We start from the raw sequence: 57,671 nt of genomic DNA, 5'->3' as shown, positions 1-57,671 counted from the left end.
ACGGGCCTCAATGTGCTGCTCGGCGCCCGGCTCAGAGCCGAGGCGGCCGGGGGAGGGGTCCATCTGGCCGGGATGCTGCCCGTCGTGGCCAGGGTCTTCGAGATCACCGGCGCGGAGGCCGTCTTCACCGTCCACGACTCGCTCGCAGCGGCGCTGGCCGAGTGACTCCCGCCGCATGACCGGCCAAGTGGGTGTTGTCACGATCCGGCCGGGCAGAAGACCACCGCAGGACCCCGCGGGACTCCTCCAGGAACCCCTCGCGGGCTGTGCGGAACCCCGCACGCTCTGTATCGAACCAATCGCGAACTGGTGAATCGGTGAGGTGAAGCGCTGATGAGCACCACCCGGCAGCATCCGCCGGGCGACCGCGGCCCCGAGTCCGACGGCGCCCGCGCCGGAGTCGGCGGTGGACCCGACACCGCCGTGCCCGAGGGCCGGGTGCGCACCCTGGCGCTGGGGAGCGCCAGCGGGATCGTTCCGCTTGCCCGTGACTTCACCCGGCAGGCCCTCTACGACTGGGGCTGGCTGCCCGCCGCCTCCGCCGACCGCCGCGCGGCCGCGGAGGACGTCCTCCTCGTCGTCTCGGAGCTCGTCACCAACGCCTGTCTGCACGCCGAGGGCCCGGACCGGCTGCGGGTCTCCACCGATGCGAAGGGCATCCGGCTGGAGGTCTCCGACCTCGGTGCCGGCCAGCCGGCGCCCCGCACCCCGCACCGGGCCGGTCGGCCCGGCGGCCACGGCATGTTTATCGTGCAGCGGCTCTGCCTCGACTGGGGCGTCGTGCGGACACCCGGAATGCCGGGCAAGACGGTGTGGGCGGAGCTCGCGGCTCCCTCCTAGCGCGGTCCGGCGGCCCCGGTGATTTGAAGCTGTTGTGGAGCACGGCGATCCGCCGTGCTCTTTGTCTTCCCTCCATCAGGGCCCAGGCGTACCTTGAGCGCCCGATCTGATGTGTCGTCAGTTACATTCGGCGACTTCCGGCATGAGGGGAACTCGAGGTGGCGAACCAGAAGCGGACAGCTCTCACGCTGGCAGCGGCGGTGGCGGGCTCGGTGGTGCTGATGGCCGCACCCACCGCCCATGCCGATGTCGTGGACGTGGACTACCAGTGCCAGACGCCGATCGGGCCCAAGGGCGCCGTGTCCCCGATCGACATCAAGGCCGCCAAGAGCGGCAGCGGCTACAAACTCACGATGTCCTTCGAGAAGGGCGTCTCCTCCAGCCCGGTGGAACTCGGCAAAGGAGCCATGAACCCGAGCGCGGTCATCGAGCTCGGCGGCGCCGAGAAGGGCAAGGTCCCGGTGACCGGACCGCCGAACGCCGAGGCCATCCCCGCCAACACCCCCATCAAGATCAATGACTTGACGGGCACGTACACACCGGGGAAGAGCGGCAAGGTCACCTTCACCGCCGGGGTGCTCACCATCAAGGCGCTCGGCACGACCACGACCTGCACACCGAAGAACAACCCCGAGCCGTCCCTCGAACTGGACGTCGAGGGCTCCGGCGGCGGCACCCAGCCGGCCACCGGGGCCGGCGAACTGCCGAAGACCGGCCCTCTCGACTCCGCGCTCGCGCTCGGGACGCTCGGTGGCACGGTGCTGCTCACCGGGGCGGCCGGAGTCCTGTGGCTGACCCGCCGCGGGCCGCGGTCCGCGAGCTGACCGTGCTGCGGCGCGCGCCACTGGTCGCCGCGGTCGCCGCCCTGCTGTACGCGCTCTGGCCGTCCGCCCAGGCATCCACGGCCGCGGCCGCGGAGCAGGAGTGGACGGCGGAGCCCGCGGTGGGCGGCCGGCCGTACGTCTACCTGGAGGGACTGCCGGGCACGGTGCTGGAGGACAGGGTGTCCGTGACCAACCGGGGTGCCCGGCCGCTGACGGTGCGGCTGAGCACCACCGGTACGAAGTGGCTCGCGTTCGCCGAGAACCCGGTGACCGTCCCCGCCCGCACCCGGGCCGACGTGCCGTTCGCCATGACCGTTCCGGCGTCCGCGGCGCCCGGCGACCGCTCGGCGCGCATCGTCGCCTCGGCGGACGGCCGCGAGGTGGTCGTACCCGTCCATGTGCGCGTCGGCGGTCCCGAACTCGCCGCGCTCACCGTCGAGGACGTCCGCGTCGACGGCGATCTCATCCGCTACACACTGGTCAACCGAGGCAACACCGTCCTCACGCCCCGCCTGTCCGTGCGGGCCGACGGTCTCACCGGCGAACTCCTGCGGCGCCCCGCCCGCGCACTGCCCGTCGAACTGGGCCCCGGCCGCCGGCTCGACCTGAGCGAACCCTGGCCGGACCGTCCCGCCCTCGACTCCGTCGACATCACCCTGCGCGCCACCGCCCCCGGAGCCGAACCCGCGCAGGCGACGGTCTCCGCGCTGTACGTCCGGTGGGGCCCGGTGATCGCCGGCGTACTCGGGCTCGGCGCGGCGGCCGGCTGCCTGGCACTCTGGCGCGCCCGCGCACGGCCCGCACCGCACGAACCGACCAGCCCCGAACGGCACTTGGCACAGGCGGGAGTACAACGGTGAACCCCGGCAGCCCCCTCCAGCACCCCGACCCCGGCACCGAAGGAGCCCCGCCCGCGTCCGAGGCGCGCGGCCCGGCGCTTCAGCCCACGCGGCGCCTGCGATCCGGGCCGGGAGAAGCCCGGCGCAGGCGACGCGCACGCCCGAGCGCGGGTCCACGCCCGAGCGCGGGTCCACGTCCGGGCCCGGGTCCACGTCCGGGCCCACGCCTCGCCGCGCTGCTCGCCGTGCTGGTCGGCGTCCTGCTCGCCGGACCGCTCGCCGTGGTGGGCCCCGCCGCACGGCCCGCCGCCGCAGCGGACGCCGAACCAGGCGTCAGACTCTCCGCCGAGCAGGCGGGCAAGGGCGGCGACATCACCGTCAGCGGCTCCGGCTGGCGGCCCGGCGCCCTGCTGATGATGCTGATCTGCGGGCAATCCACACCCGCCCGGGGCGTGATCGGCGGCACCAACTCGTGCGCCAACGCCGAGGGCCGCGCCGTCACCACCGACGCCAAGGGCGCCTTCAGCAAGAAGATGCCGGTCGCGGAGCCGCCCACACCGTGCCCGTGCGTGGTGCACGTGGCCACCGTCACCGGTGAACAGGCCCTCGTGGACGCCCCGTTCACCGTCGCCGGACACCCCACCGCCCCGCTGCCGCAGCAGACGGGCGACGGAAGGCTCGCCGTGCTCGCGGCCGCCGATCTGCGCGGATCGAGCGGACTGCTCGTCTGGTTCGGCGCCCCGCCGAGCCGGGAGCTCGTCTTCACCGTCGGCAATCTCGGCTCCGCCCCGGTCAAGGACCCCGTCTTCCAGGTCGGCACCGCCCATGGCGTCTTCTCCCCGCAGTGGGAGGAGCGACAGTGGCGCGGCACCATCAAGCCCGGCAAGAAAGCGCAGATCAAGCTGCCCGTGCAGCTGTCGGCGGGGGCGCACGGCGGCTACCAGGTCTCCGTGAAGTACGGCACGAAGGTGCTCGTCGAGCAGCCGTGGGGCGTGGGCAGGCCCTGGGGTGTGACGCTCTTCTGGGTGCTGCTCGCCGTGGTCGTCCCCGCCGCGCTGTTCCGGATCGGGATGGCGGTCGTGGACCGCGTACGGCCGCACCGCGGCGCCCCCAGGCGGCCCGGCCGCCACCGGGACGCACCCCGCCCGGACCGTGCGGCGGCCCCGTCCACCGCCGCCGGAACCACCACGACCGCGGCACTGCCGTGGTTCACCCCGGACTCCGCACCGTCAGAGAACCGACCCACGACGAAGGGACACACGTGAGCACGCAACGGAGGATGAGCGCGGCAGGGGTCGCGCTGATGCTCTGCGGCGCGGGGATCCTGCTGACCGCGGGACCGGCCCACGCCGCGGAGGTGTCGTACGCGACGGAGTGCATCCCCCCGGCGATCTCCGGCCTGCCGCCCGTCCAGGGCACCACCAAGGTGCAGATCACCGCGCCCGCAGAGGCGAAGGTCGGGGACGAGATCGAGGTGGTGTGGAAGACGGTCGAGGCCGCGTCCAAGAACCCCGACGTCCTGGACCTGCAGAAGGACACGGTGAAACCGACCGGCACCGTCAAGGTCACCGGGGCGCAGACCGGCGACCTGGCCATGGACGGGCCACGACAGAACCCGCCGATCCCCAAGAACAGCCCGATGGTGCTGCCCGACATGAAGGGCAAGCTGAAGCTGACGGCGCCCGGTGAGATCAAGCTGGCGCCGGCCGGGTACGACATCAACGTCTCCAAGCCGATCTCGACGGACACCAAGTGCTCGCCGAAGGAGACGGTGCAGCCGGCCGCGACGATCAACGTGAAGGAGGCGGGCGGCACTTCGGGCGGCACGACGGGCGGACTGCCGACGACGGGCGGGACGACCGGAGGCATCCCGACGACCGGTGGGACGACGGGCGGTCTGCCCACCACGGGCGGCCTGATCACCGGCGGCGGCGACTCCGGCGGCGGCGACTCCGGGGGTACGACCAGCTCCGGCGGCACGACCGGTTCCGGCGGGACCACCTCGGGCGGAGCCGACGGCGGCACCTCCGGCGGTGGCGGCGGCCCGACCGACTTCGAGGGCAAGGAAATCCAGGTCGCCTACTCCTGCAAGACGCCGATCGGCGACAAGGAGGCCGTCTCCCCGGTGAAGATCAACGCCAAGAAGAACGGCGGCGACTTCGACCTCACCGTGAAGTTCTCCAAGTCCGTCATGGACAGCCCGGCGACCATCCCGCCCGACTCGGTCAAGCCCTCCATGGAGGTCAAGCTGGGGGGCGTGGACAAGGGCTTCGTCCATGTCGAGGGCCCCACGAACAAGGAGGAGATCAAGTCCGGCGACCCGATCGAGATCCCCGATCTGACCGGGACGTACAAGCCGGGCGCCAGCGGTAAGTCCACGCTCAGCCCGGGCGTCCTCACGGTCAAGGCGCTGGGCACGACGACGACGTGCACCCCGCCGGCGAACGTCGCGGCCTCCCTGGAACTCGACACCTCCGCCCAGCCGGGCGGCGCCGCCGGTGGCTCGGCATCCGGCTCCGCGGGCGGCGGCGACGCCTCGGGCGGCGGCCTCGCCGACACCGGCGGCACCGAGGACGGCGCCCTGCGCGCCCTCGCCCTGGTGGCGGGCACGGTGATCCTGCTGGGCGGCGCGGTGTTCACGTTCACACCGTGGCGGCGGCTGCGAGGTCTCACGCGCTGAGAACGACGGAGGGCCGCCGCACCGTCACCGGTGCGGCGGCCCTCCGTGCGCAGAGCGTGCGCGGGCTGCGTCAGTGGACGTTGCCCATGAGCTCCTGGACCTTCTTGCGGTACATCCAGATCGCCCCACCCGCGACCACGGCGAGCGCGGCCTGCAGGGCGATGATGCCCGTACCGTTCAGGTCGACGCCGGCCAGGGAGAGCAGGCCCGTGGTGCAGTCGCCGGCGGTGACGGCGAGGAACCACACGCCCAGCATCTGGCTGGAGTACTTCTGCGGGGCCATCTTCGTGGTCACCGACAGACCCACCGGGGACAGGCACAGCTCGGCGATCGTCTGGATCATGTAGATCGAGACCAGCCACATCGGGCTGACCTTGGTGCCGTCGCCCGCCATGCCCATCGGCACGATGAAGACGAAGAACGAGGCGCCGACCAGGACCAGCGCCATCGCGAACTTCACGATGGTGTTGGGCTCCGTGTTGCGGCGCGCCAGCGCCAGCCACATCCAGGCGAAGAGCGGGGCCAGCGCCATGATGAACAGCGGGTTCAGCGACTGGAACCACGTGGCCGGGAAGGCGAAGCCCAGCAGGGTGTCCGCGGTCTTGCCGTCGGCGAAGAGCGCCAGGGTCGAACCACCCTGGTCGTAGATCATCCAGAAGACGGCCGCGGCGACGAAGAACCAGATGTAGCCGGAGACCTTCGACTGCTCGACCCGATCCAGGTCCTTGTCGCGCTTGATGCGGACCAGCACGGCGACCGGAATGATCAGACCGGCGAGCGTGATCGGGACCAGCGCCCAGTTGAGCGTGTACATCCCGGCGGCGACGACGACACCGTAGAAGGCGGCGACGAGGACGGTGCCTATGCCGACCTTGGTGAGGATGGCCCGGCGCTCGGGTGCGGTGAGCGGGTTCGGGACGACACTGCTCTTCGGGCTCAGGCTGCGCGTACCGATCAGGAACTGGGCCAGACCCAGCGCCATGCCGACCGCGGCGAGCAGGAAGCCGTAGTGCCAGTTGTGCTTCTCACCGACGGTGCCGATGATCAGCGGCGCGGCGAAGGCACCGAGGTTGATGCCGATGTAGAAGATCGTGAAGCCGCCGTCACGGCGCGGGTCGTCCGGACCGTCGTAGAGGTGGCCCACCATCGTGGAGATGTTGGCCTTCAGCAGACCCGAGCCGACCGCGACGAGCGCGAGACCGACGAAGAACATCGCCTGTCCGGGAACGGCGAGGGAGACGTGGCCTGCCATGATCACGAAGCCCGCGATGGCGACGGTCTTGCGGGCGCCCCAGACGCGGTCGCCGAACCAGCCGCCCGGCATGGCCATGAGGTAGACCATCGAGACGTAGACGGAGTAGATGGCCGTGGCCGTGACCGCGGTCATCGCAAGGCCGCCGCCCTGGCTGCCCGTCGCGGCGTCGGCGCCGCCGGAGACCAGGTACAGAACCAGAAGCGCACGCATGCCGTAGTAGGAGAAGCGCTCCCACATCTCGGTCATGAAGAGGGTGGCCAGGCCGCGAGGGTGGCCGAAGAAGGTCTTCGCTGAGCCAGCGGTGCTGGGAGCCGAGTCCTTCGTCAGGCTGGACGCCATGTCGATCCTTGCTGCTCGGGACGCGCCGCATGGGTGAGCGGTTTCCGCGCCCGGTGGGGGGCGGCCGGCACCGGCAAGGAGCGGTCCCGCCCCACGCCCGAGGGGCCCGCCCCGTGGGTGACGGGGACGAGGGACAGTCCTCACCGGGATCCACACCCCGTGCGCGGCGTCGCACACGGAGCCCGGCCCAGGTCATTCACTGACGCGGAGCCGGCTGTCACCGATTCCGCGCAGAAAAGAGACCCTTGGCGCAAAGCCGCCAAAGGTCCCCGAGTAGTGCTGAAGGCGTCTTGCCACCATACGTCACGACACCGCCCTTAATGCAGGGTGTGAGACAGGGATCACAGGCATTCGTGGAACCGTCTGCCCACATTCGAAGGCGCCAACCAGGATCGCATCCCATGTACCCAGGGCCTGCGGTGCACCCCCCGATGCGTCCGTGCCGCGGACTACCATCACCCCATGACCCGAGTACTGCTCGCCGAGGACGACGCATCCATCTCCGAGCCGCTGGCGCGCGCGTTGCGCCGGGAGGGGTACGAGGTCGAGGTCCGCGAGGACGGTCCGACCGCACTCGACGCCGGGCTCCAGGGCGGGATCGATCTGGTCGTGCTGGACCTCGGGCTGCCCGGGATGGACGGGCTCGAAGTGGCCCGGCGGCTGCGTGCCGACGGGCACAGCGTGCCGATCCTGGTGCTGACCGCCCGCGCCGACGAGGTGGACACGGTGGTCGGCCTGGACGCGGGCGCCGACGACTACGTGACCAAGCCGTTCCGGCTCGCGGAGCTGCTGGCCCGGGTCCGGGCGCTGCTCCGGCGCGGCGCCACGGAGCCGGCCGTGGCCCCCGCGACCCACGGGGTGCGGATCGACGTCGAATCGCACCGCGCCTGGATGGGTGACGAGGAGCTCCAGCTCACGGCGAAGGAGTTCGACCTGCTCCGGGTCCTGGTGCGGGACGCCGGCCGGGTCGTCACCCGCGACCAGCTGATGCGCGAGGTCTGGGACACCACGTGGTGGTCGTCGACCAAGACCCTCGACATGCACATCTCCTGGCTCCGCAAGAAGCTCGGCGACGACGCGGCGAACCCGCGGTACATCGCGACGGTCCGGGGCGTCGGCTTCCGCTTCGAGAAGAGCTGAGGCACCCCGGGGCACCGGCCGGACTCCCACCAGGGCGGGCCCTGCCCCCGGACCCCGCCACGGTCCGAAGCTCTCACGGTCCGAAGTCCTCACGGGCCCGGCCCGGCCCGCCCCGGGCCCGGTACGCCGGAGACCGCGTCGGGGCGACGCGCGGTGTTGCCGCGCCCGCTTACGCTCGTGAGCGTCACCTCATCGCGTAGACCCGCCCGGAGGGCACCGTGCGCCGCCGACTCATCAACTCCACCCTGGCCGTGGTGCTCGTCGTCATCGCCGTCTTCGGTGTCTCCCTCGTCATCGTCGAGACCCGGACCATCAGCAACAGCGCGCAGGAGAGCGTCGACTCCGAGGCGCTGCGGCTGGTCAGTGTCATCGAGGCCAAGGTGCTGGAGCAGGAGCGCGTCGACGGCGGCGTGCTCGCCGAGCAGATCGGGCCCGACCGGTTCGCGCGGATCGACATCCCCGGCAGCCCGCCGCTGGAGATCGGGCCCCGGCCGGACGGAAGCGTGATCCGCGGCACCGCCACCGGTGAGCAGGGCGAGACGGTCGTCGTCGAGGAGTCCCGCTCCACCGTGACCCGTGAGGTCGGCCGCACCCTGATGATCATCGGTGCCGTCGCGCTGCTCGCCGTCGTCGCCGCCGTCCTGCTCGCCGTACGGCAGGCCAACAAGCTCGCCTCACCGTTGACCGACCTCGCGGAGACCGCGGAGCGCCTCGGCTCGGGGGACCCGCGGCCGCGCCACAAGCGGTACGGGGTGCCCGAGCTCGACCGGGTCGCCGACGTCCTGGACTCCAGCGCCGAGCGGATCGCGCGCATGCTCACCGCCGAGCGCCGGCTCGCCGCGGACGCGTCCCATCAGCTCCGTACGCCGCTGACCGCGCTGTCCATGCGGCTGGAGGAGATCTCCGTCACCGACGACCCGGACACGGTCAAGGAGGAGGCGACCATCGCGCTCACCCAGGTGGAACGGCTCACCGACGTGGTGCAGCGACTGCTCACCAACGCACGGGATCCCCGGACCGGGTCCGCGGTCGCCTTCGACCTCGACGAGATCGTCAAGCAGCAGATCGAGGAGTGGCGCCCCGCCTACCGCAGCGCGGGCCGCGCGATCGTCTGTTCCGGCAAGCAGCCGCTGCGGGCCGTGGGTACACCGGGCGCCGTGGCGCAGGTGCTGGCCGCGCTGATCGAGAACTCGCTGATGCACGGGGGCGGCACCGTCGCCCTGCGCAGCCGGGTCACGGGCAACCAGGCCGTCGTCGAGGTGACCGACGAGGGCCCGGGCGTACCGGCGGACCTCGGGGCACGGATCTTCGAGCGCACCATCAGCGGGCGGAACTCGACGGGCATCGGTCTCGCCGTGGCCCGCGATCTGGCGGAGGCGGACGGCGGACGGCTGGAACTGCTGCAGCAGCAGCCGGCGGTGTTCGCGCTGTTCCTGAGCCGGGAGGCCAAGCCGCGCAAGAAGGCCGAGCCGGAGCACACGGTGCGCTGACGGGACGGGTGCCGCTCAGCGGCCGCCCGGTCGCGCCACCTGCCGACCCGGCCTCGGGCCACCTGCCGACCGGCCTCGGGCTAGCTGCCGACCCGGTCGGGCTGCTCGGTCCGCCGCTGCTCCAGGAACGACTCCGCCGTCTGCACGGCCTCCCGGGCGGGCAGCGCACGGAACACCCACGTGCGGTACGACCAGAAGCGGAACAGCGTCGCCACACCGATCCCGAAGAACTTGAAGAAGTTGCTCTGCAGCGGGCTGTCCCAGTCGAAGCCGTACGTCGCGGTGTAGAGCACACCGTTCTCGATCACCGCTCCGACGGCGCTGAACAGCAGGAACAGCGTCAGTTCCTTCGTACGGCCGCTCTTGTCGCGGTCCCGGTACGTGAAGTAGCGGAAGCCCACGTAGTTGAACAGGATCGCGATGAACGTCGCCAGAAGGCTGGCCCGCACCACCGGGATGTCGGTGGTCTGACGCAACAGGTTGAACACGACCATGTTGACGAGCAGACCCATGGCGCCGACGGCGCCGAACTTGGCGACCTCGCGCGCGAGCCGGTTCAGTCGCTCACGCAGCGCGCCCCGTTCACTCATGGTGATCGCTGGCCCCGTCCGGTCGGTGTACATCAACCCGACCACTCTAACCAGCACCCACCCGAGTTGCCTGTGGACAACTGCGAAGGTGTTGTTGTGGCATCGTACGAAACCAGGCACCGGACAGGACCGTACGGAGCTCCGGATACCCTGGGAGAGTGACGTTCCCGGTAGTCGGCATGGTCGGCGGCGGTCAGCTCGCCCGTATGACCCACGAGGCGGGCATCCCCCTCGGCATCAAGTTCAAGCTCCTCAGTGACACACCCCAGGACTCGGCGGCCCAGGTGGTCAGCGAGGTCGTCATCGGCGACTATCGCGACCTGGACACGCTGCGCTCCTTCGCGCGCGGCTGCGACGTGATCACCTTCGATCACGAGCATGTGCCGGCCGAGCACCTGGCGGCCCTGGAAGCGGACGGCGTCGTGATCCGCCCGGGTCGCGCCGCGCTCGTGCACGCCCAGGACAAGGGGGTGATGCGGGCGAAGCTCGACGAGATCGGCGCGCCCAGCCCCCGCCACCGCATCGTCGCCGACCCGGCGGACGCGGCGGCCTTCGCGGCGGAGGCCGGCGGTTACCCGGTGATCCTCAAGACCGTGCGCGGCGGCTACGACGGCAAGGGCGTGTGGTTCGTACGAAGCGACAAGGACGCCGAGGAGCCGTTCCGCGCGGGTGTCCCGGTCCTCGCCGAGGAGAAGGTCGAGTACCGCCGGGAGCTGGCGGCGAACATCGTCCGTTCGCCGCACGGCCAGGCCGTCGCCTACCCCGTCGTGGAGTCCCGTCAGGTCGACGGCGTGTGCGACACCGTGATCGCCCCCGCGCCCGGCCTCGACGAGGAGCTGGCGGGCCAGGCCCAGCAGCTCGCCCTGCGCATCGCCCAGGAACTCGGAGTCGTCGGCCATCTGGCGGTCGAGCTGTTCGAGACCACGGACGGACGCATTCTCGTCAACGAGCTGGCCATGCGGCCGCACAACTCCGGACACTGGACCCAGGACGGCGCGATCACGTCCCAGTTCGCCAACCACGTACGCGCCGTGCTCGACCTGCCGCTCGGTGATCCGCGCCCCCGCGCCGAGTGGACGGTCATGGCGAACGTCCTCGGCGGGGACTACCCCGACATGTACGCGGCCTATCTGCACTGCATGGCCAGGGACCCCCGGCTGAAGATCCATATGTACGGCAAGGACGTGAAGCCCGGCCGCAAGGTAGGACACGTCAACACCTACGGCGACGACCTCGACGACGTGCTGGAGCGCGCCCGTCACGCAGCCGACTACCTCAGAGGAACGATCACCGAATGACCACCGCTTCCGATTCGGCCCCTCTCGTCGGCATCGTCATGGGCTCGGACTCCGACTGGCCCGTCATGGAGAACGCCGCGCAGGCCCTGGACGAGTTCGAGATCCCGTACGAGGTCGACGTCGTCTCCGCGCACCGGATGCCGCGCGAGATGGTCGCGTACGGCGAGCAGGCCGCCGGGCGGGGTCTGAAGGTGATCATCGCGGGCGCGGGCGGTGCGGCCCATCTGCCGGGCATGCTCGCCTCGGTCACCCCGCTTCCGGTGATCGGCGTCCCCGTGCCGCTCAAGTACCTCGACGGCATGGACTCGCTGCTGTCGATCGTGCAGATGCCGGCGGGGGTGCCGGTCGCGACGGTGTCGGTGGGCGGTGCACGCAACGCGGGCCTGCTGGCGGCCCGCATCCTCGCCACCCAGGACAGCGAACTGCTCGCCCGCATGCGGGACTTCCAGCAGGAGCTGAACGAGCAGGCGACCGAGAAGGGCAAGCGGCTGCGCGCCAAGGTCGAGGGGGCGGCGGGCTTCGGCTTCGGCAAGTAGGACACGGCAAGTAGGCTGCGGCCGTGGATTTTCTCGCCGAGGCCCGTTCCCTGCTCGATTCCTTTCCCGTCGTCGACGGCCACAACGATCTGCCGTGGGCGCTGCGGGAGCAGGTCCGCTACGACCTGGACCGCCTCGACATCGCGGCCGACCAGAGCGGCAGCCTGCACACCGACATCCCCCGGCTGAGGGCCGGCGGCGTCGGCGCGCAGTTCTGGTCCGTGTACGTACGCAGCGACATGGCCGGTGACGAGGCGGTCAGCGCCACGCTGGAGCAGATCGACGTCGTCGGCCAGTTGCTCGCCCGCTACCCGGCCGACCTGGCGCGCGCCCTGACCGCCGACGACATGGAGGCGGCGCGCAAGGACGGCCGTATCGCCTCGCTGATGGGCGCGGAGGGCGGCCACTCCATCAACAACTCGCTCGCCACACTGCGGGCGCTGCACGCGCTGGGCGTCCGCTACATGACGCTGACGCACAACGACAACAACGACTGGGCGGACTCGGCGACCGACGAGCCGGGGGTAGGCGGACTGTCGGCCTTCGGCCGTGAGGTCGTACGCGAGATGAACCGCACCGGCATGCTGGTCGACCTCTCGCACGTCGCCGCGACGACGATGCGGGACGCGCTCGACACCTCCGTGGCGCCGGTGATCTTCTCCCACTCCTCGGCGCGGGCGATCTGCGACCATCCGCGGAACATCCCGGACGACGTGCTGGAACGGCTCGCGGCGAACGGCGGCGTGGCGATGGCCACGTTCGTCCCGAAGTTCGTCCTGCCGGAGGCGGTGGCCTGGACCGTGGCGGCGGACGAGAACATGCGGGCGCACGGGCTGCACCCGCTGGACACGACCGAGGCGGGCATGAAGGTCCAGCGGGCGTACGAGGCCGCGAACCCGCGCCCGATGGCGACGGCGTCGACGGTCGCCGACCACCTGGACCACATGCGCGAGGCGGCCGGCATCGACCACATCGGCATCGGCGGCGACTACGACGGCACGGCGTTCACCCCGGCCGGGCTGGAGGACGTCGCGGGCTACCCCAACCTGATCGCGGAACTGCTGCGCCGTGGCTGGTCCCAGCCGGACCTCGCCAAGCTGACCTGGCAGAACGCCGTTCGGGCGCTGCGCGACGCGGAATCCACGGCCCGCGACCTCCAGTCCCACCGCGCCCCCTCGAACGCGACCCTGACCACCCCACTCCCTGCCTGACGGCGGCGGCCCGCTCGGTGGCGCCCCGCCTCTCGGTGGCGGCGGCCTGCTCGGTGCCTGGCGGCGGCAGCGGTCTGTTTCGTGGCGCCCTGCCTGTCGGGCGGCGGCCCGCTCGGTGGCGGTGGGCTTGATGGCCGGCCTGCCCGGCTGCTGGGCGGGCGCCTTTGCTTCGTGGCGCGGTCCGACTCGGCGGTGCTCTGCCTGACGGCGGCCTGCTTCGCGGCCCCGGATTGATCGCCGGTGCGCCCTGCCTGACGGTGGTGTCGGCGCCGGGCGCGTTTCCGGCAGTCCGGGTCGAGGGCGCGGGTCCCGGACCGCTGTGACGGGGGCCCGGCTCGTTATGGGGGACGGGGGCCTCGCCCGTGCCGACGGGCAACGCTCTGCCGGGACCGGGGCCGCCTGCCGTGATGAGGGCGCTCCGTGGCGGGGACCGCCTCGTTACCGCGTGCGTCTCGCCCGGTACGCCCGCATCTTCGCGCGGCTGCCGCAGACCGCCATCGTGCACCACCGGCTACGGCCGGCCGGGCTCCGGTCGTAGTACGCCCACCGGCAGTCCTCGGCCTCGCACGCCTTCAGCCGCAGCCACGTACCCTCCGCCACCGCCGTAGCGATCGCCACGGCCACCCGGGACGCGAGCGCCGCCGGATCCGCCGGCCGCAGCGTGGCCGTACCCGCCTCGTCCACGCCCACCAGCAGCGGTGCGTGCGCGAGCAGCCGGTCCAGCGCACCCACTCCGTCCGGCGCCGCGCCGTGCCCGCCGTGGGCCAGGCACGCGGCACGCAGCGCCTCGCGCAGTTCCCGCGCCGCGGCGACGTCCTCCACCGCCAGCCCGAAGGCGTCCCGGCCGTCCGCCGTGTCGAGGTGGTCGGCGCCCGTCTCGATGTCCAGTGTGTTGACCAGGGACTCGATCAGCGCGAGTCCTCCGGGTGCGGGCGCCCTGTCGTTCATGGTTGCGACGTTACCTCCCGTGCGCCACCATGAGGTAACGCGTTACCGGTAATCTGCTGATGCCGGTAACGGCGTCGGCATCGGCGCCGGTGACGCCGACCGACGCCGTACGAGAAGCCGAGAAGCCGTACGAGAGGAAGAGCACATGGCCATCGCCACGATGGGCACCGTCGTCCTGGACTGTCCCGACCCGCGCGCGCTCGCCGCCTTCTACGCCGGGATCCTGGGTGGTCAGGTGGAGGCCGACGGCGAGGACTGGTTCACCCTCAAGGGATACGAGGGGACACCGCTGGCCTTCCAGGCCGCTCCCGGCCACGTACCGCCGAAGTGGCCGTCCCCCGAGACCTCGCAGCAGTTCCATCTCGACCTGGCCGTCGAGGACCTGGACGCGGCGGAGGCCCAGGTGCTGGCACTCGGCGCCACGCCACTGGACGCGGAGAACCACGCCCGCAGCTGGCGGGTCTACGCGGACCCGGCCGGCCACCCGTTCTGTCTCTGCGCCTGCTGAGGCCCGCTGAGAACGCGCCGCCCGCGGCGTCTCAGGCGCGGGGCCGGCCCATCGCGCGGTACGTCCAGCCGGCCTCGCGCCACTTCGCGCCGTCCAGCGCGTTCCGCCCGTCCAGCACGATCCGGCGGGACGCCACCGCACCCAGCTCCGCCGGGTCCAGCTCGCGGAACTCGCGCCACTCCGTCAGGTGCAGCACCACGTCCGCGCCGCGCACCGCCTCCAGCGCGGTGTCCGCGTACCCGAGCGTCGGGAAGACGCGGCGCGCGTTGTCCATGCCCTTCGGGTCGTACACCGTGACCTGGCCGCCCTGGAGGTGGATCTGCCCGGCGACGTTCAGCGCCGGCGAGTCCCGTACGTCGTCCGAGTCCGGCTTGAACGTCGCACCCAGCACCGCGACCCGCGTCCCCAGGAAGGACCCGCCGCCCACGGCCTCGCGCGCGAGCTCCACCATGTGCCCGCGGCGGCGCATGTTGATCGAGTCGACCTCGCGCAGGAACGTCAGCGCCTGGTCCGCGCCCAGTTCACCGGCGCGCGCCATGAACGCCCGGATGTCCTTCGGCAGACAGCCGCCGCCGAAGCCGATCCCGGCCCGCAGGAACTTCCTTCCGATCCGCTCGTCGTGGCCGATCGCCTCCGCGAGCTTCGCCACATCGCCGCCGGCCGCCTCGCACACCTCGGCCATGGCGTTGATGAACGAGATCTTCGTCGCCAGGAACGAGTTCGCGGAGGTCTTCACCAGCTCCGCGGTCGGGAAGTCCGTCACGACGAACGGCGAGCCCTCGCCGACCGGCGTCGCGTACACATCGCGCAGCAGCTTCTCGGCGCGCTCGCTGGTCACGCCCACGACGATGCGGTCCGGGTGCAGGGTGTCCTGGACGGCGTAGCCCTCGCGCAGGAACTCCGGGTTCCAGGCCAGCTCGACACCCTCCGGCGCCTGCTCCGCGAGCAGCGCGGCCAGCCGGTCGGCCGACCCCACCGGCACGGTGGACTTGCCGACGACCAGCGCGCCGCCCTTCAGCCGCGGCGCGAGCGAGGTGAAGGCGGCGTCGACGTACGACATGTCACAGGCGTACTCGCCGTGCTTCTGCGGGGTGTTCACACAGACGAAGTGGACGTCGCCGCCGAACGCCTCCAGCTCGTCCCACGACGTCGTGAAGCGCAGCCGCCCGCTGGAGCCCTCGGCCCCGGCCACGTGCCGGGCGAGCAGCTCCTCCAGCCCCGGCTCGTACATCGGGACCCGGCCGGTGGCCAGCAGCTCGATCTTCTCGGGCACGACATCGAGGCCCAGGACCTCGAAGCCCAGCTCCGCCATGGCCGCTGCGTGCGTGGCGCCGAGGTATCCGGTGCCGATCACGGTGATCTTGAGGGCCATCGAGATGCTCCTGAGGGGTACGGGAGGGACTGCGGGCCCGAGCATAACCGGGCGGGCGCGAGGGCATTTTTCCGCTGTCGGCAAGCTCACGTATCCCAGGTCAGGGCCGGGCCTCTAAAATTTGAGTTACTTAACGGTAGTTAGCGTTGTTGGGGAGTGAGAGACCTTGGCAGGATCGGCCGATTTCGATCTGTACCGCCCGTCCGAAGAGCACGACATGCTCCGCGAGACGATCCGCTCGCTCGCCGAGGCGAAGATCGCGCCGTTCGCGGCCGCGGTCGACGAAGAGGCCCGCTTCCCGCAGGAGGCCCTGGACGCACTGGTCGCCTCCGACCTGCACGCCGTGCACGTACCCGAGGAGTACGGCGGCGCGGGCGCCGACGCGCTCGCGACCGTGATCGTCATCGAGGAGGTCGCCCGCGCCTGCGCCTCGTCCTCGCTGATCCCCGCGGTGAACAAGCTGGGCTCGCTGCCGGTGATCCTCTCCGGCTCCGAGGAGCTGAAGAAGAAGTACCTGGGCCCGCTCGCCAAGGGCGACGCGATGTTCTCGTACTGCCTCTCCGAGCCGGACGCGGGCTCCGACGCCGCCGGCATGAAGACGAAGGCCGTCCGCGACGGCGACTTCTGGATCCTCAACGGCGTGAAGCGCTGGATCACCAACGCCGGCGTCTCCGAGTACTACACGGTGATGGCCGTGACCGACCCCGAGAAGCGCTCCAAGGGCATCTCGGCCTTCGTCGTCGAGAAGTCCGACGAGGGCGTCTCCTTCGGCGCCCCGGAGAAGAAGCTCGGCATCAAGGGTTCCCCCACCCGCGAGGTCTACCTCGACAACGTCCGCATCCCCGCCGACCGCATGATCGGCGCGGAGGGCACGGGCTTCGCGACGGCCATGAAGACCCTGGACCACACCCGCATCACCATCGCGGCCCAGGCCCTCGGCATCGCCCAGGGCGCCCTCGACTACGCCAAGGGCTACGTCCAGGAGCGCAAGCAGTTCGGCAAGCCGATCGCCGACTTCCAGGGCGTCCAGTTCATGCTCGCCGACATGGCGATGAAGCTGGAGGCCGCCCGCCAGCTCACGTACTCGGCCGCCGCCAAGTCCGAGCGCCTCGACGGCGACCTGACCTTCTTCGGCGCCGCCGCCAAGTGCTTCGCCTCGGACGTCGCCATGGAGATCACCACGGACGCGGTCCAGCTCCTCGGCGGCTACGGCTACACCCGCGACTACCCGGTGGAGCGCATGATGCGCGACGCCAAGATCACCCAGATCTACGAGGGCACGAACCAGGTCCAGCGGATCGTGATGGCCCGCAACCTGCCGTAAGCACCCCCCGGCACCGAGACACGAGGCACCCCGCTCGGCGGGGTGCCTCGTGTCGTTGCCGGCCCGGTCGCGGCACCAGCCACGCACCGGCGCACGCTCATCGCCGCGCGCTGCGCCGAAGGAGCTCCGCGTTCATCGCGTCAGACCGCGCGGGCCAGTTCGAAGCTTCCCGTGGCCGAGTCCGTGCAGAGGGCGCGGCAGGCGGTGAAGAGGGGCGCGAACTCGGGGTGGGTGCGCCAGGACTTGAGGGAGTCGAGGTCGCGCCAGGAGGAGAACGAGACGAAGTGGGCGGGCTCGTGGCGGTCGCGGATGAGCCTCGCCCAGAGGAAGCCGTCGACCGACTCCTTGGTCCAGGTCAGGAACTCCGTCCAGCGCTCCAGGAACTCCTCGGCGTTCCCCTCGGCCACCCGCCAGTTGCCCGAGGCCCAGTACCGGCTGCCGTCCGCCGCGTCCGCCATCGCGCTCACCGCCCGCCTCCCATGATCGCCGTACTTGGCAGGGTAGGGCGGGCAGGGCAGGGGCGCGAGGCGGACGGGTGGCGGACGGTGATGGACGGCAGCGCCGGTCAGTTCCCGGTGACGGTGACCTTCTCGTCGTTCTTGATCTGGTTCACCAGCTGGCGGACCTTCTCCTTGTCCCAGACCAGGTTTCCGCCGCGGCTGCCGGAGATCGGCATGTTCATCGACTTGCCGTCGCCGCCGCTGATGCCCTTCATCGCGAAGAACATCTCACCCAGGTCGAACAGCGACATGTCCTTGTCGACGATCAGGGTGTCCAGGCCCGAGCCGAGTGTCGGGTAGAGCTTGAACGGGTTGAGGATCGTGCCGGGGGTTGCGGCCTGGTTGGCGAGGGCCGCGAGGAACTTCTGCTGGTTCTTCGTACGGTCCAGGTCGCTTCCCGCGAAGGCGTAGCGGGTGCGGACGAAGGCGAGGGCCTGCTCGCCGTTCAGCGTCTGCTTGCCGGCCTGGAAGTCGGCGCCGGACTTCTTGTCCTTGAAGGCCTTCGGGATGTCCATCTCGACACCGCCGAGGGAGTCCACGATGCCCGCGAAGCCGGCGAAGCCGATCTCCGCGTAGTGGTCGATCCGCAGGCCGGTGTTGTGCTCGACGGTACGGACCAGCAGTTCGGGCCCGTCCTCGGCGTACGCCGCGTTGAGCTTGACCCGGCGGCCCTCGGCCGGGAAGGTCTTGCCGGACTCCGAGCCCACGAAGGACGGTATCTCCACGTCCGAGTCGCGGGGGAGCGAGATCATGGTGTTCCCGCTGCCGCAGGCGGCGAGGATCATCATCGAGTCGGTGCGCTTGCCGTCGGCCGAGCCGGTGTGGAGCTTCTTCTTCTCCTCGGCGGTCATGCCTTCACGGCTGTCCGAGCCGACGATCAGGTAGGTCGTGCAGTCGCCCTCTTCAGGCCGGTCTATGACCTTGGCGAGGTCGACCTCACGGCGCATCTTGGAGTCGGCCCAGAAGTACGTGCCTATGGAGACGCCGAGCACCGCGACGACCACGACGATCGAGCCGACCTTGAGGCGGCGGCGCCAGTCGGGCGCCGGGCGGCCGTACGTGGGCGGCTCACCGTACCCGCCGGGGCCACCGTGACCGCCCTGGCCACCGTGGCCGCCGCCGGACGGCGAACCGTAGACCTGGCCCGTGTTGTAGCCGCTGTCGTACGGGGTGCCGTACTCGTCGTACCCCTGCGACGGCTGCTGTGGGACGGCTCGTCGCTGCACATGACGCATCACGCGTGCGCCCTCGGGCTCGGAGCCCCGGCTGCCGCGTCCGTATCCATCGGGCCAATCATTCATGCGGAACAGTGTGCAGGCCCGGACCGAGCCGCTGACAGGGCGGGTGACGAATCGCACCGGGGCTGTTGCGAACCTGATGCAATGCATCGCCGTCAAGGTCCCCGCATAGGGTGGAGGGCATGACAGACCAGGCCCAGCACCCGGAGGGCGATATTCCGGGTAAGCCCACATCGGCTTCGCGTACCACCCTCAGCCACATCATGACCCACAGCGACACCAACCTCCTCGGGACGGTGCACGGCGGTGTGATCATGAAACTGGTGGACGACGCGGCGGGCGCGGTGGCCGGCCGGCACTCCGGCGGACCGGCCGTGACCGCCTCCATGGACGAGATGGTCTTCCTGGAGCCCGTCAGGGTCGGTGACCTGGTCCACGTGAAGGCTCAGGTGAACTGGACCGGCCGGTCCTCCATGGAGGTCGGCGTACGGGTGCTGGCCGAGCGCTGGAACGAGTCGACGCCCGCGACCCAGGTCGGCTCCGCGTATCTGGTCTTCGCCGCGGTCGACGCGGACGGGAAGCCGCGGCCCGTCCCGCAAGTGGTCCCGGAGACGGAGAAGGACAAGCGCCGCTACCAGGAGGCGCAGATCCGCCGCACCCACCGGCTGGCCCGGCGCCGCGCGATCAAGGAGCTGCGCGAGCGCCGCGCGGCGGAGGGCTACGAGGACTGACGCCCTCGCTCTTGCCCTCGTTCTCCTCCTCGCTCTTGCCCTCGTCCTCGCCCTCGTCCGTGCGTCAGCGGCAGAGCACCTCGTCGCCCGTGACCGCCTCGAACGCGCCCCGTGCGCGCGGGGTCTCCGCGCGGACCGGCGTCACCGAGGTGTAGCCGGAGCCCGCCGTGACCTTCAGCGTCGGGCCCTGGCCCCGCACCGGGCGGAGTTCGGCGCCCGGCAGCGCCACGGCCAGCGACCTCGCCGAGCGGTCCCAGCGCGGGTCGTACGTGATGAAGGTGCGCTTCACATTGCGGTGGGCGGCGTTCCGCGGGGCCCGGGTCGTGTCGAAGCCGGTCGCCTTCAGGGCACTGTCCACCCGCGAGCCGAGGCCGTCCAACTGCGTCCCGTTGTAGACCTGCACCCGGATCTGCTTCGGCGCCACGTCGACGACCTTCGCCTTCGACGGCGCCTTCTGCACGCCCTGCGGCGTCAGCGGCTTGTCCTCGCGCAGCGCCCGGAAGAGCCGGTCCGCCTTCGCCGTGTCCCACTTCACCGTCGAGCCCACGCCCCGCACCGGGAAGCTCGGGTCCTGCACGGGCACGGACGTGAACTCCGTCGACGCCGGGCCGAAGCCGCGCATCGTCCTCCCGAGCGTCAGCATCTGGTCGGTACCGAAGCCCTTGTCGGCCCGGACGGAATTGAGCGCCGTGGTGCTGACCTGGCGCAGCTTCACCGGGTTCAGCAGCACCCCGCTGCTGGTGGCCTGCTGGACCAGCGCCGCCACGAATCGCTGCTGGCGCTGCATCCGGCCCAGGTCGGCCGCCCCGTCGACATGGCGGGCGCGCACGTACTGCAGCGCCTTCCCGCCGTCCAGCCGATGGGTGCCCGCGGGCAGGTCGAGACCCGAGTGGGTGTCCTTCATCGGCCGGGCCGTGCAGATCTCCACCCCGCCCACCGCGTCCACCGTCTTCATGAAGCTGGTGAAGTCGACCTCCAGATAGTGGTCGACCTTCACCTTCGTCAGGTCCTCGACGGTCCGCACGGTCAGCGCCGGACCGCCCTCCGCGTACGCCGCGTTCAGCTTCACCGCGTGCCGGCCGTGCTTCAGCCCGCTGGTGATGTCGGTGTGGGCGGGGATCTCCGCGTACGAGTCACGGGGCAGGCTCACGATGCTCGCCCGCTCCCGGTCCGCCGAGATGTGCACCAGCATGATCGTGTCGGTGCAGCGGCAGGGTGCGCCGCCGAGCCGGTACTTGTGGCGTTCCTGCTTGGTGATCCTGTCCCGGCCGTCGGTGCCGACGAGCAGGATGTTCGTCCCGTTCCCCGACTCCGGCCGGTTCTTCATGTCCTTGAACGGGTCGATCCGGCCGATGCCGCTGTCCAGCCCCGTCACCAGCGCGTGACCGATCCCACCGATGCCCAGCACCAGCACCGACAGCGTCGTGACCATCCTCATACCCCAGCGGGGCCGCTCGCCCTGCCGTGTGTCGCGCGGCCGCGGGGGCCGGCCGGCGGATCCCCGGCGGTTCGCCGCGGGCCCCTGACGTTGCGCCGCCGGCCGGGGGCGGCCCGCCGTCGGTCTCGGGACCGGCCTCGGGCGGGCCGCCGCCGTTCGCGGACGGGGCGAGCGGGGCGGTGTGGGCACGAGGGGCACCTCCGCGGGGCAGCAGACCGGTGATCCTGTGAACCGTAGGCCCATACGATCTGCGGCACGGGGAGGCGCCGGGCAGGCGCGCATGGGTGTCCCCCGTTCGCGGTAACGTGGCGGGCGATGCCGCCGTCTCCCGGGGCCGCCCCCGGACCGAAGGAAGCCGATGCCCGCCGCCCCGCCCGCCGTCTCCGTGATCATGCCGGTCCTCAATGAGGAGCGGCATCTCCGCGACTCCGTCCGCCACATCCTGGAGCAGGAGTACGCGGGCGAGATGGAGGTGGTGATCGCGCTCGGCCCGTCCTCGGACCGTACCGACGAGATCGCCGCCGAGCTGGTACGGGAAGACTCCCGGGTGCACACGGTGCCCAACCCCACCGGGCGCACGCCGGCGGCGCTCAACGCCGCGATCAAGGCGTCCCGCCACCCGATCGTCGTCCGCGTCGACGGCCACGGCATGCTCTCGCCGAACTACATCGCGACCGCCGTCCGGCTCCTGGAGGAGACCGGCGCGCAGAACGTCGGCGGCATCATGCACGCCGAGGGCGAGAACGACTGGGAGCACGCCGTCGCCGCCGCGATGACGTCGCGGATAGGAGTCGGCAACGCCGCCTTCCACACCGGCGGTGAGGCGGGCCCCGCGGAGACCGTGTACCTGGGTGTCTTCCGCCGTGAGGCGCTGGAGCAGCAGGGCGGTTACAACGAGGAGTTCATCCGCGCCCAGGACTGGGAGCTGAACTTCCGGATCCGTGAGGCCGGGGGACTGATCTGGTTCTCACCGGAGCTGAAGGTCCAGTACCGGCCGCGGCCCTCGGTCCGGGCGCTCGCCAAGCAGTACAAGGACTACGGCCGCTGGCGTCACGTCGTCGCCCGCTACCACTCCGGTTCGATCAACCTGCGCTACCTCGCCCCGCCGACCGCCGTCTGCGCGATCGCCGCGGGCCTCGTGGTGGGCGCGGCGGTCCATCCGCTCGGCTTCGTGATCCCGGCCGGCTATCTCGCGGCGATCACCGCGGGCTCGGTCCCCGCCGGCAAGGGCCTGTCCCTGAAGGCCCGCCTCCAGATCCCGGTGGCGCTGGCCACGATGCACATGTCGTGGGGCTTCGGCTTCCTGACGAGCCCCCGCTCGCTGGCGCGGAAGGTCATCGCGAGCCGCCGCCCGGCGGTCATGGCCTCCACCCAGGCCTGACGACGGCGTCGGCGCGGCCCCGACCGCGCCCCCGAACAGCGACGAAGCGGCCGGGCCGTTCCCCGAGAGGAACGGCCCGGCCGCTTCGCTGCGGTCCCTACCAGCGGTAGGGCGCGTAGACGTCCATGCACTCCTTCTCGTCCGCACCGTTGAGCGCGTCGGTGTCCTCCTTGGACAGCGCCGGCGTCGCCGACTTCGGGAAGGTGTCACCGGTGCGCCAGTCGGCACCCACGACGAGGGTCACGCCCGACACGTCCGTGGACTTCTTCACCGAACCCGCCGGGATTCCCAGCGACTTGGCGACCGCGTACGCGTCCCCCTCCAGCTCGGCACTGGGATAGCGGACGACCGTCTTCGCCATCGGGTTGCTCGTGCTGTCCTGGGAGGCCCGGGTGTAGCCCTTGTCCTTCAGCACGCCCGCGACTTCGGTCGCGCGGCCCCGCACCGAGCCCTCCTGGGCGGTGTAGGTGCCGTTCTGCACCAGCACCCCGATCTCGCCGGCCGGGGCCGCGGGATCCTTGGGAGCCACGGCGGGCTTCGGCTTGGAGGTGGGGCCCTTGCCGTCCAGCGGGATGTCGTCGCGGAGCATGCGCCACACGTTGTCCGCCTTCTCCGGGGCGGGCAGCACCCGGTTCTGGTCGTACGGGTCCTGGATCCACGGCATCGTCAGCATCTCGATGCGGTCCATCGGTACGTCCTTGAGCTGCATGCCCAGGTCGAACAGCTTCTTGACCGTGCCGATCTCCTCGGAGACCTGGAGGGACTTGGTGGCCGTCTCCGCGAGGTCCATGAGCTGCCCGGTGTCGGTGAACGCGTTCTGCTTCTTCAGCTTGCGGATCACCGAGTTCATGTACATGTGCTGGGCCTTGGACCGGCCCATGTCGTTGTAGAAGGCGTGCCGGGTGCGCAGCCACTGCAGGGCCTGCTCGCCCTCGACGGTCTGTGAGCCCGCCTTCAGCTTGAGGCCGGAGCCGCCCTTCACCATCGCCGTGGGCCTGTCCCAGACGTTCTGCTCGACGCACACGTCGGCGCCGCCGACCGCGTCGGACATCGCCACCACACCGGCGAAGTCGACCATCATCCAGTGGTCGATGTAGACCCCGGTGAGGCTCTCCCAGGTGAGCAGGGTGCAGCCGGGGCCGCCCCGCGCCAGGCTCTCGTTGATCAGCGTCCTGGTCGCCTTGTACGTCTTCTTGGTGGCGGGATCCACGCACTCGGGCACCTGGACCCGGGTGTCGCGCGGGATCGACACGACCGAGGCGTTCTTCCGGTCGGCGGAGACGTGCAGCAGCATCTGCACGTCGGCGAGCGGTGGGGCGTCGGCCTTGTCCCTGGACCCGCCGAGCTGCTGGTTCGCCTTGGAGCTGCGGCTGTCGGAGCCGATCAGCAGGACGTTCAGCGGTGTCTGTCCCGCGGCGTTCGGCTCCGGCTTCTGCGCCTTGCTGTCACCGGCGCTGCGTTCGCCCTTGCGGATGTTGCTGTTGAGGTGCTCGTAGTAGAGGTATCCGGCGGCGGCCGTGCCGAGTATCAGCAGTGACAGCACGGAGGCGACCCAGCGCAGTATCCGGCGTTTGCCACGTCTGCCGGCTTCGCGGCGGGTGCCGCGCCGGCGTGGGCCGTCGCCTCCACCGCCTTTGCCGCCCGGCGTCAGGCCGGTCGGCGGTGTACCGTCCGCGTCGCCGCCGCCCGTGGCCCCCTTGCCCAGCGGCTTCTCCTCGTAGAGGCTGTCGTCCCAGCCCCGTTCGCCGGCGTGCCGGACGCGTCGCCGCGTCCCCTCCCCTTGCACGCTGCTCTGTCCCACCCCAGGTCCCCCTGTCGTTCAGGCGCGCCACATGCCCCGGTGAACCGGGGTCACTTGGCGCACACCTGCTTGTCGGCTTCCACCTTGTCCACGTCCGGCACCTTCGCCGGGCCCGTGATGGGCACCCCCGCGCCCTTGAAGTCGGCTCCGAGGGTCAGCACCATCGCTTCCGTGCCCTCGGCGTTCTCGGTACCGGGCTTGAGCGCCGCGGCGGGCAGACCCATCAGGTCCGCGAGTTTGCGTGCCTGGTCGGCCTGGTTCGGTGCGTACTCCAGCGTCGTCGTGGCGGTCTTCTCGGGTGCGTTGCTCTTGTTCGTCGACTTGAGCACGCCCTCGTCGTTCTGCAGCCAGTTGAGGGTCATCTGCGCGGCCCCCTGGGTGTCGCTGCCGTTGTAGACGTCGACGCGGACGTCGGACGCGTCGGCCCGCGGGCCCTTCAGCAGCGCGGCCTGCTTGCTCTTCGCCGCAGACTCCTTCTTCTTCACCTCGGTGAAGGAGACGTCGTTCTGGATCATGCTGAAGACCTGCGGGGCCTTGACCTTGTCCAGGATGACGGTCGCCCCGTCGGTGTTGTCGACCACCGGCACCGTCATGAAGCTGATGTGCTTGATGTCGATCTTCCCGAGCTCCTCGGCGAGCGCCGTCAGCTTCGGGATGTCGCCGATCGCGCTGTCGACGGTGAGCGCCTGGGTCGCCGCGTCCGCGAGCGCGAACATCTTCTTCGGGTTGCCCAGCGTGTCTTCCTTCATCTGCCGGATCATCGACGCGATGAACTGCTGCTGCTGCTTGATGCGGTCCAGGTCGCTCTCGTTGCCCAGACCGTGCCGGTTACGGACGAACGCGAGGGCGTCCTCCCCTTCGACCTTCTGCGGACCGGCCGGCAGATTCAGCTTGGATTCCTTGTCCTTGATGGGCTTCGCCAGACAGATCTCCACGCCGCCGACGGCGGTCGACAGGGTCTTCACCGCGTTGAAGTCGGCCATCATGAAGTGGTCCACCGGAACACCGGTGATCTGCTTGATCGTGCGCATCGTGCAGCCCGGGTCGCGTCCACCCACGCCGAAGCTCTCGTTGAAGCGGACGCCGTCCGAGCCCCTGACTATCTTGGTCGAGCCGTCCGCCTGCTTCGTGGGGCAGTCAGGGATGTCGGTGATCAGATCGCGCGGGATGCTCAGCGCGGTCGCGTTGGTCCGGTCCTCGGAGACGTGGAAGAGGAACGTCGTGTCCGCGTGGCCCGAGCTGCCCTTGTCGCCGTAGCCCTCGTTGCCCGAGCCGGTGCGCTTGTCCGTGCCCAGCAGCAGGATGTTGACCGGCCCGTCCTTCGTGATGCCCTTGGAGCCCGCGTCACCGACGTCCACCGTGTTGAGGTTTCCGTTGAGCCGCTCGTACACGTAGTAGCCGAGACCGGAGCCGACGACGAGGACGCAGGCCAGGATGCCTCCGGTCCACAGCATCGCCTTCTTCTTGCGGCTCTTCTGCGGCTTGCGCTTGCGCCGGCCGGGGCCGGTGGGGGGCGTGCCCCGGCCGCCCGCGCCGCCGGCCCGTGCCGCGCGGCGCGCGCGCTGCTCCGGGACGTCCGTCGTCGGTGCCGCGTCACCAGAGGGACCGCGCCGACGGCCGGTACTTCTGGGGGAGGCGCCGGTGGAACGGGAGCCGGTCGACTGCCGAGAGGAACGGTCCAGTCGCAGTTCGTAATTGCCCGTCTGCGGGTTGAGTACCCACTGGTCGGCGGGATCGATGTCGTCCGCCTGCCCACGGCTCTGCGCATCCACGGTTGCTTGAGTCCTCCGTCGGTGCCACGCGCGGCGTCCCTCCCCCCGGGAGACGCGCGGTTCGTCGATCCGGTTGTGTGAGCCCCGCGGCCGGATGGCCGGATGGCCGGAAGTACCGGATCGCGTCACACTATCCGCCCAGTTCAGCGCCGGGCGACGTCCGTGACAAATTCCACGCCGCTTACAACTGGGCAATCCACCCAATCGTCATGGACCGCCGACGAGTCTTTGGTGAGCGCTTTACTTGCACATGCCCGAAGTGGCGTTGGTGCCGGAGAACGTGGGTGTCGCCGACGGGTTCTCGGAACCCGTACCGCTGTCGCTCTCCGTGTCGGTGCTGTTGCTCGGCGTCTTGCCTTTCGGCACCACCTTCACCGGTTCGTCCTTGCGCAGCCGCTCGAAGAGCTTGCTCGCGGCAGGCTGGGCGAGCACGTCGCGGTTCGGGTCGTACGGATAGGACCGGCGCGGCACCGTGAGGAACTGCACGCGGTTCGTCGGCACGCCCCGCAGGGAGCGGGCGACGTCGAAGAGGGCCTTGAGGGAGTCCAGGCCGGGGTCGGTGGTGAGCGACTTGGTCGCCGCGTCCAGCACGGGGTAGAGGCGGGTCGGGTTCAGCAGCACCCCGTTGCTCTGCACCTTGTTGAAGAGTGCGCCGAGGAACTGCTGCTGCCGGTCCATGCGGTCGGTGTCGCTGCCGTTGCCGAGGGTCTTCCGGGCGCGGACGTAGCCGAGGGCCTTCTCGCCGTTCAGGTTCTGCTTCCCGGCCTTCAGCCGCAGATGGGCCTCGGGGTCGTCGATCGGGTGGGCCAGGCAGACCGTGACCCCGCCCACGGCGTCGACCATGCTCTTGAAGCCACGGAAGTCGACCACCATGTGGTGGTCGATCCGGACGCCGGTGAGCCGCTCGACGGTACGGATCGTGCACGCGGCGCCGCCGACCGCGAAGGCGGAGTTGAACTGCGTGTACTGCGTCCGCGTGCGGGTGCCCTTCGCGGTGCGGCAGCTCGGGATGCCGACCAGCAGGTCGCGCGGGACGGAGACGGCCGTCACGCTGCGCCGGTCGCCCGCCAGGTGCAGCAGGATCGTGGTGTCGGAGCGCTGGATGCCCTTGTCGCGGCCGTACGCGTCGTTGCCCGCGCCGGCGCGGCTGTCGGAGCCGATCAGCAGGATGTTCTCCGCGCCGTTGGGCGAGGGCAGCGGGCGCTCCTTGTCGTACCGCTCCAGCTCCTCGGCGGCGGTGAGGTCCGTCCCGATGTTGCCCTCGAGCTTCCGGTAGAGCCACCAGCCGACGCCCGAGAGGGCGAGGACGAGGAACGACACGCAGAGCGCGATCCACCGGAGGCGACGGCGCGACCTCCCGGCCGTGACGTGCCCCGTCGCGGGGTCGTCCGGTTCGGCGGGCGGGCCGGCGCTGTCGGTCACGGTTGCGTCCGTCCTTGCGGTGGTTTGTCTGGGTACGCACCGCCGATGATGTCCCGGAGCCGGCGCTCAGGCGCGTGGGCTCGGCACGCAATGAGCCGTACGAGTGGACTTCGCGGCCCCGGCCAGGCCGTTGTGCCTGCCTGCCTGCCTGCCTGCCTGCCTGCCTGCCGGGCCGCGCCCGGGCGTGCGGCGGCGTGCCGTCGCGCGGGCGGGGCGCGGGGGCGTGCCGACGGGCGCGACGCCTGGGGCCGTGGTGTCGGTCGGGTCGTTGTGCCGGTCGGACCGCTGTGCCGGTCGGGAGGTTGTGTCGGTCGGGCGGTTGTGTTGGCTGGACCGCCGCCGCGGGCGTGCGGGCGTGCCGTCGCGCGGGCGGGGTGCCGGGGCATGCCGGCAGGCGCGGACACCCGCGGGGGCGTTGTGTCGGTCGGGCCGCACTGCCGGTCGGGCGGTTGTGTCGGTCAGGCCGTTGTACCGGTCGGTCCGCCGACGGGGGCCTGCCGCCGCGCGGGCGGGACGCCGGGGCATGCCGGCAGGCGCGACGCCCTCCGGGCCGCGCCGGCTGGACCGACGTGTGGCTGGGCCGACCTGTCGGTCAGGCCGCGGTGCCGGTGACCCGCTCGCTCTCGATCCGCTTCGCGAGGTCCTCCGGGGACAGCTGGTCCAGGTTCCGGCAGAGCACGACCGAGCCGCCGGCCGCGAGGGGCGCGTACAGACCGGCCGAGAGTCCGTCCCAGGTGTCGTACGGACGCCCCGACAGCAGCCGGGATCCGGCGGCGAGCCCCAGCTCCGCGGCGTCCGCGCGGGCGCGGTCCACGAGCTGGGTGCCGGTCAGCTCCGTACCGGCGACGGCGAGCGCGGGAGCGTCCGGATCGACGGGTACGTACGGTACGAACCGGTCGCCCTGGCTCGGGACCTCCACGGCGTAGTCGGCGAAGCCCTCCGGCGCCTGCGGGAACCGGCCGCCGAGCGGCCGCAGCGCGAGCGCGATCCGCTCGCCGGAGCAGACGCGCGCCGCCGCCAGGCCGTCCGGGCCGCTCACGACCAGGTCCGCGCCCGCCGGGTCGCCGCCGACGTCCGCGACGACGCCCACCGAGGAACAGGCGAGCAGCCACACCGCGGTCTGCCAGTGCGCGGGCAGCAGCAGCGCCAGCCGGTCGCCCGGCTCCGCGGACAGTCCGTCCTGGAGGAGATTCGCCGTCTTGGCCACCCAATTGGCGAAGGTGGCGACGGACAATTCCACGCGCTCACCGGTGGCGTCGTCGTAGAAGGTGACCAAAGGGCGTGCGGGGTCCGCGGCGAGCGCGGATCGCAGCAGGTCGGCGGGGGTGCGGTCGCTGGCGTTCATCCGCGCAAGAGTACGCCGCGCCGGTGGCGCGGGCGGGACTGTCCCGGTGACGGCGTCCCCCGTACGGACCGACGATCCGTCAGAGTTCCGGAAGGCGGATCCGCTTCCGGCAGCCCGAGGATCGTTCCATGCGTGCCTTCCTTGCATCTTCCATCGGTGTCGCCTGTACCGCCGCTCTCGCCCTCCCCCTGCTCGCGCCGCCGGCCGTCGCTGCGCCACAAGCCGTCGCCGCGACGCCGTCCGCGCCGGACCTGCCGGGCTCCACACAGTCGCTGCCACTGGTCCCGCTGCCCGGCCTCGAACGGGCGGGCGGCGGGACCGTTGCCCAAGGCCTGCCACAGCGCGACGTCGACCCGTTCTCGCTCGTCGGCGTCGTCTGGGACGACCCGGACAGCGAACTCCAGGGCGCGGTCGAGGTCCGCACCCGTGCCACCGGCTCCGACGACTGGTCCGCCTGGCAGGACGTGGAGACCCACAACTTCGAGCACGCCCCGGACCCCGGTTCGCCGGAGCGCGCCGCGGGCACGGTGCGCGGCTCGACCGCGCCGCTGTGGGTCGGCGACTCGGACGGCGTCGAGGTCCGCGTACGGCCGGAGCCGGCCCCCGGGGCCGCGCGCGCTGCCGCGCCGCCGCTTCCGGGGGGCCTGCGGCTGGAGCTCGTCGACCCGGGCGAGGTCCCCGAAACCCCGCAGCCCGGGACCGCACAGCCCGGGACCGCACAGCCCGTGACGCTGCAGCCCGGGACCGCACAGCCCGTGACGCTGCAGCCCGGGAGCACCCTGCCCGGCGAGGGCGAGAACGCACTGCCGGGGAATCCCGTGCCGGGCAATCCCGTGGCTGGCAACCCGCTGCCGGGCAACCCCGTGCCGGGCAACCCTTTGCCCGGGATCCCGCAGCCGGAGAACCCTCAGCCCGGTGAGGTCGAGGGCGAGGAACTGCCGGGTACCGTGCCCGATGCCGGCCTCGCCGCGTGGCTGACCGCCGAGTCCGCCGCGGCCTCCGCCGTCAACGCGGAGCTCGCGCCGCTCGGCGCCGACATGATCACTCCGCAGACCAAGGCGGAGACGGAGGCGGAGGCCGCCCCGTACGGCGTCGCGAAGCCCTACGTGGGGCCGCGGCCCGGCATCGTCACCCGCAAGGGCTGGGGCGCCGACGAGTCGCTGCGCGAGAAGCAGTTCGTCTACACGAAGTCGGTCAAGGCCGCGTTCGTCCATCACAGCGCCACCGGCAACCGGTTCACCTGCGCGCAGTCGGCCTCCGTTCTCCGCAGTATCTACCGCTACCACGTGGAGAGCAGCGGCTGGCGGGACATCGGCTACAACTTCGCGGTCGACAAGTGCGGAAACATCTACGAAGGGCGTGCGGGAGGCGTGGCCAAGGCGGTGCTCGGCGCGCACACACGCGGTTTCAACTCGAACAGCATGGGCATCGCCGTGCTCGGAACGTACAGTTCGACCACTCCGCCGGCGGCCGCGGTCCAGGCGATCGCCAAACTGACCGCATGGAAGCTGGGCCTCTTCGGGATGAACCCGAAGTCCACGACATTTCTGACATCCGCCGGAGGCAACAAGTTCAAGCTGGGCACCCAGGCCAAGCTCAACGTCATCTCGGGGCACCGGGACGGCTTCGCGACCGACTGCCCGGGAGCCCGCCTCTACGGCCAACTCGGCGCGGTCCGAACGCTGTCGGCCAAGCTCCAGGGACGCTGACGGGCACCGGCCGCCGGGCGCCGCACGCGGTACTCGCGGTGCTGCATACGTACGTACGAACAGGCTGCATACACTGGCCGGTCATACGCACGAATTGCCCGGCCCCAGAAGGAAGCAGAGAAGGCATTGACTCAGGCCCAAGAAGCGATCCTCCTGGTCGGCGGCAAGGGCACCCGGCTGCGCCCGCTCACCATGAACACACCGAAGCCGATGGTCCCCGCGGCCGGGGTGCCGTTCCTCACGCACCAGCTGGCGCGGGCGCGCGCCGCGGGCGTCGAGCACATCGTGCTCGCGACGTCGTACCTCGCGGAGGTCTTCGAGCCGTACTTCGGTGACGGTTCGTCGCTGGGTCTGCACCTGGAATACGTCACCGAGGAGGAGCCGCTCGGCACGGGCGGGGCGATCCGGAACGTCGCGTCCAGACTGCGGTCGGGGCCGGACGAACCGGTGCTGATCTTCAACGGCGACATCCTGACCGGGCTGGACATCCGCGCCCTCGTCGACACCCACCGGTCCTCGGGCGCGGACGTCTCGCTCCACCTCACCAGGGTCGAGGACCCGCGCGCCTTCGGACTGGTGCCGACGGACGCGACGGGCCGGGTCACGGCCTTCCTGGAGAAGCCGCAGACCCCGGAGGAGATCGTCACCGACCAGATCAACGCCGGTGCGTACGTCTTCCGCCGCTCCGTCATCGACAGCATCCCGGCGGGCCGGCCGGTGTCGGTCGAGCGCGAGACCTTCCCCGAACTGCTCGCCGCCGGGGCCCACCTGCAGGGCATGGTCGACTCCACGTACTGGCTGGACCTCGGCACCCCGCAGGCCTTCGTCCGCGGCTCCGCCGACCTGGTCCTCGGCCGGGCCCCGTCACCGGCGGTGCCCGGGCGCTGCGGCGACCGCCTGGTCCTCCCGACCGCCACGGTCGCCCCCGACGCCAAGCTCACCGGCGGCACGGTCGTCGGCGACGGCGCGAGCATCGGCGAGGGCGCCCGCATCAGCGGCAGCACGGTCCTGGACGGCGCGGTCGTCGAAGCGGGAGCGGTGATCACGGACTCGCTGATCGGCGCCCGCGCCCGCGTGGGTGCCCGCACGGTCCTCGCGGGCGCCGTCATCGGCGACGGCGCGGTCATCGGCCCCGACAACGAGCTGCGGGACGGCGTCCGGGTCTGGTGCGACGCCACGATCCCGGCCGGATCGATCCGCTTCTCCTCGGACCAGTAGGCGGGTCCTCCTCGGACCAGTAGGCGGGCCGCACGGGTCTCGCTGCGCGGGGCGGGCACGACCCCCTACGCTCGAAGGGACCCGAACGCTCCAGGACTCCGCTCCAGGGCGCCCCGAACCACTCAGGACCCAGGACCCCACCCCGTGGCAGGCCGCTTCGACCCCCGCCCCGCCGTCACCCGCACCACCGTGCGCGGCGGCGAGGTCGCCGTGCCCGCGCCCAGGCCCGCGGCGGCTCCCAGTGGGGGCCGGGAGCGGCGGTACGTCCCGCCGGGTCCGCTCGACCTGGGGCTGGTGCTGGGGCCGCTGCGGCGCGGGCCGGCCGATCCGATGTTCCGTACGACACCGGACGGCTCGGTGTGGCGCACCACCCGCACCCCGGCCGGCGCCGGCACCCTCCGCGTGGCGGCACGCGACGGCGCCGTGCACGCCGAGGCCTGGGGTCCCGGAGCGGACTGGCTGCTGGACCAACTGCCCGCACTGCTCGGCGAGTCGGACGACCCGGCCGCCTTCGAAGCCCGCCACCGCCTCGTCGCGGCCACCCACCGCCGCCGCCCCGGCCTGCGCCTCACCCGCACGGGACTGGTCCTGGAGTCCCTGATCCCGTCGATCCTGGAACAGAAGGTCACCACGGACGAGGCGTACCGAGCTTGGCGTCTCCTCGTACGCAAGTACGGCGAACCCGCCCCCGGCCCGTGCCCCGACCGGATGTCCGTCATGCCGGACGCCCGCACCTGGGCGAGGATCCCGTCCTGGGAATGGCACCGCGCGGGCGTCGACGACAAGCGTGCCGCCACGATCCTGCGCGCGGTCCGCGTCGCCCGCCGCATGGAGGAGGCCGCGGCCATGACGCCCGAGGCGGCCATGGCCCGCCTGGAACTGATCCCCGGCATCGGCCCCTGGACCTCCGCCGAGACGGTCCAACGCAGCAACGGCGCCCCCGACGCCATCACGGTCGGCGACCTCCACCTCCCGGGCATCGTCGGCCACGCCCTGGCCGACGACCGCGACGCGGACGACGCGACGATGCTCGAACTCCTCGCCCCCTACGCCGGCCAACGCCACCGCGCCGCCCGCCTGATCCTCCTGAGCGGCCGCGTCCCGTCCCGCCGCAAGCCGAAGATGCCACGAGGGGACATCGGCAAGCTGTGAACCACGTCGTCGGCGCGCCGCCGGTGGAACCGATCCGGATGTACACGTTTCTCGGGCAGATGCTGGACTGCTTCCCCGAGATGCGTGAGCCGGTCGCGCGGAAGGTCCGGTCGGCGATCGGTGTCGCGTACGACCTGGCCGATGTCAACACGTGCCGGACGGATGTCTACGGACTGCTCTGGGACCTGTTCAACGAGGTTCTGCTGCCGGCCCTGGTGGCGGATCCGGGCCGCGAGCGGGACGAGGTACTGCGGCGGACCTTCTCCTTCCTGGAGCGGGTCGCCGTCTCATCCGAGCCCGTCAACCTGGACTTCCTCGAGGGGCTGACCGGCGACTATCTGATCGGCCGGGACGGGGCGTTGTCCTACGCCCATGCGGGGCCCGCCGTCCGCGCCACCATGATCCGCGCGTGTGCGAACTGGGGCATGACGGTCCCGCACGACTGGAGCGCCGCACCACCGGCCCGCTGAGCAACAAGCAGCGAGGCCCGGAGCCGATCCACGGCCTGGGCCTCACTGCGTGAGGATCGCTCACCGCACCTCGATGAACGCCCCCGCGTCCCGCGCCGCCCGTTCCCTCGGTGGCTCCGCCGCGTGGCCGATCGCGACCGCGCCCATCGGGTCCCAGTTCGCCGGGAGATCGAGGGCCTCGCGGACGACGTCGCGGCAGAACATCGTCGAGGACACCCATGCCGACCCGAGCCGCTCGCCGGCCAGCGCGACGAGGAAGTTCTGGACGCCCGCGCCCGTCGCGACGACGAACATCTCGCGCTCGGCGGTGTCGCGGCGCTCGTCGCCGTAGTGGTGCGAGCCGTCCATGACCATGCACGGCACCGCCAGGTACGGCGCGTTGCGCAGGACGTCACCGCGCCGGACGCGCTTGGCGATGGAATCCTCCGACTTGCCGTCGCGGCGCAGGTCCGCGATCCAGGCGTCGCGCATCGCGTCGAGCAGCCGGGTCCGTGACTCCTCGGACTCCAGGAGTACGAAGCGCCAGGGGGTCGTGTGGTGCGGGGCCGGTGCCGTCACCGCGGCGGCGACCGCGCGGCGGACCGCGCCCGGGTCGACCGGCTCGTCGGTGAAGGCCCGCACCGTACGGCGCTGGGTCACCGCTTCCCGTACGGCCTCGGAGGTGCCGAGGCGGAACATGTCGTCGGCGGCGGTACGGACCAGGGCACGCGCGCCCACGGCCGCCTCCGTCGGCTCGGCGACGACGTGGGGCAGGCCGCGCACCACCGCCACCGGCAGCCCGGCCGCCTTGCCCTTGACCAGGTCTCCGGCCGCGGCAAGCTCGTCGGCGGTGGCGACGACGGTCGCGCTCAGCGGATTGCCGTGCGCGTCGACGCCGCCGCGCAGATCGTCCAGCACCCGTACCCCGGCCGCCCCGATGGCGACATCCGTGAGCCCGGTCCGCCACGGCCTCCCGAAGGTGTCCGTGATCACGACGCCCACCTCGACCCCGAGGGTGTCCCGCAGCCCGTCCCGGATGCGTACGGCCGAGGCGTCCGGGTCCTCGGGCAGCAACAGCACCGTTCCGGCAGGGGTGTTGGAGGCGTCCACCCCGGCCGCCGCCATGACCAGTCCCTGCCGGTTCTCGACGATACGGAGCGCGCCGCGCCTGGCCACGACCCGTACCGTCTCCGCGTCGATGGCCTCCTCACGGTCCCCTGCCTCGACGAGCCGCCGCTCCGCCTTGCTGACGATCTTCGACGTGACCAGCAGGACGTCACCGTCCACCAGCCCCGGCTCGGTGGCCGCGATCAGCTTCGCGATGTCGTCGCCGGGCCGGACCTCGGGGAGCCCCGGCAGCGCCCATACCCGGTAGGACGGAGAGGTCGTGCGCGGCGACGTCATGCGCGTACCTCCTCCGCGAGCGCGAGCGCCTCGCGCGCCATCGCCGCGGCCGACTCCAGGTCGGTCATCATCAGCGGCACGGCCCTGCAGCGGATCCCCGCTCCTTCGACCTCCGCCACCGCGCCCGCGTCCACCGTGTCCACGAGCCAGCCGTCCAGCAGTCCCGAGCCGTAGTGCGCGGCGACCGCGGCCGCCGTCGACTCGACGCCGACCGCCGCCAGCACCTTGTCGGCCATGCCGCGCACCGGGGCGTTCCCGACGATGGGGGAGAGGCCCACGACCGGAACGCCGGCCTCCGCGATGGCCTCGCGGATCCCCGGCACGGCCAGGATCGTCCCCACGCTCACCACGGGGTTCGACGGCGGGAAGAGGATGACGTCGGCGGCGGCGATCGCTTCCAGCACACCGGGGGCCGGCTTGGCCTGTTCGGCGCCGACGGGCACGACGGCCTGTGCGTCGACGGAGGCCCGCAGCTTGACCCAGTACTCCTGGAAGTGGATGGCTTTGCGCTCGCCGTCGATGTCCACGGCGACATGGGTCTCGATCCGGTCGTCGGACATCGGGAGCAGCCGCACCCCGGGCTGCCACCGTGCGCACAGGGCCTCGGTGACGGCGCTCAGCGGATAGCCCGCGCCGAGCATCTGCGTACGGACGATGTGGGTGGCGAAGTCGCGGTCACCGAGCCCGAACCACTCGGGCCCCACCCCGTAGGCCGCGAGTTCGTTCTTGACCTGGAAGGTCTCGTCGGTACGTCCCCAGCCCTGCTCCTCGTTGATGCCGCCGCCGAGCGTGTACATCACCGTGTCGAGGTCCGGGCAGACCTTCAGCCCGAACAGATGGATGTCGTCACCGGTGTTGCCGATGACGGTGATGTCGGCTTCGGGGGCGGCGGCCTTGAGGCCACGCAGGAAACGAGCACCGCCGATGCCACCGGCCAGAACCACAATGCGCATAAGGACAGTCTGTCAGCCGGAGGCTGATCGTTTGAGGGGCGGTGGTCGGGCGACGGGTGGGCCTGTCAGCCGGAGGCTGATCGTTTGAGGGGCGGTGGTCGGGCGACGGGTGGGGAGCGTCAGGCGACGACGGCGTCCCGGCGGGCCGGGGAGCAGTGCGCCGTGTGCATCGGCATCTCGGTCAGGCCCGGGAAGTAGATGTGCAGGCTGACGGCCGGTTCGAGCGAGTCGTTGACCACTTCGTGCACATATCCGGGTGCGAAGACCCGCTGTGCGCCGGGGGCGAGCGAACGCTCGGCGCCGGTGGCCGTACGTTCGGTCAACTCGCCGTCCAGGACGGTCAGCACACCGGAGGACGGGCCGTGGTCGTGGAGTCCGCTGCCCTGGCCCGGCACCCAGGAGAGCAGCCAGACCTCGTAGCCGGGGCCGGTGCGCAGCCGGTGGTACCAGCGGGTGGTGGCGTCGTACTGGACGAGTGGGGCCCACTGGGTGCGGTCGGCGGCGATGGCGCGGGCGAGCCCGGCGAACTCGGCCACGGTCGCGGGGTGCTCCCTGGCGGGCTGGAGGAGGTGCTGGACCTCGAGGATGTCGCCGGCGATCTGGAGGTCGCTGTTGCTGTTCATAGGGGTGCGGTGGTTCCTCGGCAGAAACGGAAGGTCAGTGCTGGGGTGTCGCGATGCCCGCGGCAAGGGCGGGCGGGGAGAGCTGGAGCGCTACGGCATCAACAGCTGGAACAGCAACAGCGCGCCTGGACAGCGCTGCGGAACCCACGGATCGCGTGGGTCGCGGAGGGCGCTGTGGTCGCTGGCATGCATCCAAAGGTGACCAACGCGAACCCGGATGTCAACTCAATGACCGATTTGGCGGCAATGTTTCACCTCATCCGGTTACTCCGCTCGGAGAAAGGTTTGTGCGGCGACGGGGCCGGAGACATCGCGCAGCAACCGTGCTCTCAAACGTCGTGGAACTCTTGTGATCGGACTGTGATCCGGATCGCTTGTGTGGCCGGATCGCAACAAGATCGAACCGTGCGACGTCCTTCCTTCGTGAGGACCGGTGAACGCCGGTGTGGAGCGAGGGGCGGAGGGGGTGCGGGCAGGCCAGTGGCAAGTGTCAGGATTTTTGGTGATATGAACACTTTCCGCATACGCTTGGTTCCGCAGAGTGAATACGGGGCTCAATAGCAGATCTCGGCTTGACTGGCCCGGATCCACACACTTGTAATTTCACTCGTGTCGTTCGGCCGAAATCGGTACGGCTCACGGCCGGATCACGGGGACGCAAAGACGACGAGGGGCGCACATGACCGAGCTGTTCCAGCAACTGCTGGTCGAGGACGCGGACGAGGAACTCGGCTGGCAGGAGCGCGCGCTGTGCGCCCAGACCGACCCCGAGTCCTTCTTCCCCGAGAAGGGCGGTTCCACGCGTGAGGCCAAGAAGGTCTGCCTCGCCTGCGAGGTCCGCTCCGAGTGCCTTGAGTACGCCCTCGCCAACGACGAGCGATTCGGCATCTGGGGCGGCCTGTCCGAGCGGGAGCGCCGCCGGCTGAAGAAGGCCGCGGTCTGAGCGGACACGTACGTCCCGCCCTGACGCGATCCCGCCCGGACACGCGGACTGACCCGACGCGACCGTCCGACGTACGGGCTCGACGCGCAGGTCCGACTCGTCCGACGACCGTGTCCGACAGACGTACGTGTCCGACACACGTCCGGCGGTCCCGCCCCGTCCAAGGGCCCGGCCACCCCGCCCCGCCCAAGGGCCCGGCGATCCCGACCCGTCCACGATCAGGCGCGCCGGTCCGACCAGGACCCGGTGCGCTCGGCCGGCCGGATCCGCACATCCGGCCAAGCGCGGCCGGATGTCCGGTCTGTCCGGCCAAACAGCACACATGCGTACGTAAGAACGGCCCGCGGCCCCGGCTCTGTCCACAGGCGGCGGACCGTCTCCCTGCCAGCCGTTAGTGTGGGGCCCCGTCCCAGACGCTCCAGCGCCCCCTCGCGGGGCGACCCGGCCGGAGGGCCCGTACCTCAATGTCCGCCACCCCTGCGGAGTTTGTTCCCGCCACCCCGCCCGAGTTCCCGCGGCACGTCGTCACCGCCGTACTCGTCTCCCACGACGGTGCCCGCTGGCTGCCCGACGCGCTCGCCGGGCTGCTCGGCCAGGAACGCCCCGTGCAGAACGTCCTCGCGGCCGACACCGGCAGCGCCGACGACTCCGCGCGGCTGGTCACCGAGGCGCTCGGCGGGGACAGGGTCCTGCATCTCGCCCGCCGCACCGGCTTCGGCACCGCGGTCGAAGAGGCCGTGCGCACCGCTCCCGTGCTCACCCCGGACGACCTGCCCTATCTGAAGCGGCCGAGCGGCTGGGACCCGGTCAGCAGGACCTGGCGCGACGAGGCGTACGACATGCCGGAGCTGCCGTACGGCGAACCGGTCCAGTGGCTCTGGCTCCTCCACGACGACTGCGCACCCGCCCCCGACGCCCTCGCCGAACTGCTCCGTGTCGCGGACTCCGACGAGTACGCCACGATCATCGGCCCCAAGCTCCGCGGCTGGTACGACCGCAAGCAGCTCCTCGAAGCAGGCGTCTCCATCGCCAACAGCGGCCGCCGCTGGACGGGACTCGACCGGCGCGAGCAGGACCAGGGCCAGCACGACCAGATCCGCGCGGTCCTGTCCGTCTCCTCCGCGGGCATGCTCATCCGCCGTGACGTCTTCGAGGAACTCGGCGGCTTCGACCGGCGACTGCCCCTCATGCGCGACGACGTCGACCTGTGCTGGCGCGCCCACGCCGCGGGCCACCGGGTCGTCATCGCGCCCGACGCCGTCCTGCGCCACGCGGAGGCCGCCGCCCGCGAGCGGCGCACCGTCGACTGCGCCGGACGCTCCGTGGCCAGCCCCCACCGCGTCGACAAGGCCGGCGCCGTCTACACGCTGCTCGCCAACGCGCGCGGCGTCGCCCTCCCCTTCGTCCTGCTCAGGCTCGTCTTCGGCACCCTGCTGCGCACCCTCGCCTATCTCGTCGGCAAGGCACCCGGCCAGGCCGTCGACGAGGTCATGGGCCTCTTCGGCACACTCCTGCGGCCGGAGAAGATCCTCGCCGCCCGTCGCAGGCGCGGAAAGCCGGCCGTCGAGGCGGCCGAGCTGCGGCCCCTCTTCCCACCGCCCGGCGCCACCATCCGCGCCACCGTCGAACAGGTCGCGAGCAGCCTCGGCGCGGGCCGCGACTCCGACTCCGGAGGCTCACGGCACGGAGTCGTCGAATCCGGCCCCGGTGGCGACGACGCCGACTTCCTGGAGATCGAGCAGTTCGCCCGGCTCAAGAAGATCGCCCGCAAGCCCGGCCCCGTGCTCTTCGCGGTCCTGCTGATCGTCTCCCTCGTCGCCTGCCGCGGCCTCTTCGGCGGCGGCGCGCTCTCCGGCGGCGCGCTGCTGCCGGCGCCGGGTGACGTCTCCGAGCTGTGGGGCAGGTACGCGGACGCCTGGCATCCCCTCGGCACCGGCGGGACGCAGACCGCGCCGCCCTATCTCGCGGTCCTCGCCGTCCTGTCCGGGCTCTTCCTCGGCTCCACCGGCTTCGCGCTCACCCTGCTGCTCGTCTGCTCGGTGCCGCTCGCCGGAATCACCGCGTACTTCGCGTCCCGCCCGCTGATCGAGTCCCGGCTGCTGCGGGCCTGGGCGAGCGTCGCCTACGCCTTCCTGCCCGCCGCGACGGGCGCCCTCGCCACCGGACGGCTCGGCACCGCCGTGCTCGCCATCGTGCTGCCGCTGATCGCCCGCGCGGCGGTCGCGGCCTACGGACTGACCCGCCGGGACGGAGCACGCGGCAGCTGGCGCGCCACCTGGGCGTACGCGCTCCTGCTGACCTTCGCGATGGCGTTCACACCGATCGTGTGGCCGCTCGCCGTCGTCCTCGGGCTCGCCGCGCTCGCCCTGCGCCGCGACGACATCACCGCCTACGGGCTGCGCTTCGTCGTCTCGGCGGGCACCCCGCTGCTGATCCTCGCCCCCTGGTCGCTGTCGCTGCTGACCCAACCGTCCGGCTTCCTGCGCGAGGCGGGCCTGGAGTTCGGCACGGGCGCGGCCGGCCCGCTCGACCTGCTCGGCATCAGCCCCGGCGGGCCCAAGACTCTCGGCGGGCTGCTGCTCATCGGCGTCGTCCTCGCCGCGCTCGCGGCCCTGCTGCGCGGCGAGCGGCAGTTCGCGATCCGCGCCGCCTGGGTCGTCGCGGTCGCCGCCCTCGTCTTCGCCGCCCTGGCCAACGGCTCGGGCTGGGCTGGACCCGCCACGCTCGTCTACGGCATCGCGCTGATCGCCGCCGCCGTCCTCGGCGCGGAGGGCGCCCGCGAACGCGTCGCCGCGCAGAGCTTCGGCTGGCGCCAGCCCGTCGCCGCGCTCATCGCCCTCGCCGCCGCGACGGCTCCGCTGATCGCCGCCGTCAACTGGATGACGACCGGAGCGGCGGGCCCGCTGGAGCGCCGCGACCCGGTGCAGGTCCCGGCGTTCGTCGCGGAGGAGAGCGGCACCCGGGACCAGGCACGGACCCTCGTCCTCGGCGGCTCGTCACCGGCCAAGGTGCCGTACACACTGGTACGCGGCTCGGGCGGGCGTCTCGGCGACGCCGAGCTGAGCGAGAGCGGCGGCAGCGACGCCCGCCTGGACAAGGTCGTCGCCAACCTCGTCGCCGGTTCGGGCGCCGACCAGACCAGCCAGCTCAGCGGCTTCGCGATCCGCTACGTGCTCGTACGGGACGGCGCACCGCGCCAGTTGGGCCGCGTCCTCGACGCCACCCCCGGACTGTCCCGGCTCAGCCAGCTGGACGGAAGCGCGCTGTGGCGCGTCGACCGTCAGGTCGCCCGCGCGGTGATCGTCAACGGCAAGGCGGAGCCGCTGCCGGTGGCCTCCGGCCCCGTCGAGGCCCACACGGACATCCCGAAGGGCGCCGACGGCCGCGTACTGCGCATCGCGGACCGCGCGGACGACGGCTGGCAGGCCACGCTCGACGGCCGGGTGCTGAAGAAGACCACCGTCGACGGCTGGGCCCAGGGCTTCGAACTGCCCGCGGAGGGCGGCCGGCTGGCGCTCACCTTCGAGGACCCGACGACCCACACCGCGTGGATCTGGACGCAGGGCGCGCTCGCCGTCGTCCTGCTCGTACTGGCCCTGCCCGGCCGGCGCCGCGAGATCGACGACGACCTGCCGGAGGAGGAGGCCGCGATCCCGGCCCAGCCCGTCGAGGGCGAGGGCCGCCGGGCCCGCCGGCTCCGCGCGGCACAGGCCGAGGCGGAGCTGGAAGCGGACGCGGATCCGGCCATGGACCCGGGCGCGGACGTGCAGGTGGACACGGCCTCCGGCGGCGGACCGCAGCCGGAGGCCGGCCAGGACCCGTACGCGGCGGTGCCGCACCAGCAGCAGTACGGCGGGGAGTGGGACGGCCGGACCTACCCGGACGAGGCCGGTGCCTACCCGGGCGCCGGCCAGTACGCCGACCCGTACACGGGGCAGTACCAGGACGCCCAGCAGCAGTACGCGTACGGAGAACCGCAGCCGTACGCCGCACCGCAGCAGTACGACCAGCAGCCGCAGTACGACCCGCAGCAGTACGGACAGCAGCAGTACGACGAGCAGTACGGGCAACAGCAGTACGGGCAGTACCCCGAGGACCCGTACCAGGCGGGCCAGGGCCACGGCCACGGCCAGGGCCAGAGCCACGGCCAGTACGACCCTTACGGCTACGAGACCGAGCAGCGTCCCGACGGGAGCAGCAACCAGTGAACCGCACGACCCTCTCGCTCCTCGCGGCCGCGACCTCCCTCGCCGCCGTGACCGGATTCGCCGCTCTCACCGCACCGGACGGCGGGGCGCCCGCGGCGGCGGAGGCGCCGTCCCGGCTGCCGGTCGAGCGCTCCAGCCTGCTGTGCCCGGCACCCTCGCAGTCCGACATCGCGGAGACGGTGTACACGTCGTTCACCCCGCGGACGAAGGCGAGCGGCGGCGGGGCCTCCACGGCCGAACTGAAGCCGTCCGTCGCCACGTTGAGGGACCCGGACGACGGCGCGGACAAGGACAAGAAGGACAAGCCCGCCAAGGACGCGGCCAAGAAGCCCGCGCCTGACAAGGCCGTCGTCACCCTCAAGCAGCCCGGCAAGCCCGTCGGCGCCGAGGCGAGCGGCGGCGCCGCCCCCGCGCTCATCGGCTCCGCCACCGGCAGCCTCGCCCCCGGCTGGACCACCCAGCAGACCACCACGGTCAGCGCGGGCAGCGGTCGTGGCGTGCTCGGCGTCAGCTGCACCGCGCCCGACACCGATCTCTGGTTCCCGGGCGCCGGCCTGGCCAAGGACCGCCAGGACTACGTCCACCTGACCAACCCGGACGACACCGGCGCCGTCGTCGACATCGAGCTCTACGGCAAGAACGGCGCCCTCAAGTCCCAGCTGACCGACGGCATCCCGGTGCCCGCGGGCGCGAGCGTCCCCGTACTGCTCTCCACTCTGACGACCGATCCCGCGGAGGACGTGACCGTGCACGTCACGACGCGTACGGGACGGGTCGGCGCGGTGGTGCGCGGCGCCGGGGACGAGACCGGCAGCGACTGGCTCCCGGCGTCCACGGACCCGTCCGGCACGCTGGTGCTCCCCGGCATCCCGGCGGACGCGACGTCCGTACGGCTGGTGGCGTTCGCGCCGGGCGAGGACGACGCCGACCTCCGACTGCGGCTGGCGAGCGCGTCCGGCACGATCACCCCGGCGGGCGCGGAGAACCTCAGGGTCAAATCGGGCATGACCGCGTCCCTCGACCTGAAGGACGTCACCAAGGGCGAGCCGGGCTCGCTCGTCCTCAGCCCCTCCGAGGGCGCCAGGCCGACTCCCGTGGTCGCGGCGCTCCAGGTCACCCGGGGCAAGGGCGACAAGCAGGAGATCGCCTTCATCCCCGCGACCGCACCTGTGGGGGAGCGGGCCACCGCCGCCGACAACCGGGCCAAGGGCTCGGTGCTCTCCCTCACCGCGCCCGGCGAGACCGCGCAGGTCAAGGTCACGGCCTCGGCCGGGACGGAGGCCGGCGAGCAGGCCGTCAAGACGTACACGGTCAAGGCCGGCACGACCCTCGCGATCACCGACCCGCCCGTCCCGGCCGGTCTCAAGGGCTCGTACGCCCTGACCGTCGAGCCGCAGTCCGGCGGCCCGGTCCACGCGGCCCGCACGCTGCTGCTTCCGCAGGACGGCATCGAGATGTTCACCGTCCAGACCCTCCCCGACGACCGGGGCCTGGTCACGGTCCCGTCGGCGGAGCAGGACCTCTCGGTCCTCGACGACTGACGGGGCGCGGGCCCCTGCCTGGGGCGGCCGTGCCGTGCGCTGGGCCCCGTCCCCTCACAGGTGGGGCCCGGCTCGCTCAGTCCTGTCCGTAGCGGGGGTCCACCGACTCCGGCGCGAGGCCGAGCAGGTCCGCCACCTGCTCCACCACCACCTCATGCACCAGCAGCGCCCGCTCGTCACGGTTCTTCGTGCGGATCTCGACCGGCCGCCGGTACACGACGATCCGTGCGGGGTTCCCCTTCTCCGCCGGCAGGGAGCTGCCCAGCGGCACGGTCTCGTCCGGCGCCTCCGGCACGTCCAGCACCAGGAACTCCACCTCGGCCAGCTGCGGCCAGCGCCGCTCCAGCCGCTCCACCGAATCCTGCACGAGGTCGCGGAACGACTCCGCACGGCTGGCGGAGAGCGGCACCTGGGGCGGGGCGACGGGCCCACGCATACCTCGGCCGTGACGGTCGCGGCGGCGCGGCCTGGGCTCGGTGGGGCGGGGCGGTACGGGACTGTCCATCACTGACGCAGGGTAGCTCTCCCGGGCCCGCCCGCATCGCGGCCGTACGCACGCCGACCAGGATGTCGCCGCCCTGAGGAGTGACGTGCCACCGCCCGGAAGCGTGACGTTTCACCGCCCGGGGCGTGACATCCCCCGGACCGCCCGGGCGGCATGTCCCTGACGGGCTCCGGCGAATCCCCACGGCCTGTCGCTTATTGAACATTCCAGCCAAGCTTGGGCTCGATTCGATGCCTCCCGTCGATCGCCGCACTCGCCGTGATTGACGCGATTTGTGTCGAGGGGTGACCGGATCGCATACGCTCCTCGTTCGAGGGCTTCTCTTCCCGTGCAGGTCAGGGCAGTTGCTCCGAAGGCCCCTGTGCGAGGCCTCACAGCACGACACGGTGGAGTGACGTGGTGGAGAGTCGTCGCGGCCCGCTCAAGAGTGCGGTACCGTCCAACGTCGTGAGCCCTGTACGTCGCTGTTCGCGCACCGCGTGCGGCCGTCCTGCCGTCGCGACACTGACGTACGTCTATGCCGACTCGACCGCGGTCCTCGGCCCCCTCGCCACCTACGCCGAGCCCCACTGCTACGACCTCTGTGCCGAGCACAGCGAACGGCTGACCGCGCCCCGTGGCTGGGAGGTCGTCCGTCTCGCCGACGCCTCAGGCCCGGCCAGGCCCAGCGGTGACGACCTCGAGGCGCTGGCGAACGCGGTCAGGGAGGCGGCCCGCCCCCAGGAACGCGCCGCCCAGGCGGGCGGCGGCTCCGGTGTCCGCAGGTCGGACCCGATGGAGGTCGGGCGTCGCGGCCATCTGCGTGTGCTGCGTTCCCCCGACTCCTGAGCGCACCGCTCGCCCCCGAGCCGGGTCCTGAGCGCACCGCTCGCCCCCGAGCCGGGTCCTGAGCGCACCACTCGCCGCCGAGCCGGGTCCTGAGCACCCGGCCGGCTCCCGAGCGGGCCGCGTTCCCGAGTACGCACCCGCTCCCGAGCGGGCCCCGTTCCTGAGTACGCACCCGCTCCCGACCGAGCCCCGGCTCCTGCGAGCTCCGCCCTGCACGAGGCGCAGGAGGGCTCCCGTCCCCCTGCGGGTAGTTTTGGGGTGACCACAGAGACTTCAGGAAGGTTGGGCCGTGGCTGCATCCGCTGCTGCTGATCTGTCGCAGATCGTGAAGGCGTACGACGTCCGCGGAGTGGTGCCGGACCAGTGGGACGAGTCGCTGGCCGAGCTCCTGGGCGCCGCCTTCGTCCAGGTGACGGGCGCGGACGCGATCGTCGTCGGCCACGACATGCGGCCGTCCTCGCCCGGCCTCTCCGCGGCCTTCGCCCGGGGCGCCACCGGCCGCGGCGCGGACGTGACCCTGATCGGGCTCTGCTCCACGGACCAGCTGTACTTCGCGTCGGGGCACTTCGGGCTGCCGGGCGCGATGTTCACCGCGTCCCACAACCCCGCCCAGTACAACGGCATCAAGATGTGCCGCGCGGGCGCCGCCCCGGTCGGTCAGGACACCGGTCTCGGGGAGATCCGCGAGCTGGTGGAGTCCTGGATCGCGTCGGGCGCCCCCGCCCCCGTACGCACCGCGGGCTCGGTCACCGAGCGCGACACCCTCGACGAGTACGCCGCCCATCTGCTGTCCCTCGTGGACCTCTCGACGATCCGCCCGCTGAAGGTCGTCGTGGACGCGGGCAACGGCATGGGCGGCCACACCGTCCCGACGGTGTTCGCCGCGCTGCCGATCGAGCTCGTCCCGATGTACTTCGAGCTGGACGGTACGTTCCCGAACCACGAGGCCAACCCCCTCGACCCGAAGAACATCGTGGACCTCCAGGCCCGGGTCCGGGCCGAGGGCGCGGACATCGGCCTCGCCTTCGACGGCGACGCCGACCGCTGCTTCGTCGTCGACGAGAGGGGCGAAGGGGTCTCGCCCTCGGCGATCACGGCCCTGGTCGCGGCACGCGAGCTGGCCAAGCACCCCGGCGGGACGGTCATCCACAACCTGATCACCTCGTGGTCGGTGCCGGAGGTCGTACGCGAGCACGGCGGCGCCCCCGTCCGCACCCGCGTCGGCCACTCGTTCATCAAGGAGGAGATGGCCCGCACCGGCGCCATCTTCGGCGGCGAGCACTCGGCCCACTACTACTTCCGGGACTTCTGGAACGCCGACACGGGCATGCTCGCCGCCCTCCACGTCCTGGCCGCTCTCGGCACCCACGGCAAGCCGCTGTCCGACCTGGTCGCCCAGTACGACCGCTACGCCGGCTCCGGCGAGATCAACTCCACGGTCGCGGACCAGGCAGCCCGCACGGCCGCCGTCCGTGAGGCGTTCGCCGCCCGCGAGGGCATCACCGTCGACACCCTCGACGGCCTCACGGTGTCCGACACCAGCTGGTGGTTCAACCTCCGCCCCTCCAACACCGAGCCCCTCCTCCGACTCAACGTCGAGGCCCGCGACGAGGCGACCATGAAGGCCGTCCGCGACGAGGTCCTGGCACTGGTCCGAGACGCCTGACCACGGCGCCGCGCCACACCGGTCCGGGCGGTTGCGGGGGAGAGCCCGCCTCCCCGCCCGGCCGGGCGCGCGGGGGCACCCGTACGCCCGCACGCCGAGCCGCGCGCGCCGCCCCCCAGCGGTAGGCTGACGTGGCCCAAACCGCATGTTCGAAGGGACGTTCACATGCCGCTCGAAGCCGGCCTTCTGGAGATCCTCGCCTGCCCGGTCTGCCACGCACCGCTCAGCGACGCGACGGCGGCCGAAGCCCCCGAGCTGATCTGCACCGGCAAGGACTGCGGCCTGGCCTACCCCGTGCGGGACGACATCCCCGTCCTGCTCGTCGACGAGGCCCGCCGTCCCGCGTAAGCCCGCCGTCCCGCGCGGGCCCGTGCCCGCGCCCGCCCGCGCCATCCCCACCTGTTCGGCTGTTCGGCGAATCGGAGGCCCCACCTCATGCTCGACGAGTCACTCCTCGACGCCCCGGAAGCCCTCGCCCGCGCCGATCGCCGCGGTCTGCTCCGCGGCGCGGCGGAGTCCGGGGCGCGGGTACGCACCGCCGCCCGGCACGCCGCGGAGGCGGGGATCGCCGAGCTGAACCCCGAGGGCCGCCCCCGAGCCGTCCTCATCGCGGGCCCCGGCACCGCGGCCATCGGCGTGGCGGACCTCATCGCCGAGCTCACCGGCCCCACCGCCCCGGTCACCCGTCTCCACCCCACCGGTGTCGCGCCCGCCGCCGGCGCCCTGCGCTGGGCGCTCCCCGGCTGGGCCGGCTCCGTGGACCTCCTCCTCATCGCCACCACCGACGGCAGCGAGCCCGGCCTCGCCGTGCTCGCCGAGCAGGCGTACCGGCGCGGCTGCACCGTCGTCGCCGTCGCCCCGCAGACCTCCCCGCTCTCGGAAGCGGTCAACGGCGTCCACGGCATGGTCGTACCCATGGCGACGGCCCCGTACGAGCTGTACGAAGAGACGCAGGCCGCGGCCAGCCCCGGCGCGTTCTGGGCGCTGTTCACGCCGCTGCTCGCGCTCCTCGACCGGGTCGGGCTGATCTCCGCGACACCGGACGTCCTCCAGAGCGTCGCCGACCGTCTCGACAGCATCGCCGAACGCTGCGGCCCGGCGATCGCGACGTACAGCAACCCCGCCAAGACGCTCGCCGCGGAACTCGCCGACACGCTCCCGCTCATCTGGACAGAGGGCTCGGCAGGCCCCGTCGGCCGCCGCTTCGCCGCCGTACTGGCCGAACTCGCCGGCCGCCCCGCCATCGCGGCCGAGCTCCCCGAGGCGCTGCCGGCCCACGGCGTGCTCCTGGCCGGCGACTTCGCGGCGGGAGCCGATCCGGAGGACTTCTTCCGGGACCGGGTGGATGAGCCGCAGGCGCTACGGGCGCGCGTCCTGCTGCTGAGGGACAGCCTGGACAACGGCTTCACCGCCGCCCCGGCCGCGCGTGAACTCGCGCTCAGCCACGACACGGCCATCAGCGAACTGGAACCGGAGGAGGGCAGCGCGCTGGAGACCCTCGCGGAGCTCCTCGCCGTGACCGACTTCGCCGCCGGGTACCTGGCTCTCGCGACCAGCGGCCACGCCTGACAGGCTTGTCGGTCACGCATCAGCTCACCGGTCAGGCCGTTCACGCGGTTCACGCCGGTCAGGCCGTTTCGTCGGTCATGCCGGTCGGGCCGTTCAGCGGTCAGGCCGTTCCGCCGGTCGCTCAGCAGCTCACCGGTCATACATCAGCCACGCCCCAGCCACGCATCCGTTACGTACCGAGTCGAGGATCACCCCTCATGGACCGCCTCACCAATACCGTGCGCCCCTACGCCTGGGGGTCCACGACCCTCATCCCGGAACTGCTCGGCACCGCCCCCACCGGCGAGCCACAGGCCGAGATGTGGATGGGCGCCCACCCCGGGGCCCCCTCGCAGACGGACCGCGGCGCCCTGAACGACGTCATCGCCGCCGACCCGGCCGGCGAACTCGGCGCGCCCGTCGTCGACGCCTTCGGCCCCCGCCTGCCCTTCCTCCTCAAGCTGCTCGCCGCCGGCGCTCCGCTCTCCCTCCAGGTCCACCCGGACCGGGCCCAGGCACAGGAGGGGTTCGCCGCCGAGGAGCGTGCGGGGATCCCCCTCGACGCGCCCCACCGCAACTACAGGGACGACAACCACAAGCCCGAGATGATCTGCGCGCTCACCCCGTTCGACGGGCTGTGCGGCTTCCGCCCGCCGGTCGAGGCGGCCGACTTCATCGCCAGCCTGGGCGTCGACTCCCTCAAGCCGTACGTCGATCTCCTCCACGCCCACCCCGAGGAAGCCGCCCTCCGCGAGATCCTGACCGCCGTCCTCTCCGCCGACCCGGAGGAGATGGCGCACACCGTCGGCGAGGCCGCGGCAGCCGCGGAACGCCTCGGCGGCCCCTACGCCCCGTTCGCCGGGATCGCCCACCACTTCCCCGGCGACCCGGGCGTCATCGCGGCCATGCTGCTCAACCACGTCCAGCTGCAGCCCGGCGAGGCCCTCTTCCTCGGTGCGGGAGTCCCGCACGCCTACCTGGCCGGCCTCGGCGTCGAGATCATGGCGACGTCCGACAACGTGCTGCGCTGCGGGCTGACCCCGAAGCACGTCGACGTCCCCGAACTCCTCCGTGTCGTCCGTTTCGAGGCCGGCGACCCCGGCGTACTGCGGCCCGAGGCATCGCCCTCCGGCGAGGAGCTGTACGACACACCGATCGACGAGTTCCGGCTCTCCCGCTACGTACGGTCGGAAGGTGCGGCGCCCACGGACATCACCGCCGGCACTCCGCAGATCCTGCTGGCGACGGCCGGCCGGCCGCAGGTGGGCGAACTCGCCCTCGCGCCGGGGGAGTCGGTCTTCGTTCCCGCGGGTGAAAAGGTTGAACTGTCCGGTTCGGGCGCCGTCTTCCGTGCCACCGTGGTGGCCTGACGCGGCGTCCGCGCGGGCTGCTGCAACAATGTCCCGCCGTAGCCCAGCAGCTTCACCCGAGGAACGAAGGGACACCCTGCACCCATGAGCGCGTCAGGCGGAACCAAAGCGATCGTCGCGGCACTCGTCGCGAACGTGGCGATCGCAGTAGCCAAGTTCGTGGCGTTCCTCTTCAGCGGCTCCTCGTCGATGCTCGCGGAGAGCGTCCACTCGCTCGCCGACTCGGGCAACCAGGGCCTGCTGCTGCTCGGCGGCAAGAAGGCCAAGCGCGAGGCCACCCCGGAGCACCCCTTCGGATACGGGCGCGAGCGCTACATCTACGCCTTCCTCGTCTCCATCGTGCTCTTCTCGGTCGGCGGCATGTTCGCGATCTACGAGGGCTACGAGAAGATCAACCACCCGCACGCCATCGAGGACTGGTACTGGCCGATCGGCGTGCTCGTCTTCGCGATCATCGCCGAGACCTTCTCCTTCCGCACGGCCATCAAGGAGTCCAACGTCCTGCGGGGCAGGCGCTCCTGGAAGGAGTTCGTCCGCCACGCCAAGGCCCCCGAGCTCCCGGTCGTCCTCCTGGAGGACCTCGGCGCGCTCGTCGGTCTGATCCTCGCGCTCGGCGGCGTCGGACTCGCCCTGCTCACCGGCAACGGCCTCTGGGACGGCATCGGCACGCTCTGCATCGGTGTCCTGCTCATCCTGATCGCGCTGGTGCTCGCGGCCGAGACGAAGTCCCTGCTGCTCGGCGAGGCCGCCGGCACGGAGGACGTCGAGAAGATCAAGGCGTCGATCGTCGACGGCACCACCGTCACCCGTATCATCCACATGCGCACGCTCCACCTCGGTCCGGAGGAACTGCTGGTCGCCGCCAAGGTCGCGGTCCAGCACGACAACACGGCGGCCCAGGTCGCGGACGCCATCAACGCCGCCGAGGAGCGCATCCGCACCGCCGTTCCGATCGCGCGCGTAATCTACCTGGAGCCGGACATCTACAGCGAGGAAGCGGCCGCGGCGGGCACGAACCCGGCCAAGTCCCCGGGCGGCCCCGGCCCCGAAGCGGCTCACTGACGGACATGTGAAGGGCCCCGGACCGCGACGGCGGTCCGGGGCCCTTTCTCGTGACGCGTCAGCCGTACGCGCAGGTCTGGTCGATCTCCCGCCGACGCACTGCCCGACGCACTACTGCCCGACGTACTGCCCTACGTACTGCTCTGCGTCCTACTCGATGTCCGCGAGCACCGTCAGAACCGACGGCTCGTCCGGCGCGGCCATCAGCCGCTCGCGGAACGCCGGGTCCATCAGCTTCCGCGAGAGCAGCGCCAGGATCCGCAGATGCTCATCGCCCGCAGCTGCCTCCGGCACCGTGATCATGAAGATCAGCCGGGCCTTCGTACCGTCGAGCGAACCCCACTCCACACCCTCCGCGGAACGCGCGAAGCCGACGACCGGAGCCGTGACCGCGTCGGTCTTGGCGTGCGGGATCGCGATCTCCTCGCCGAGGCCCGTCGTGCCCTGCTCCTCGCGGGCGAACGCGGCGCGCACGAGTTCCTCCGGATCCGTGACCTTGCCGGTCGACGCGAGCATCGCGGCCATCTCGCGGATCGCGGCCTCCTTGCCGTCGGCGTCGAGGCTCACCTTCACCGTCTGGGCGGTGAGGTACCCGGAGAGCACCTCGGGCAGGGCCCCGTTCTCCTTCGCGTCCGCCGCCTCCGTCGCGGCGCCGGCCCCGGCTTCGTACGTGATCTCCTCGGTGGAGGCCTCCGGCCGTGGGGGCTCAGCCGCTATGCGGCTACGGGAGCCACCGGACCCCGCGCCCACCAGCGCCGGCTCCTCCCTCTCCTCCACCCCCGCTGCGACCGCCGCCGAAACCGGCGCGCCGGCCTGGGCCGGAACGAGGGCGGCCGAAGAGACCCGGCCCGTCTTGCGCTCCTTGATGCTGATCAGCGCGTTCGTCGTGAGCGCCGTGACCACGGTGCCGGCCACGACGGCCAGGAAGAACATCGGTACGCCGCCGACCGCACCCAGCACGGCCACGATCGGCCCGCCGTGAGGCACCGCGTCCTTCACGCCCGCGAGTCCCGCCAAGGCACCAGCCACCGCACCACCCAGCATGTTCGCCGGGATGACCTGCGCCGGCCGCGCCGCCGCGAACGGGATCGCACCCTCGGAGATCCCGAAGAAGCCCATGAACAGGGCCGCCATACCGGTCTCGCGCTCCTGCTCCGAGTAGAGCTTGCGCCGGACCAGCGTGGCGAGGCCCTGACCGAGCGGCATGACCGGGATCGCCGCGGCGCACATGCCCATCACCGTCTGGTTGCCGGAGGCGATGAGCCCCGCACCGAAGAGGAACGCGGTCTTGTTGACCGGCCCGCCCATGTCGAACGCGATCATCAGACCGAGAATCGCGCCCAGCAGGATCGCGCTGGTGCCGGTCATCCCGCTCAGCCAGCTGGTCAGATGCTCGAAGACCCAGGCGATCGGCTTGCCGATGACGTAGATGAAGAAGAGCCCGAGCGCCGAGGTCGCCACGATCGGGATCACGATGATCGGCATGATCGGCTGGGCGAACCTCGGGACCTCGACCTTCTTGATCCACAGCACCAGATATCCGGCCAGGAAGCCGGTCACGATCGCCCCGATGAACCCGGCGCCCGCCTCGGAGTCGTACAGCGCGCCCGTGTTCGCGATCCAGCCGCCGATCATGCCGGGTACGAGCGCCGGCCGGTCCGCGATGGCGTACGCGATGTAACCGGACAGGATCGGCACCATCAGCTGGAACCCGATCTCACCGATCTTGAAGATGCTCTCCCAGAACGACCCCTCAGGAATGGCGTAGCCCTCCGGCGTCGCATGTCCGCCGAGCGCGAGCGAGATCGCGATAAGCAGACCGCCGACCACGACGAACGGGATCATGTACGAGACACCGTTCATCAGCGCCTTGTACGCGACGCTCCGCTCCTTGCCGCCGCCCGCGCCACCGCCGGCTTCGACTTCGGCGCCCGCGGCCCGCGCGGCACCGGCACCGCCGCCCGCCCCGAGCACCGGCGCGTTACGCACCCGCTCGATCAACTGCTCGGGATGGCGGATGCCTTCGGCCACGCCGACCTTCAGCACCCTCTTGCCTGCGAACCGGCTGAGATCGACGTCCTTGTCCGCCGCGACGATGATGCCGTCCGCATCCCTGACATCGTTGTCAGTGAGTACATTCTCGGCCCCGATGGATCCCTGCGTCTCGACCTTCATCTCGAGGCCGAGAGTGTCCGCAGCCTGGGCGAGCTTCTCCGCGGCCATGTACGTGTGGGCGATGCCTGTGGGGCAGGCGGTCACCGCGAGCAGCTTCGTCTTCCGCTGCTCGTTCCCTGGACTGGTCACGAGGGTTCTCCTAACGCCGGCGGCACGCTTTGCGGCGCGGATCGCGCAGGTCTTCCCGATGCGCTCTTCCCGATCCGCGACGAGCATCGTGCAACAGATGAGCGCCACATCAAAAGTGCGGAGGGCCGCGGTCCGCAGGGCCCCAGGCCCCTCCGCGATCCCCGCTCCGGCCGGAAACGGGTCATGGGCGGGCTGTGGGCGGCCGGGGCGATCGGTGTAGATTCGTGACCAGTGCCAGACGTCGCTGCTGATGGCGGTCGGGCGGTTCGCGACTGCGGACCGGCCGAGGGAGAGAGGGCCTCCGACGGACTGCGCTGTGGACGTCTGCCGACGTCCGGGTACGCATGTGCAGCACCGGTGTGCAGGCATGTGCGCGTCCGTATGTCGTGGCAGCGGCCGCAGAGCCATCCCGCCCCACCCATCCCTCGACCCACTTGAGGAGCAGCTCGCAATGACGACTGTCGCCGCCGGTCAGGACTTCAAGGTCGCCGACCTTTCCCTCGCCGCCTTCGGCCGCAAGGAGATCACTCTCGCCGAGCACGAGATGCCCGGCCTGATGTCGATCCGCAGGGAGTACGCCGAGTCGCAGCCGCTCGCCGGCGCCCGCATCACCGGCTCCCTGCACATGACCGTGCAGACCGCCGTACTGATCGAGACCCTGGTCGCCCTCGGTGCCGAGGTCCGCTGGGCGTCCTGCAACATCTTCTCCACCCAGGACCACGCCGCGGCCGCCATCGCCGTGGGTCCGAACGGCACGCCGGACAACCCCCAGGGCGTCCCGGTCTTCGCCTGGAAGGGCGAGACCCTGGAGGAGTACTGGTGGTGCACGGAGCAGGCGCTGACCTGGCCGAACTCGTCCACCGGCGGTCCGAACATGATCCTGGACGACGGCGGTGACGCCACGCTCCTGGTCCACAAGGGTGTCGAGTTCGAGAAGGCCGGCGAGGCCCCGGACCCGTCCACCGCGGACAGCGAGGAGTACGGCTACATCCTCACCCTGCTGAACCGCACCCTCTCCGAGAACCCGCAGAAGTGGACCCTCCTGGCGTCCGAGATCCGCGGCGTGACCGAGGAGACCACGACCGGCGTTCACCGTCTCTACGAGATGCAGCGCGACGGCAACCTCCTCTTCCCGGCGATCAACGTCAACGACGCGGTCACCAAGTCCAAGTTCGACAACAAGTACGGCTGCCGCCACTCCCTGGTCGACGGCATCAACCGCGCCACCGACGTCCTCATCGGCGGCAAGGTCGCGGTCATCTGCGGCTACGGCGACGTCGGCAAGGGCTGCGCGGAGTCCCTGCGCGGCCAGGGCGCCCGAGTGATCATCACCGAGATCGACCCGATCTGCGCGCTGCAGGCGGCGATGGACGGCTACCAGGTCACGACCCTCGACGAGGTCATCGGCACGGCCGACCTGTTCATCACCACGACGGGCAACAAGGACATCATCATGGCCGCGGACATGGCCAAGATGAAGCACCAGGCGATCGTCGGGAACATCGGCCACTTCGACAACGAGATCGACATGGCCGGTCTGGCGAAGATCGACGGCATCGTCAAGGACGAGGTCAAGCCGCAGGTCCACACCTGGACCTTCCCCGACGGCAAGGTGATCATCGTGCTGTCCGAGGGACGTCTGCTGAACCTCGGCAACGCGACCGGCCACCCGTCCTTCGTGATGTCCAACTCGTTCGCGGACCAGACGCTGGCCCAGATCGAGCTGTTCACCAAGCCGGAGGAGTACCCGACCGACGTCTACGTGCTGCCGAAGCACCTCGACGAGAAGGTCGCCCGCCTCCACCTCGACTCGCTCGGCGTGAAGCTCACGACGCTCCGCCCCGAGCAGGCCGCGTACATCGGTGTCGAGGTCGAGGGCCCCTACAAGCCGGACCACTACCGCTACTGATCAACCGCCGGGCCGACCCCTGAGCAGCTCAACAGCCGAGCAGCCGACCAGGAGTCGACCACCCCGCGGCAGTACCAGCGCACCAGGCAGGCCCCCGCACCCCCGTGCCGGGGGCCTGCCCCGTACCCGGAGAAAAGTCAGGCACCCCCATGCCCCGCGGCCGCTATTCGCTTCACGATCCGCACGATCACACCCCCCTCGGTGACGAGCACTTCCACTGCGCACCCGGTCCGTCCGGGTGGCGCTACGTCTCCCAGCTGACCACCCCCTCCGGGGACCACGCGGGCTCCGTCGATCTGGCCCTCGACGAACTCGGCCGGCCCATCCGCCTCGAACTCCACGCCGCGAGCTGGCAGGTCCGCGGCGCCGCTCTCGACGGAGTCACCTGGGTCCGCACCGACCCCACCGGCACCCACGCCACCGAGGGCAATGTCCGAGCCCATGCCTTCACCGGAACCTCCCCCGCCTTCCTCGTCGCGACGGCCCGACTGCTCGGCCTCGCACCCGGCGCCCCCGCGACCCGAGTCCGTCTCCTCGCCTTCACGGACCCGGTCCTCGCCCCCCGCACCGTCGACCAGTCCTGGGCCCTGGTGATCAGTGAAACGCACGCCACTGACAACGGCCCCCTGACCGTGGACGAGTACCAGGTCAGCGCCCTGGACACGGGCGAACAGCACACGATCCACATCGCAGGCGACGTGGTCCTCTCGGCCCCGGGCATCGAGCTCGAAGACCTGGAATCCCCACCGTCCGTCTTCCCCGACATCCCCTGAACAGGGAGAGCCACGAAACCCGGAGAGTCAGGAGAGCCGGGAGGACCGAGAAGCCACGAGCCCCGGCGAGGTGAAAGCGCCACGAGGTGAAGGCGCCACGAGGTGAAAGAGCCAAGAGAGCCGCGACCCTCGGCCTGGGCGCACCGGACCTACGCGGGCGGCGCGAACCCCGTCGCGGGAGGCCGGGGAGCCCCCGCCGCGCTCGCGCCCTCGGCCTCGGCCCGTTCACCCACCGCCCTGGCGACCACAGGCGGCGCCGAAGGCGTGCCGTATCCAGGGTGTCCGGGCGGAGGCGGCGCGTACGCCGAAGGCGCCGGGGACGCGAAGGGCGACGAGTGCGCCACGGACGCGGCGGACGCCGACGCCGCGGCATGGGCACGTCGCGTGTCCCGCGTCTGCCGCTCGTTCACCACGGCCGCCAGAAACGCCCCCGCGGGCACCCCGTACGGCGCGGGCGTACCGGTGCACGCCACCAGATCACCGGCCAACCGCTCCGCCAGCGAACGGTTCACTTCCCCGTCGAGCTGGTTCATCCGGGTCAAGTACTGCCGTATCGCCAGCCACAGATCGTCCGGCACCCCGGACAGATCCAGTTCCGTGAACCGGCCCACCAGCCACGGCGGCGGTGGAGGCACCGGCACGGCCCGGGCCGTCGGTACCCGCTCCCGTACGACCAGGGTCCCCGCGAAGACGTCGCCGATCCGCCGCCCGCGCGCCGACACCAGGGAGGCGATGCACGCGATGACCCCGAAGGTCATGAGGATCTCCACCACCCCGATCGCGCCGCGCACCAGCGCGTGCCGGAACCGGATCGGGCCCCCGTCGTCCCGCACCACCCTCAGACCGCAGGCCATCTTCCCCAGCGAACGCCCATGACTGAGCGTCTCCACCGCGATCGGCGCACCCACGAGCACCAGAATGAACGTCGCGATCGACACCGCCATGACCGCCGCCTCGTCCAGCGACGCCGTCGCCACCGCGAGGCCGATGGATATCAGCAGATACGCCGCCCACACGAGGGCGAGATCGATCACCAGCGCCAGCGCCCGGCTGGGCAGCCTCGCAGGACGAAGTCCCAGTACGACGGCATCCCCCGTCACAACCCCGCTCACAGTCGCCCACCCCTCTCCACTGCCGTCGAACCGTTCGTCGACCTTTCCGACCCCTCAGTACGCAAGTCTGCCAAGCTGACCCGCAGCGCGCCGCAGTAGTACGAGCATCGTGCGAGCAGTTGTACGAGAGCAGATGTCACGCACCGTCCGCACGGGCGGGACCCGGACCAGTGCCTGGAGCAGCAGCCGACCATGGACCTCGACGTCTTCGTCATGACCCACCGCGCGGAGTGGGACCGCCTGGACCAGCTCCTGCGCCGCGGGCGCCACCTCACAGGCGCCGAGGCGGACGAGCTCGTCGCGCTCTACCAGCGCACGGCCACGCATCTCTCGCTCATCCAGTCCAGCGCCCCGGACCCCATGATCACGGCCCGGCTCACGCAGCTCGTCGCCCGTGCCCGCTCCACCGTCACCGGCACCCGTCGCGCCTCCTGGCGGGACGCCGTCCGCTTCCTGACCGCCGGCTTCCCCGCGGCGGTCTACCGCTCGCGGCACTGGTGGATCCCCACCGCCGTCCTCTCCGTACTCCTCGCCGCCGTCATCGGCTGGTGGATCGGCACCCACCCCGAGGTTCAGTCGGCCATCGCGGCGCCAGATGACCTGCGCGAGCTCACCCGCCCCGGCGGGCAGTACGAGACGTACTACTCAAGTCATCCGGCGGCCTCGTTCGCCGCCCAAGTGTGGACGAACAACGCCCAGGCAGCTGCCATGTGCCTGGTCCTCGGAGCTTTCCTCTGCTTCCCGGTGCTCTGGATCCTCTTCCTGAACATGGCCAACCTCGGCATCGGTATCGGCCTGATGTCCTCGGCCGGCCGCCTCGACACCTTCCTCGGTCTCGTCCTCCCGCACGGTCTCCTCGAACTCACCGCCGTCTTCGTCGCCGCGGGCACCGGACTCCGTCTCGGCTGGGCCCTCATCGACCCCGGCCCGCTGTCCCGCCGCACGGCCCTCGCCCAGCAAGGGCGAGCAGCCCTCGGCATGGCCATAGGTCTCGCACTGGTCCTCTTCGTGTCAGGCCTGATCGAAGGCTTCGTGACCCCCTCGGGCCTGCCTACCTGGGCGCGCATCACGATCGGGATCGTCGCTGAGCTCGCGTTCCTTGCGTACGTCTACGTACTGGGCGGCCGCGCGGTCCGCGCCGGCGACACGGGCGACATCGACGCCTCGGAGCGGAGTGCCGAGCTCCCCACCGCTGCCTGATGTGCAAGCAGCACCTGTGACCTGCTAGTCTCCTCTTCGCCCGCCAGGACCATTGACATGGCCCAGGTGGGGAGGTAGATTCAAACGGTTGCCTCGGAGTGGACATCTCCGAGAGCCATCAACTAGAGTCTCTCTCGCTCTCGCCGGGAATTGGATTTCCGGGAGAGCCACTCGAATCCTTATCCGGATCGCGAAGCCGATTAGCTCGGCCGACAAAGGTTCTGATAAAGTCGAGAAGTCGAAAGACGAAAAGGCCCTCCAACGGCCACTGGATACGAAATCCGAACCGGGAACGGAACGGAAAAAGAATCTGGTAAGGTTGGAAACAACGAAGGGAAGCGCCCGGAGGAAAGCCCGAAAGGGTGAGTACGA

48 protein-coding genes (1 of these 48 running past the window's edge) are annotated in these 57,671 nt (G+C 71.4%); 31 read left to right on the top strand and 17 right to left on the bottom strand.

Features of this window, described 5'->3' with window-relative positions; genetic code table 11:
- The 6 genes from ACIQMR_RS20595 to ACIQMR_RS20570 all read left to right on the top strand — a co-directional run.
- On the top strand, positions 1-165 hold the final stretch of the coding sequence (locus tag ACIQMR_RS20595) for an STAS domain-containing protein (protein WP_266378529.1). Its footprint begins 204 nt before the window's first position; the window shows 165 of its 369 coding nt (coding positions 205-369); the start codon falls outside the window, past its left edge; the stop codon is at positions 163-165.
- A 168-nt stretch (positions 166-333) separates the two neighbouring features.
- Positions 334-840, top strand: a complete 507-nt coding sequence (locus ACIQMR_RS20590) for an ATP-binding protein (protein WP_401389027.1) — start codon at positions 334-336, stop codon at positions 838-840.
- 158 nt (positions 841-998) lie between these two features.
- Complete coding sequence (locus tag ACIQMR_RS20585; protein WP_401389024.1) at positions 999-1,664, top strand: peptidase; 666 nt, start codon at positions 999-1,001, stop codon at positions 1,662-1,664.
- Positions 1,628-2,524, top strand: coding sequence for a hypothetical protein (locus ACIQMR_RS20580; RefSeq protein WP_401389021.1), 897 nt, complete (start codon positions 1,628-1,630; stop codon positions 2,522-2,524). The genes ACIQMR_RS20585 and ACIQMR_RS20580 overlap by 37 nt, the downstream gene beginning before the upstream one ends.
- A gap of 224 nt (positions 2,525-2,748) precedes the next feature.
- On the top strand, positions 2,749-3,768 hold the full coding sequence (locus tag ACIQMR_RS20575) for a hypothetical protein (RefSeq protein WP_401389018.1): 1,020 nt from the start codon (positions 2,749-2,751) through the stop codon (positions 3,766-3,768).
- A 14-nt stretch (positions 3,769-3,782) separates the two neighbouring features.
- Positions 3,783-5,183 (top strand): hypothetical protein, encoded by a 1,401-nt coding sequence (locus ACIQMR_RS20570; protein ID WP_401389016.1) that lies wholly within the window; start codon positions 3,783-3,785, stop codon positions 5,181-5,183.
- A 70-nt stretch (positions 5,184-5,253) separates the two neighbouring features.
- Here the strand turns inward: ACIQMR_RS20570 and ACIQMR_RS20565 are convergent, their stop codons facing one another.
- Entirely contained in the window at positions 5,254-6,777 is a 1,524-nt protein-coding gene (locus tag ACIQMR_RS20565) for a peptide MFS transporter (protein ID WP_401389013.1), read from the bottom strand.
- A 462-nt stretch (positions 6,778-7,239) separates the two neighbouring features.
- Here ACIQMR_RS20565 and ACIQMR_RS20560 point away from each other — a divergent pair, with 462 nt between their 5' ends.
- Together ACIQMR_RS20560 and ACIQMR_RS20555 are read left to right on the top strand one after the other, a co-directional pair.
- Positions 7,240-7,917, top strand: coding sequence for a response regulator transcription factor (locus tag ACIQMR_RS20560; RefSeq protein ID WP_401389011.1), 678 nt, complete (start codon positions 7,240-7,242; stop codon positions 7,915-7,917).
- 218 nt (positions 7,918-8,135) lie between these two features.
- Complete coding sequence (locus tag ACIQMR_RS20555) at positions 8,136-9,407, top strand: ATP-binding protein (RefSeq protein WP_401389008.1); 1,272 nt, start codon at positions 8,136-8,138, stop codon at positions 9,405-9,407.
- 80 nt (positions 9,408-9,487) lie between these two features.
- Here the strand turns inward: ACIQMR_RS20555 and ACIQMR_RS20550 are convergent, their stop codons facing one another.
- Complete coding sequence (locus tag ACIQMR_RS20550) at positions 9,488-9,997, bottom strand: GtrA family protein (protein ID WP_401389005.1); 510 nt, start codon at positions 9,995-9,997, stop codon at positions 9,488-9,490.
- Positions 9,998-10,098: 101 nt separating this feature from the next.
- On the opposite strand from ACIQMR_RS20550, the gene ACIQMR_RS20545 reads away from it, so the two are divergent.
- From ACIQMR_RS20545 to ACIQMR_RS20535, 3 genes are read left to right on the top strand one after another with little or no spacing between them, the layout of a single operon-like run.
- A complete protein-coding gene (locus ACIQMR_RS20545) occupies positions 10,099-11,295 on the top strand; it encodes a 5-(carboxyamino)imidazole ribonucleotide synthase (RefSeq protein WP_401389576.1) in 1,197 nt (398 codons plus the stop codon).
- The gene (gene purE / locus ACIQMR_RS20540) at positions 11,292-11,831 is read left to right on the top strand and encodes a 5-(carboxyamino)imidazole ribonucleotide mutase (RefSeq protein WP_401389002.1); all 540 of its coding nucleotides are present in this window, start codon (positions 11,292-11,294) and stop codon (positions 11,829-11,831) included. Before ACIQMR_RS20545 ends, purE begins: the two co-directional genes overlap by 4 nt.
- A gap of 23 nt (positions 11,832-11,854) precedes the next feature.
- A complete protein-coding gene (locus tag ACIQMR_RS20535; RefSeq protein ID WP_401388999.1) occupies positions 11,855-13,042 on the top strand; it encodes a dipeptidase in 1,188 nt (395 codons plus the stop codon).
- Between the two features lie 438 nt (positions 13,043-13,480).
- Here ACIQMR_RS20535 and ACIQMR_RS20530 read toward each other — a convergent pair whose 3' ends face one another.
- Positions 13,481-13,990: a CGNR zinc finger domain-containing protein gene (locus ACIQMR_RS20530; protein ID WP_401388996.1), complete on the bottom strand. Its 510-nt coding sequence runs from the start codon at positions 13,988-13,990 to the stop codon at positions 13,481-13,483.
- 145 nt (positions 13,991-14,135) lie between these two features.
- On the opposite strand from ACIQMR_RS20530, the gene ACIQMR_RS20525 reads away from it, so the two are divergent.
- Positions 14,136-14,498 (top strand): VOC family protein, encoded by a 363-nt coding sequence (locus ACIQMR_RS20525; RefSeq protein WP_401388993.1) that lies wholly within the window; start codon positions 14,136-14,138, stop codon positions 14,496-14,498.
- Between the two features lie 31 nt (positions 14,499-14,529).
- On the opposite strand, the gene ACIQMR_RS20520 is transcribed toward ACIQMR_RS20525, so the two are convergent.
- Positions 14,530-15,870, bottom strand: coding sequence for a UDP-glucose dehydrogenase family protein (locus ACIQMR_RS20520; protein WP_401388990.1), 1,341 nt, complete (start codon positions 15,868-15,870; stop codon positions 14,530-14,532).
- A gap of 166 nt (positions 15,871-16,036) precedes the next feature.
- On the opposite strand from ACIQMR_RS20520, the gene ACIQMR_RS20515 reads away from it, so the two are divergent.
- Complete coding sequence (locus ACIQMR_RS20515; RefSeq protein WP_401388987.1) at positions 16,037-17,194, top strand: acyl-CoA dehydrogenase family protein; 1,158 nt, start codon at positions 16,037-16,039, stop codon at positions 17,192-17,194.
- Positions 17,195-17,334: 140 nt separating this feature from the next.
- On the opposite strand, the gene ACIQMR_RS20510 is transcribed toward ACIQMR_RS20515, so the two are convergent.
- Both ACIQMR_RS20510 and ACIQMR_RS20505 read right to left on the bottom strand, forming a co-directional pair.
- On the bottom strand, positions 17,335-17,652 hold the full coding sequence (locus ACIQMR_RS20510) for an antibiotic biosynthesis monooxygenase family protein (RefSeq protein WP_401389573.1): 318 nt from the start codon (positions 17,650-17,652) through the stop codon (positions 17,335-17,337).
- A 107-nt stretch (positions 17,653-17,759) separates the two neighbouring features.
- Positions 17,760-18,995, bottom strand: coding sequence for an LCP family protein (locus tag ACIQMR_RS20505; protein ID WP_401388984.1), 1,236 nt, complete (start codon positions 18,993-18,995; stop codon positions 17,760-17,762).
- A 119-nt stretch (positions 18,996-19,114) separates the two neighbouring features.
- Here ACIQMR_RS20505 and ACIQMR_RS20500 point away from each other — a divergent pair, with 119 nt between their 5' ends.
- Positions 19,115-19,663 carry an acyl-CoA thioesterase gene (locus ACIQMR_RS20500; RefSeq protein WP_266378489.1) on the top strand — a complete coding sequence of 183 codons (549 nt, stop codon included), beginning with the start codon at positions 19,115-19,117 and terminating at the stop codon, positions 19,661-19,663.
- A gap of 64 nt (positions 19,664-19,727) precedes the next feature.
- Here the strand turns inward: ACIQMR_RS20500 and ACIQMR_RS20495 are convergent, their stop codons facing one another.
- Complete coding sequence (locus tag ACIQMR_RS20495) at positions 19,728-21,101, bottom strand: LCP family protein (RefSeq protein WP_401388980.1); 1,374 nt, start codon at positions 21,099-21,101, stop codon at positions 19,728-19,730.
- A 358-nt stretch (positions 21,102-21,459) separates the two neighbouring features.
- Between ACIQMR_RS20495 and ACIQMR_RS20490 the strand changes: the two genes are divergently transcribed.
- Positions 21,460-22,482, top strand: a complete 1,023-nt coding sequence (locus tag ACIQMR_RS20490) for a glycosyltransferase family 2 protein (RefSeq protein WP_401388977.1) — start codon at positions 21,460-21,462, stop codon at positions 22,480-22,482.
- 97 nt (positions 22,483-22,579) lie between these two features.
- Here ACIQMR_RS20490 and ACIQMR_RS20485 read toward each other — a convergent pair whose 3' ends face one another.
- From ACIQMR_RS20485 to ACIQMR_RS20470, 4 genes are all read right to left on the bottom strand, one after another.
- On the bottom strand, positions 22,580-24,283 hold the full coding sequence (locus ACIQMR_RS20485) for an LCP family protein (RefSeq protein ID WP_401388974.1): 1,704 nt from the start codon (positions 24,281-24,283) through the stop codon (positions 22,580-22,582).
- Positions 24,284-24,333: 50 nt separating this feature from the next.
- Positions 24,334-26,055 (bottom strand): LCP family protein, encoded by a 1,722-nt coding sequence (locus tag ACIQMR_RS20480; RefSeq protein WP_401388971.1) that lies wholly within the window; start codon positions 26,053-26,055, stop codon positions 24,334-24,336.
- 240 nt (positions 26,056-26,295) lie between these two features.
- Complete coding sequence (locus ACIQMR_RS20475) at positions 26,296-27,477, bottom strand: LCP family protein (protein ID WP_401388968.1); 1,182 nt, start codon at positions 27,475-27,477, stop codon at positions 26,296-26,298.
- A gap of 592 nt (positions 27,478-28,069) precedes the next feature.
- Positions 28,070-28,822: a TIGR03089 family protein gene (locus ACIQMR_RS20470; protein WP_401388965.1), complete on the bottom strand. Its 753-nt coding sequence runs from the start codon at positions 28,820-28,822 to the stop codon at positions 28,070-28,072.
- Between the two features lie 128 nt (positions 28,823-28,950).
- Here ACIQMR_RS20470 and ACIQMR_RS20465 point away from each other — a divergent pair, with 128 nt between their 5' ends.
- From ACIQMR_RS20465 to ACIQMR_RS20450, 4 genes are all read left to right on the top strand, one after another.
- A complete protein-coding gene (locus tag ACIQMR_RS20465; protein WP_401388962.1) occupies positions 28,951-30,531 on the top strand; it encodes an N-acetylmuramoyl-L-alanine amidase in 1,581 nt (526 codons plus the stop codon).
- Between the two features lie 126 nt (positions 30,532-30,657).
- Positions 30,658-31,749 (top strand): sugar phosphate nucleotidyltransferase, encoded by a 1,092-nt coding sequence (locus ACIQMR_RS20460; RefSeq protein ID WP_401388959.1) that lies wholly within the window; start codon positions 30,658-30,660, stop codon positions 31,747-31,749.
- A 144-nt stretch (positions 31,750-31,893) separates the two neighbouring features.
- Entirely contained in the window at positions 31,894-32,901 is a 1,008-nt protein-coding gene (locus tag ACIQMR_RS20455) for a DNA-3-methyladenine glycosylase family protein (RefSeq protein WP_401388956.1), read from the top strand.
- Positions 32,902-32,939: 38 nt separating this feature from the next.
- Positions 32,940-33,371, top strand: coding sequence for a hypothetical protein (locus ACIQMR_RS20450; RefSeq protein ID WP_401388953.1), 432 nt, complete (start codon positions 32,940-32,942; stop codon positions 33,369-33,371).
- A 60-nt stretch (positions 33,372-33,431) separates the two neighbouring features.
- On the opposite strand, the gene ACIQMR_RS20445 is transcribed toward ACIQMR_RS20450, so the two are convergent.
- The 3 genes from ACIQMR_RS20445 to ACIQMR_RS20435 form a co-directional block, all read right to left on the bottom strand.
- The gene (locus ACIQMR_RS20445; RefSeq protein ID WP_401388950.1) at positions 33,432-34,754 is read right to left on the bottom strand and encodes a coenzyme F420-0:L-glutamate ligase; all 1,323 of its coding nucleotides are present in this window, start codon (positions 34,752-34,754) and stop codon (positions 33,432-33,434) included.
- Positions 34,751-35,707, bottom strand: a complete 957-nt coding sequence (cofD, locus tag ACIQMR_RS20440; protein WP_401388947.1) for a 2-phospho-L-lactate transferase — start codon at positions 35,705-35,707, stop codon at positions 34,751-34,753. Before cofD ends, ACIQMR_RS20445 begins: the two co-directional genes overlap by 4 nt.
- A 119-nt stretch (positions 35,708-35,826) precedes the next feature.
- On the bottom strand, positions 35,827-36,330 hold the full coding sequence (locus ACIQMR_RS20435; protein ID WP_401388944.1) for a cysteine dioxygenase: 504 nt from the start codon (positions 36,328-36,330) through the stop codon (positions 35,827-35,829).
- A 679-nt stretch (positions 36,331-37,009) separates the two neighbouring features.
- Between ACIQMR_RS20435 and ACIQMR_RS20430 the strand changes: the two genes are divergently transcribed.
- From ACIQMR_RS20430 to ACIQMR_RS20420, 3 genes are all read left to right on the top strand, one after another.
- On the top strand, positions 37,010-37,273 hold the full coding sequence (locus ACIQMR_RS20430; RefSeq protein ID WP_017945871.1) for a WhiB family transcriptional regulator: 264 nt from the start codon (positions 37,010-37,012) through the stop codon (positions 37,271-37,273).
- 464 nt (positions 37,274-37,737) lie between these two features.
- On the top strand, positions 37,738-41,481 hold the full coding sequence (locus tag ACIQMR_RS20425; RefSeq protein WP_401388939.1) for a glycosyltransferase: 3,744 nt from the start codon (positions 37,738-37,740) through the stop codon (positions 41,479-41,481).
- On the top strand, positions 41,478-43,022 hold the full coding sequence (locus ACIQMR_RS20420; protein WP_401388936.1) for a DUF5719 family protein: 1,545 nt from the start codon (positions 41,478-41,480) through the stop codon (positions 43,020-43,022). The genes ACIQMR_RS20425 and ACIQMR_RS20420 overlap by 4 nt, the downstream gene beginning before the upstream one ends.
- 76 nt (positions 43,023-43,098) lie before the next feature.
- Here ACIQMR_RS20420 and ACIQMR_RS20415 read toward each other — a convergent pair whose 3' ends face one another.
- On the bottom strand, positions 43,099-43,527 hold the full coding sequence (locus tag ACIQMR_RS20415; protein WP_266378452.1) for a metallopeptidase family protein: 429 nt from the start codon (positions 43,525-43,527) through the stop codon (positions 43,099-43,101).
- A gap of 399 nt (positions 43,528-43,926) precedes the next feature.
- On the opposite strand from ACIQMR_RS20415, the gene ACIQMR_RS20410 reads away from it, so the two are divergent.
- The 6 genes from ACIQMR_RS20410 (at position 43,927) to ACIQMR_RS20385 (ending at position 50,001) form a co-directional block, all read left to right on the top strand.
- Positions 43,927-44,355: a DUF3499 domain-containing protein gene (locus ACIQMR_RS20410; RefSeq protein WP_401388933.1), complete on the top strand. Its 429-nt coding sequence runs from the start codon at positions 43,927-43,929 to the stop codon at positions 44,353-44,355.
- A gap of 289 nt (positions 44,356-44,644) precedes the next feature.
- A complete protein-coding gene (locus tag ACIQMR_RS20405; protein WP_401388930.1) occupies positions 44,645-46,021 on the top strand; it encodes a phosphomannomutase/phosphoglucomutase in 1,377 nt (458 codons plus the stop codon).
- A gap of 165 nt (positions 46,022-46,186) precedes the next feature.
- Entirely contained in the window at positions 46,187-46,369 is a 183-nt protein-coding gene (locus ACIQMR_RS20400; protein WP_401388927.1) for a Trm112 family protein, read from the top strand.
- An 87-nt stretch (positions 46,370-46,456) separates the two neighbouring features.
- Entirely contained in the window at positions 46,457-47,590 is a 1,134-nt protein-coding gene (locus ACIQMR_RS20395; RefSeq protein WP_401388925.1) for an SIS domain-containing protein, read from the top strand.
- A gap of 197 nt (positions 47,591-47,787) precedes the next feature.
- Positions 47,788-48,939 (top strand): mannose-6-phosphate isomerase, class I, encoded by a 1,152-nt coding sequence (gene manA / locus ACIQMR_RS20390; RefSeq protein ID WP_401388922.1) that lies wholly within the window; start codon positions 47,788-47,790, stop codon positions 48,937-48,939.
- An 84-nt stretch (positions 48,940-49,023) separates the two neighbouring features.
- Positions 49,024-50,001, top strand: coding sequence for a cation diffusion facilitator family transporter (locus ACIQMR_RS20385; RefSeq protein WP_401388920.1), 978 nt, complete (start codon positions 49,024-49,026; stop codon positions 49,999-50,001).
- Between the two features lie 150 nt (positions 50,002-50,151).
- Here ACIQMR_RS20385 and ACIQMR_RS20380 read toward each other — a convergent pair whose 3' ends face one another.
- Positions 50,152-52,260: a fructose-specific PTS transporter subunit EIIC gene (locus tag ACIQMR_RS20380; RefSeq protein ID WP_401389570.1), complete on the bottom strand. Its 2,109-nt coding sequence runs from the start codon at positions 52,258-52,260 to the stop codon at positions 50,152-50,154.
- 496 nt (positions 52,261-52,756) lie between these two features.
- On the opposite strand from ACIQMR_RS20380, the gene ahcY reads away from it, so the two are divergent.
- Both ahcY and ACIQMR_RS20370 read left to right on the top strand, forming a co-directional pair.
- Positions 52,757-54,214, top strand: coding sequence for an adenosylhomocysteinase (gene ahcY / locus ACIQMR_RS20375; RefSeq protein WP_358670921.1), 1,458 nt, complete (start codon positions 52,757-52,759; stop codon positions 54,212-54,214).
- A gap of 149 nt (positions 54,215-54,363) precedes the next feature.
- Positions 54,364-54,987 carry a hypothetical protein gene (locus ACIQMR_RS20370; protein WP_266378427.1) on the top strand — a complete coding sequence of 208 codons (624 nt, stop codon included), beginning with the start codon at positions 54,364-54,366 and terminating at the stop codon, positions 54,985-54,987.
- A 149-nt stretch (positions 54,988-55,136) separates the two neighbouring features.
- Here ACIQMR_RS20370 and ACIQMR_RS20365 read toward each other — a convergent pair whose 3' ends face one another.
- Positions 55,137-56,099 carry an RDD family protein gene (locus ACIQMR_RS20365; RefSeq protein ID WP_401388916.1) on the bottom strand — a complete coding sequence of 321 codons (963 nt, stop codon included), beginning with the start codon at positions 56,097-56,099 and terminating at the stop codon, positions 55,137-55,139.
- Between the two features lie 192 nt (positions 56,100-56,291).
- On the opposite strand from ACIQMR_RS20365, the gene ACIQMR_RS20360 reads away from it, so the two are divergent.
- Positions 56,292-57,299 (top strand): stage II sporulation protein M, encoded by a 1,008-nt coding sequence (locus ACIQMR_RS20360; protein ID WP_401388913.1) that lies wholly within the window; start codon positions 56,292-56,294, stop codon positions 57,297-57,299.
- Positions 57,300-57,671: the final 372 nt, after the last annotated feature.

Origin of the sequence: Streptomyces sp. NPDC091376, assembly GCF_044757085.1 — a bacterium.
Taxonomy (GTDB): Bacteria; Actinomycetota; Actinomycetes; order Streptomycetales; family Streptomycetaceae; genus Streptomyces; species Streptomyces pratisoli.
Note: the sequence above shows the minus strand (reverse complement) of the source record. Positions and strands in the feature narration are given on the sequence as shown.

What these genes read in the sequence shown, in the direction of transcription:
- cofD (WP_401388947.1), bottom strand. Translation starts at nt 35,707, where the DNA reads ATGCGCATTGTGGTTCTGGCCGGTGGCATCGGCGGTGCTCGTTTCCTG.
- ACIQMR_RS20490 (WP_401388977.1), top strand. Translation starts at nt 21,460, where the DNA reads ATGCCCGCCGCCCCGCCCGCCGTCTCCGTGATCATGCCGGTCCTCAAT.
- ACIQMR_RS20565 (WP_401389013.1), bottom strand. Translation starts at nt 6,777, where the DNA reads ATGGCGTCCAGCCTGACGAAGGACTCGGCTCCCAGCACCGCTGGCTCA.
- purE (WP_401389002.1), top strand. Translation starts at nt 11,292, where the DNA reads ATGACCACCGCTTCCGATTCGGCCCCTCTCGTCGGCATCGTCATGGGC.
- ACIQMR_RS20530 (WP_401388996.1), bottom strand. Translation starts at nt 13,990, where the DNA reads ATGAACGACAGGGCGCCCGCACCCGGAGGACTCGCGCTGATCGAGTCC.
- ACIQMR_RS20385 (WP_401388920.1), top strand. Translation starts at nt 49,024, where the DNA reads ATGAGCGCGTCAGGCGGAACCAAAGCGATCGTCGCGGCACTCGTCGCG.
- ACIQMR_RS20525 (WP_401388993.1), top strand. Translation starts at nt 14,136, where the DNA reads ATGGCCATCGCCACGATGGGCACCGTCGTCCTGGACTGTCCCGACCCG.
- ACIQMR_RS20560 (WP_401389011.1), top strand. Translation starts at nt 7,240, where the DNA reads ATGACCCGAGTACTGCTCGCCGAGGACGACGCATCCATCTCCGAGCCG.
- ACIQMR_RS20450 (WP_401388953.1), top strand. Translation starts at nt 32,940, where the DNA reads ATGTACACGTTTCTCGGGCAGATGCTGGACTGCTTCCCCGAGATGCGT.
- ACIQMR_RS20395 (WP_401388925.1), top strand. Translation starts at nt 46,457, where the DNA reads ATGCTCGACGAGTCACTCCTCGACGCCCCGGAAGCCCTCGCCCGCGCC.
- ACIQMR_RS20495 (WP_401388980.1), bottom strand. Translation starts at nt 21,101, where the DNA reads ATGAGGATGGTCACGACGCTGTCGGTGCTGGTGCTGGGCATCGGTGGG.
- ACIQMR_RS20570 (WP_401389016.1), top strand. Translation starts at nt 3,783, where the DNA reads ATGAGCGCGGCAGGGGTCGCGCTGATGCTCTGCGGCGCGGGGATCCTG.
- ACIQMR_RS20445 (WP_401388950.1), bottom strand. Translation starts at nt 34,754, where the DNA reads ATGACGTCGCCGCGCACGACCTCTCCGTCCTACCGGGTATGGGCGCTG.
- ACIQMR_RS20500 (WP_266378489.1), top strand. Translation starts at nt 19,115, where the DNA reads ATGACAGACCAGGCCCAGCACCCGGAGGGCGATATTCCGGGTAAGCCC.
- ACIQMR_RS20470 (WP_401388965.1), bottom strand. Translation starts at nt 28,822, where the DNA reads ATGAACGCCAGCGACCGCACCCCCGCCGACCTGCTGCGATCCGCGCTC.
- ACIQMR_RS20465 (WP_401388962.1), top strand. Translation starts at nt 28,951, where the DNA reads ATGCGTGCCTTCCTTGCATCTTCCATCGGTGTCGCCTGTACCGCCGCT.
- ACIQMR_RS20520 (WP_401388990.1), bottom strand. Translation starts at nt 15,870, where the DNA reads ATGGCCCTCAAGATCACCGTGATCGGCACCGGATACCTCGGCGCCACG.
- ACIQMR_RS20430 (WP_017945871.1), top strand. Translation starts at nt 37,010, where the DNA reads ATGACCGAGCTGTTCCAGCAACTGCTGGTCGAGGACGCGGACGAGGAA.
- ACIQMR_RS20360 (WP_401388913.1), top strand. Translation starts at nt 56,292, where the DNA reads ATGGACCTCGACGTCTTCGTCATGACCCACCGCGCGGAGTGGGACCGC.
- ACIQMR_RS20435 (WP_401388944.1), bottom strand. Translation starts at nt 36,330, where the DNA reads ATGAACAGCAACAGCGACCTCCAGATCGCCGGCGACATCCTCGAGGTC.
- ACIQMR_RS20510 (WP_401389573.1), bottom strand. Translation starts at nt 17,652, where the DNA reads ATGGCGGACGCGGCGGACGGCAGCCGGTACTGGGCCTCGGGCAACTGG.
- ACIQMR_RS20550 (WP_401389005.1), bottom strand. Translation starts at nt 9,997, where the DNA reads ATGAGTGAACGGGGCGCGCTGCGTGAGCGACTGAACCGGCTCGCGCGC.
- ACIQMR_RS20505 (WP_401388984.1), bottom strand. Translation starts at nt 18,995, where the DNA reads ATGAATGATTGGCCCGATGGATACGGACGCGGCAGCCGGGGCTCCGAG.
- ahcY (WP_358670921.1), top strand. Translation starts at nt 52,757, where the DNA reads ATGACGACTGTCGCCGCCGGTCAGGACTTCAAGGTCGCCGACCTTTCC.
- ACIQMR_RS20415 (WP_266378452.1), bottom strand. Translation starts at nt 43,527, where the DNA reads ATGGACAGTCCCGTACCGCCCCGCCCCACCGAGCCCAGGCCGCGCCGC.
- ACIQMR_RS20400 (WP_401388927.1), top strand. Translation starts at nt 46,187, where the DNA reads ATGCCGCTCGAAGCCGGCCTTCTGGAGATCCTCGCCTGCCCGGTCTGC.
- ACIQMR_RS20425 (WP_401388939.1), top strand. Translation starts at nt 37,738, where the DNA reads ATGTCCGCCACCCCTGCGGAGTTTGTTCCCGCCACCCCGCCCGAGTTC.
- ACIQMR_RS20370 (WP_266378427.1), top strand. Translation starts at nt 54,364, where the DNA reads ATGCCCCGCGGCCGCTATTCGCTTCACGATCCGCACGATCACACCCCC.
- manA (WP_401388922.1), top strand. Translation starts at nt 47,788, where the DNA reads ATGGACCGCCTCACCAATACCGTGCGCCCCTACGCCTGGGGGTCCACG.
- ACIQMR_RS20590 (WP_401389027.1), top strand. Translation starts at nt 334, where the DNA reads ATGAGCACCACCCGGCAGCATCCGCCGGGCGACCGCGGCCCCGAGTCC.